The sequence below is a fragment of the Rudaeicoccus suwonensis genome, assembly GCF_007829035.1.
Classification (GTDB): domain Bacteria; phylum Actinomycetota; class Actinomycetes; order Actinomycetales; family Dermatophilaceae; genus Rudaeicoccus; species Rudaeicoccus suwonensis.
Map to the genome: position 1 here is coordinate 914,535 of NZ_VIVQ01000001.1, position 56,942 is coordinate 971,476.

At 66.9% G+C, this 56,942-nt stretch carries 52 protein-coding genes (2 of these 52 cut by a window edge); 25 read left to right on the forward strand and 27 right to left on the reverse strand.

Going from position 1 to position 56,942, the window contains the following annotated elements:
* A protein-coding gene (gene deoC / locus BKA23_RS04185) for a deoxyribose-phosphate aldolase (protein ID WP_145225770.1) crosses the window boundary here: on the reverse strand, positions 1-205 show its beginning. It extends 779 nt beyond the left edge of the window; the window shows 205 of its 984 coding nt (coding positions 1-205); it begins with the start codon at positions 203-205; the stop codon falls past the left edge of the window.
* A 72-nt stretch (positions 206-277) separates the two neighbouring features.
* Here deoC and BKA23_RS04190 point away from each other — a divergent pair, with 72 nt between their 5' ends.
* Positions 278-904, forward strand: a complete 627-nt coding sequence (locus BKA23_RS04190; protein WP_170226367.1) for a PH domain-containing protein — start codon at positions 278-280, stop codon at positions 902-904.
* A gap of 205 nt (positions 905-1,109) precedes the next feature.
* Here the strand turns inward: BKA23_RS04190 and BKA23_RS04195 are convergent, their stop codons facing one another.
* From BKA23_RS04195 to BKA23_RS04205, 3 genes are all read right to left on the reverse strand, one after another.
* Positions 1,110-2,738 carry an HNH endonuclease signature motif containing protein gene (locus tag BKA23_RS04195; RefSeq protein ID WP_170226368.1) on the reverse strand — a complete coding sequence of 543 codons (1,629 nt, stop codon included), beginning with the start codon at positions 2,736-2,738 and terminating at the stop codon, positions 1,110-1,112.
* 542 nt (positions 2,739-3,280) lie between these two features.
* Positions 3,281-4,915 carry a phospho-sugar mutase gene (locus BKA23_RS04200; protein WP_145225776.1) on the reverse strand — a complete coding sequence of 545 codons (1,635 nt, stop codon included), beginning with the start codon at positions 4,913-4,915 and terminating at the stop codon, positions 3,281-3,283.
* Positions 4,912-5,760 carry a purine-nucleoside phosphorylase gene (locus tag BKA23_RS04205; protein WP_246104439.1) on the reverse strand — a complete coding sequence of 283 codons (849 nt, stop codon included), beginning with the start codon at positions 5,758-5,760 and terminating at the stop codon, positions 4,912-4,914. Before BKA23_RS04205 ends, BKA23_RS04200 begins: the two co-directional genes overlap by 4 nt.
* Before the next feature lie 136 nt (positions 5,761-5,896).
* On the opposite strand from BKA23_RS04205, the gene BKA23_RS04210 reads away from it, so the two are divergent.
* Complete coding sequence (locus tag BKA23_RS04210; protein WP_145225778.1) at positions 5,897-6,091, forward strand: hypothetical protein; 195 nt, start codon at positions 5,897-5,899, stop codon at positions 6,089-6,091.
* A 51-nt stretch (positions 6,092-6,142) separates the two neighbouring features.
* Here the strand turns inward: BKA23_RS04210 and BKA23_RS04215 are convergent, their stop codons facing one another.
* Positions 6,143-7,555, reverse strand: a complete 1,413-nt coding sequence (locus tag BKA23_RS04215) for an NAD(P)H-quinone dehydrogenase (protein ID WP_145225779.1) — start codon at positions 7,553-7,555, stop codon at positions 6,143-6,145.
* Between the two features lie 105 nt (positions 7,556-7,660).
* Positions 7,661-7,840 (reverse strand): hypothetical protein, encoded by a 180-nt coding sequence (locus BKA23_RS04220; RefSeq protein WP_145225781.1) that lies wholly within the window; start codon positions 7,838-7,840, stop codon positions 7,661-7,663.
* Between the two features lie 135 nt (positions 7,841-7,975).
* Here BKA23_RS04220 and BKA23_RS04225 point away from each other — a divergent pair, with 135 nt between their 5' ends.
* The gene (locus BKA23_RS04225) at positions 7,976-8,608 is read left to right on the forward strand and encodes a TetR/AcrR family transcriptional regulator (protein ID WP_145225783.1); all 633 of its coding nucleotides are present in this window, start codon (positions 7,976-7,978) and stop codon (positions 8,606-8,608) included.
* 63 nt (positions 8,609-8,671) lie between these two features.
* Here BKA23_RS04225 and BKA23_RS04230 read toward each other — a convergent pair whose 3' ends face one another.
* Entirely contained in the window at positions 8,672-10,447 is a 1,776-nt protein-coding gene (locus BKA23_RS04230) for an acetyl/propionyl/methylcrotonyl-CoA carboxylase subunit alpha (RefSeq protein ID WP_145225784.1), read from the reverse strand.
* A gap of 103 nt (positions 10,448-10,550) precedes the next feature.
* Here BKA23_RS04230 and BKA23_RS04235 point away from each other — a divergent pair, with 103 nt between their 5' ends.
* Positions 10,551-11,411 carry an aldo/keto reductase gene (locus BKA23_RS04235; protein ID WP_211841588.1) on the forward strand — a complete coding sequence of 287 codons (861 nt, stop codon included), beginning with the start codon at positions 10,551-10,553 and terminating at the stop codon, positions 11,409-11,411.
* Positions 11,412-11,451: 40 nt separating this feature from the next.
* Here the strand turns inward: BKA23_RS04235 and BKA23_RS04240 are convergent, their stop codons facing one another.
* From BKA23_RS04240 to BKA23_RS04250, 3 genes are read right to left on the reverse strand one after another with little or no spacing between them, the layout of a single operon-like run.
* Positions 11,452-12,969, reverse strand: a complete 1,518-nt coding sequence (locus tag BKA23_RS04240; RefSeq protein ID WP_246104441.1) for a VWA domain-containing protein — start codon at positions 12,967-12,969, stop codon at positions 11,452-11,454.
* Positions 12,953-13,831 carry an AAA family ATPase gene (locus BKA23_RS04245; RefSeq protein WP_145225786.1) on the reverse strand — a complete coding sequence of 293 codons (879 nt, stop codon included), beginning with the start codon at positions 13,829-13,831 and terminating at the stop codon, positions 12,953-12,955. The genes BKA23_RS04240 and BKA23_RS04245 overlap by 17 nt, the downstream gene beginning before the upstream one ends.
* Positions 13,832-13,843: 12 nt before the next feature.
* Positions 13,844-14,275, reverse strand: coding sequence for a MerR family transcriptional regulator (locus BKA23_RS04250; RefSeq protein ID WP_145225788.1), 432 nt, complete (start codon positions 14,273-14,275; stop codon positions 13,844-13,846).
* 70 nt (positions 14,276-14,345) lie between these two features.
* Between BKA23_RS04250 and BKA23_RS04255 the strand changes: the two genes are divergently transcribed.
* The 3 genes from BKA23_RS04255 to BKA23_RS04265 all read left to right on the forward strand — a co-directional run bounded on the left by BKA23_RS04255 (position 14,346) and on the right by BKA23_RS04265 (position 18,221).
* Complete coding sequence (locus BKA23_RS04255; protein WP_145225790.1) at positions 14,346-15,527, forward strand: acyl-CoA dehydrogenase family protein; 1,182 nt, start codon at positions 14,346-14,348, stop codon at positions 15,525-15,527.
* A complete protein-coding gene (locus BKA23_RS04260; protein ID WP_145225793.1) occupies positions 15,524-17,092 on the forward strand; it encodes an acyl-CoA carboxylase subunit beta in 1,569 nt (522 codons plus the stop codon). Before BKA23_RS04255 ends, BKA23_RS04260 begins: the two co-directional genes overlap by 4 nt.
* Before the next feature lie 73 nt (positions 17,093-17,165).
* Complete coding sequence (locus tag BKA23_RS04265) at positions 17,166-18,221, forward strand: YihY/virulence factor BrkB family protein (RefSeq protein ID WP_246104442.1); 1,056 nt, start codon at positions 17,166-17,168, stop codon at positions 18,219-18,221.
* Positions 18,222-18,285: 64 nt separating this feature from the next.
* Here the strand turns inward: BKA23_RS04265 and BKA23_RS04270 are convergent, their stop codons facing one another.
* Positions 18,286-18,927 carry a winged helix-turn-helix domain-containing protein gene (locus BKA23_RS04270; protein ID WP_145225795.1) on the reverse strand — a complete coding sequence of 214 codons (642 nt, stop codon included), beginning with the start codon at positions 18,925-18,927 and terminating at the stop codon, positions 18,286-18,288.
* A 74-nt stretch (positions 18,928-19,001) separates the two neighbouring features.
* Here BKA23_RS04270 and BKA23_RS04275 point away from each other — a divergent pair, with 74 nt between their 5' ends.
* The gene (locus BKA23_RS04275) at positions 19,002-20,378 is read left to right on the forward strand and encodes an MFS transporter (protein ID WP_145225797.1); all 1,377 of its coding nucleotides are present in this window, start codon (positions 19,002-19,004) and stop codon (positions 20,376-20,378) included.
* Here the strand turns inward: BKA23_RS04275 and BKA23_RS04280 are convergent.
* Positions 20,327-20,998, reverse strand: a complete 672-nt coding sequence (locus BKA23_RS04280; protein WP_170226369.1) for a winged helix-turn-helix domain-containing protein — start codon at positions 20,996-20,998, stop codon at positions 20,327-20,329. The two genes, BKA23_RS04275 and BKA23_RS04280, sit on opposite strands and share 52 nt — an antisense overlap.
* 91 nt (positions 20,999-21,089) lie before the next feature.
* On the opposite strand from BKA23_RS04280, the gene BKA23_RS04285 reads away from it, so the two are divergent.
* A complete protein-coding gene (locus BKA23_RS04285; protein ID WP_145225802.1) occupies positions 21,090-22,361 on the forward strand; it encodes an MFS transporter in 1,272 nt (423 codons plus the stop codon).
* A gap of 286 nt (positions 22,362-22,647) precedes the next feature.
* Here the strand turns inward: BKA23_RS04285 and BKA23_RS04290 are convergent, their stop codons facing one another.
* Positions 22,648-23,925 (reverse strand): MFS transporter, encoded by a 1,278-nt coding sequence (locus tag BKA23_RS04290; RefSeq protein ID WP_145225804.1) that lies wholly within the window; start codon positions 23,923-23,925, stop codon positions 22,648-22,650.
* A 232-nt stretch (positions 23,926-24,157) separates the two neighbouring features.
* Between BKA23_RS04290 and BKA23_RS04295 the strand changes: the two genes are divergently transcribed.
* Positions 24,158-25,399: an MFS transporter gene (locus BKA23_RS04295; RefSeq protein ID WP_170226370.1), complete on the forward strand. Its 1,242-nt coding sequence runs from the start codon at positions 24,158-24,160 to the stop codon at positions 25,397-25,399.
* Here the strand turns inward: BKA23_RS04295 and BKA23_RS04300 are convergent.
* Genes BKA23_RS04300 through BKA23_RS04310 form a run of 3 tightly spaced genes read right to left on the reverse strand, consistent with a single transcriptional unit; the run spans position 25,396 to position 29,661 of the window.
* On the reverse strand, positions 25,396-26,040 hold the full coding sequence (locus tag BKA23_RS04300; protein ID WP_145225808.1) for a Maf family protein: 645 nt from the start codon (positions 26,038-26,040) through the stop codon (positions 25,396-25,398). The two genes, BKA23_RS04295 and BKA23_RS04300, sit on opposite strands and share 4 nt — an antisense overlap.
* A gap of 47 nt (positions 26,041-26,087) precedes the next feature.
* Positions 26,088-27,974: a Na+/H+ antiporter gene (locus tag BKA23_RS04305; protein WP_145225810.1), complete on the reverse strand. Its 1,887-nt coding sequence runs from the start codon at positions 27,972-27,974 to the stop codon at positions 26,088-26,090.
* Positions 27,975-27,981: 7 nt separating this feature from the next.
* Positions 27,982-29,661 carry a DUF885 domain-containing protein gene (locus BKA23_RS04310; RefSeq protein ID WP_145225813.1) on the reverse strand — a complete coding sequence of 560 codons (1,680 nt, stop codon included), beginning with the start codon at positions 29,659-29,661 and terminating at the stop codon, positions 27,982-27,984.
* A gap of 94 nt (positions 29,662-29,755) precedes the next feature.
* Between BKA23_RS04310 and BKA23_RS04315 the strand changes: the two genes are divergently transcribed.
* Positions 29,756-30,418, forward strand: coding sequence for an MOSC domain-containing protein (locus BKA23_RS04315; protein ID WP_145225815.1), 663 nt, complete (start codon positions 29,756-29,758; stop codon positions 30,416-30,418).
* 25 nt (positions 30,419-30,443) lie between these two features.
* Here BKA23_RS04315 and BKA23_RS04320 read toward each other — a convergent pair whose 3' ends face one another.
* Complete coding sequence (locus tag BKA23_RS04320) at positions 30,444-30,647, reverse strand: hypothetical protein (protein WP_145225817.1); 204 nt, start codon at positions 30,645-30,647, stop codon at positions 30,444-30,446.
* Between the two features lie 25 nt (positions 30,648-30,672).
* On the reverse strand, positions 30,673-32,325 hold the full coding sequence (locus tag BKA23_RS04325) for an acyl-CoA carboxylase subunit beta (RefSeq protein ID WP_211841589.1): 1,653 nt from the start codon (positions 32,323-32,325) through the stop codon (positions 30,673-30,675).
* A 197-nt stretch (positions 32,326-32,522) separates the two neighbouring features.
* Between BKA23_RS04325 and BKA23_RS17945 the strand changes: the two genes are divergently transcribed.
* From BKA23_RS17945 to BKA23_RS04340, 3 genes are read left to right on the forward strand one after another with little or no spacing between them, the layout of a single operon-like run.
* A complete protein-coding gene (locus tag BKA23_RS17945; RefSeq protein WP_145225819.1) occupies positions 32,523-34,340 on the forward strand; it encodes a biotin--[acetyl-CoA-carboxylase] ligase in 1,818 nt (605 codons plus the stop codon).
* Positions 34,337-35,020 (forward strand): response regulator transcription factor, encoded by a 684-nt coding sequence (locus tag BKA23_RS04335; RefSeq protein ID WP_145225821.1) that lies wholly within the window; start codon positions 34,337-34,339, stop codon positions 35,018-35,020. The genes BKA23_RS17945 and BKA23_RS04335 overlap by 4 nt, the downstream gene beginning before the upstream one ends.
* Positions 35,021-35,023: 3 nt before the next feature.
* On the forward strand, positions 35,024-36,004 hold the full coding sequence (locus tag BKA23_RS04340) for a sensor histidine kinase (protein WP_145225822.1): 981 nt from the start codon (positions 35,024-35,026) through the stop codon (positions 36,002-36,004).
* Here BKA23_RS04340 and BKA23_RS04345 read toward each other — a convergent pair.
* Positions 35,935-36,504 (reverse strand): GtrA family protein, encoded by a 570-nt coding sequence (locus tag BKA23_RS04345; RefSeq protein WP_246104444.1) that lies wholly within the window; start codon positions 36,502-36,504, stop codon positions 35,935-35,937. The genes BKA23_RS04340 and BKA23_RS04345 overlap by 70 nt on opposite strands.
* Positions 36,505-36,730: 226 nt before the next feature.
* Here BKA23_RS04345 and BKA23_RS04350 point away from each other — a divergent pair, with 226 nt between their 5' ends.
* Positions 36,731-37,903 carry a 5-(carboxyamino)imidazole ribonucleotide synthase gene (locus BKA23_RS04350; protein ID WP_145225824.1) on the forward strand — a complete coding sequence of 391 codons (1,173 nt, stop codon included), beginning with the start codon at positions 36,731-36,733 and terminating at the stop codon, positions 37,901-37,903.
* A complete protein-coding gene (gene purE, locus BKA23_RS04355; protein ID WP_145225826.1) occupies positions 37,900-38,409 on the forward strand; it encodes a 5-(carboxyamino)imidazole ribonucleotide mutase in 510 nt (169 codons plus the stop codon). The genes BKA23_RS04350 and purE overlap by 4 nt, the downstream gene beginning before the upstream one ends.
* Before the next feature lie 150 nt (positions 38,410-38,559).
* Here purE and BKA23_RS04360 read toward each other — a convergent pair whose 3' ends face one another.
* Entirely contained in the window at positions 38,560-39,741 is a 1,182-nt protein-coding gene (locus tag BKA23_RS04360; protein ID WP_145225828.1) for a nucleotide sugar dehydrogenase, read from the reverse strand.
* 55 nt (positions 39,742-39,796) lie between these two features.
* Here BKA23_RS04360 and BKA23_RS04365 point away from each other — a divergent pair, with 55 nt between their 5' ends.
* Entirely contained in the window at positions 39,797-40,807 is a 1,011-nt protein-coding gene (locus tag BKA23_RS04365; protein WP_145225830.1) for an LLM class F420-dependent oxidoreductase, read from the forward strand.
* 123 nt (positions 40,808-40,930) lie between these two features.
* Positions 40,931-42,097 carry an acyl-CoA dehydrogenase family protein gene (locus BKA23_RS04370; RefSeq protein ID WP_145225832.1) on the forward strand — a complete coding sequence of 389 codons (1,167 nt, stop codon included), beginning with the start codon at positions 40,931-40,933 and terminating at the stop codon, positions 42,095-42,097.
* 139 nt (positions 42,098-42,236) lie between these two features.
* On the opposite strand, the gene BKA23_RS04375 is transcribed toward BKA23_RS04370, so the two are convergent.
* The gene (locus tag BKA23_RS04375) at positions 42,237-43,559 is read right to left on the reverse strand and encodes an LCP family protein (protein WP_246104445.1); all 1,323 of its coding nucleotides are present in this window, start codon (positions 43,557-43,559) and stop codon (positions 42,237-42,239) included.
* Positions 43,560-43,608: 49 nt separating this feature from the next.
* Between BKA23_RS04375 and BKA23_RS04380 the strand changes: the two genes are divergently transcribed.
* The 3 genes from BKA23_RS04380 (at position 43,609) to BKA23_RS04390 (ending at position 46,386) form a co-directional block, all read left to right on the forward strand.
* Complete coding sequence (locus tag BKA23_RS04380; protein WP_281287530.1) at positions 43,609-44,601, forward strand: glycosyltransferase family 2 protein; 993 nt, start codon at positions 43,609-43,611, stop codon at positions 44,599-44,601.
* 78 nt (positions 44,602-44,679) lie between these two features.
* A complete protein-coding gene (locus BKA23_RS04385; RefSeq protein WP_145225834.1) occupies positions 44,680-45,510 on the forward strand; it encodes an ABC transporter permease in 831 nt (276 codons plus the stop codon).
* A gap of 3 nt (positions 45,511-45,513) precedes the next feature.
* Positions 45,514-46,386: an ABC transporter ATP-binding protein gene (locus tag BKA23_RS04390; RefSeq protein WP_246104446.1), complete on the forward strand. Its 873-nt coding sequence runs from the start codon at positions 45,514-45,516 to the stop codon at positions 46,384-46,386.
* A 52-nt stretch (positions 46,387-46,438) separates the two neighbouring features.
* Here the strand turns inward: BKA23_RS04390 and BKA23_RS04395 are convergent, their stop codons facing one another.
* Genes BKA23_RS04395 through BKA23_RS04405 form a run of 3 tightly spaced genes read right to left on the reverse strand, consistent with a single transcriptional unit; the run spans position 46,439 to position 48,487 of the window.
* Positions 46,439-47,065, reverse strand: coding sequence for a 3-oxoacid CoA-transferase subunit B (locus tag BKA23_RS04395; RefSeq protein WP_145228193.1), 627 nt, complete (start codon positions 47,063-47,065; stop codon positions 46,439-46,441).
* 2 nt (positions 47,066-47,067) lie between these two features.
* Positions 47,068-47,838 (reverse strand): CoA transferase subunit A, encoded by a 771-nt coding sequence (locus BKA23_RS04400; protein ID WP_145225837.1) that lies wholly within the window; start codon positions 47,836-47,838, stop codon positions 47,068-47,070.
* A gap of 34 nt (positions 47,839-47,872) precedes the next feature.
* Positions 47,873-48,487 (reverse strand): TIGR03089 family protein, encoded by a 615-nt coding sequence (locus BKA23_RS04405; protein WP_145225839.1) that lies wholly within the window; start codon positions 48,485-48,487, stop codon positions 47,873-47,875.
* A gap of 33 nt (positions 48,488-48,520) precedes the next feature.
* Between BKA23_RS04405 and BKA23_RS04410 the strand changes: the two genes are divergently transcribed.
* Positions 48,521-49,864, forward strand: a complete 1,344-nt coding sequence (locus BKA23_RS04410) for a cytidylyltransferase domain-containing protein (RefSeq protein ID WP_145225841.1) — start codon at positions 48,521-48,523, stop codon at positions 49,862-49,864.
* 137 nt (positions 49,865-50,001) lie between these two features.
* On the opposite strand, the gene BKA23_RS04415 is transcribed toward BKA23_RS04410, so the two are convergent.
* Complete coding sequence (locus BKA23_RS04415) at positions 50,002-51,045, reverse strand: PseG/SpsG family protein (RefSeq protein WP_145225843.1); 1,044 nt, start codon at positions 51,043-51,045, stop codon at positions 50,002-50,004.
* Between the two features lie 77 nt (positions 51,046-51,122).
* On the opposite strand from BKA23_RS04415, the gene pseB reads away from it, so the two are divergent.
* Genes pseB through BKA23_RS04430 form a run of 3 tightly spaced genes read left to right on the forward strand, consistent with a single transcriptional unit; the run spans position 51,123 to position 54,106 of the window.
* Positions 51,123-52,112 carry a UDP-N-acetylglucosamine 4,6-dehydratase (inverting) gene (gene pseB, locus BKA23_RS04420; protein ID WP_145225845.1) on the forward strand — a complete coding sequence of 330 codons (990 nt, stop codon included), beginning with the start codon at positions 51,123-51,125 and terminating at the stop codon, positions 52,110-52,112.
* On the forward strand, positions 52,109-53,257 hold the full coding sequence (locus tag BKA23_RS04425) for a DegT/DnrJ/EryC1/StrS family aminotransferase (protein ID WP_246104447.1): 1,149 nt from the start codon (positions 52,109-52,111) through the stop codon (positions 53,255-53,257). Before pseB ends, BKA23_RS04425 begins: the two co-directional genes overlap by 4 nt.
* A gap of 21 nt (positions 53,258-53,278) precedes the next feature.
* Positions 53,279-54,106, forward strand: coding sequence for a hypothetical protein (locus BKA23_RS04430; RefSeq protein ID WP_145225847.1), 828 nt, complete (start codon positions 53,279-53,281; stop codon positions 54,104-54,106).
* 240 nt (positions 54,107-54,346) lie between these two features.
* On the opposite strand, the gene BKA23_RS04435 is transcribed toward BKA23_RS04430, so the two are convergent.
* On the reverse strand, positions 54,347-56,308 hold the full coding sequence (locus BKA23_RS04435; RefSeq protein WP_145225849.1) for a hypothetical protein: 1,962 nt from the start codon (positions 56,306-56,308) through the stop codon (positions 54,347-54,349).
* Positions 56,305-56,942: the 3' portion of a hypothetical protein gene (locus tag BKA23_RS04440; protein ID WP_145225851.1), read on the reverse strand. The gene runs 208 nt beyond the window's last position; the window shows 638 of its 846 coding nt (coding positions 209-846); the start codon falls outside the window, past its right edge; it ends in the stop codon at positions 56,305-56,307. The genes BKA23_RS04435 and BKA23_RS04440 overlap by 4 nt, the downstream gene beginning before the upstream one ends.

Consider the following 56,942-nt stretch of genomic DNA (forward strand, 5'->3'; position numbering starts at 1 on the left):
GGTCGATCATCGCGATGGCCATGTCGATAGCCCACGATTTGCTGTCGGATTTGATCGAGCGGCTGCCGAGTCCGGCCGCTCGCGCCTCGATCCCGACCTGGTCGACACCGGGTAATCCGTGCAGCCAGGTGCGCAGCGCGTTGTTGGTCAGCGAGGTCACTCCGAGCAGTTCCCGGGCCCGCGACGTTGCAGATGATGGGCTCACCAGGGCAGCCTATCTGCCATGCGATCCCCTCTGAATCGGAAAGTCGACCCAGCAAGCAGCAGAGGTCGTCGTGTGTTCCGTCAGCCGGTCATGCTGGTCAGTGGGGTGGCGCTGGGGCTGGTGAGTGTGCTCCTGCTGGTCGGTCTGCTCATTGCCGATGGTTTCTCCACGCCCGCGGAACTCCTGTGGCCGATCGGTTCGCTCCTGCTGGTGTGGGTCGTATTCGTGCGTCCCTGCGTCGAACTCGACCAGTCCGGAGTGACGCTGCGCAACCTGATTCGCGATGTTGCGTTCACCTGGCCGGCCGTCGATGTCATCGAGCAACGCTGGAACCTCAAGATCTACACACCCGAGGACGTCGGCTTCAGCTCATGGGCGATCGCCTCGCAACGACCGCAGGGGCGAGCGATCCGCTCACCGCAGCGCGGCTTCGGGCTGATGGTCGGCGGCCGATTCAACGTCGCCGCGGTGTCTTCGCCGGATGGCGCGACGCCCTCGGACGTCATGGTCGCGCGACGCGGATCTGCCGCGGACGTCGCCGCCGTGATCGACCGCAGCAAGAACGAATATCTGGCTGCCGTCGAACGGCAGATCACCCCCAGGCAGGACTCGGCGGCGCACCGCAGCTACGCGACCCCGGCGATTGTGGCCGCAGTGCTCGGTATCGCCTTCATCCTGGCGTCTTTCTACTGGGGCTGACTTCGCTCGTAGAGCGGACCTCAACGGTGGCCCTGTCCCGCTGATGCGTGGTCCCGGTGATGTGGGGTCCCGGTGATGTGGGGTCCCGGTGATACGTGGTCCCGGTGATGTGGGGTCCCGGTGATACGTGGTCCCGGTGATACGTGGTCCCGGTGATACGTGGTCCCGGTGACGCGTGGTCCCTCTTGCATCACCGCGATGCTTGTCAGGCGACATTTTCTGAATCGTGCAGCAGTCCCTCGGTGTCTGCAGCCCCGGCTTTTGTCGGTCCCGCATACCGCGATGGGGTGTTGCTCACCTCCACCTCTGGTGGCGACGTGCTGGATGAGTGGTTGTGCTGCTCTCCGATGCGGCCTGGGGAGAGGTCCCATGTCACGTGTCCGGCTGTTGTGGTGGCGGTGTAGCCGTCGCGGTGAATGATGGTGTGGTGTCGGGCGCAGACGAGGGCTGAGTTGGTCAGGCTGGTGCCGCCGCCGGCCCACCAGGGGATGATGTGGTGGACTTCGCACCATGCGGGTGGTCGGTCGCATCCGGGGAAGGTGCAGTGCCGGTCTCGGACGATCACGGCTGTGCGTAAACCTGCGGTGACGAGTCGTTTTTGTCGTCCGACGTCGAGTGGTTCGCTTGTTGCACCGAGTACGACGGGGATGAGGTCTGCGTCGCATGCCAGTCGGCGTGCGGATGCTGGATCGATGACGTCCCCACTGCTGGTGGTGGCGTGGCCGCGACCCTCTGTGAGGGTGTCCAGTGGGAGTAGAACGACGACCTTCGCGGTGCCGGACATCGGCGACATTGAGGCATCCAGATCACGTGTGGCATGCGTGATCAGCTCGAGCAGTGCATCGAGTCGACGCTTTCCGGGTGAGCGCGTATCTCGCGGGGCGTTCGCGCTGACGGTGCTGTCGTCGCGGGTGTCAGGCTCGTGTCCGGGGTCGTCTGGCCCAGGCTGTGGATGAGTTGATCCCGTGGTCGCCTTCTCCGTTGGTGCAGAGTCGCGCGCAGGTGCTGCCCGGTCGTGGTGGTTCGCGTCGGCGTCATACGTGCCGCTCGTGGCGGGCTCGTCTTTCACCGCTCCACGTCCCGTCTCCGGTCGGGTCTCAGGGCGCGGAGCGCTCGTGGCATTGAGTGCTTCTTTGACGATCGCGGCGTGAGCGGGGGACAGGTCGGCGATCAAACGCACCATTCCAGTGGGTAATTCGCGCCAGGTGAGGGATTCCACCTGCTGCTGATGGTCCTCGTCGTCCGCCAGCTGATCGTCACCGAAGGCGGCGATCAGGCGCCTGGTCAGAGTGCGCAAAGAGCGAGGACTGAAGTCTTCGAGTGCGAGAAACCATGAGTGGATCTCGCTGCGCTCAACGGTCGGGAACAGTGGCGCGACTTTTTCTGCTTCGCGCAGAGCTGTTGCGGCCGTGTCTACGGTCACTTGCCCGTCTCGGACTGCCCCGATGATGGCGTGGTTGCGCGCATCCAGTGCGGCGGTGGCGATATCGGCGATGGCACGTGCTTGGTGGTGGGTCGTGCCCGGGGTCAGATCACGCACCCATTGCGTGGTCGATGCTGCGGTGGACTGTGCGACAACGCCGCGATCGACCGCGTCGGCTGCGGCGAGTGCGGCGATCGCCTCGGCGCGGTGGCTGATGGTCAAAGCCGCTGATGCCAGATGGGTGAGATCGCGCTCAGCGAGTTGAAAGATGGCAGCCGGCCACGCCTGGAGCACCTGCACGAACTCGTCTGTGGCATTCAGCAGTTCGGCGGCGTGGCCGGGTGCTGCGGGTGTGACTTGATCGCAGGCGACGGCCAGCGGAGTGTCAGGTGTTGTCGGAACGTGTTCCATGACCGCCTCCTCGCGCTGTGGTTGGTTGATTCGACCTATGACTATTAGAACATATGTCGGAACCCGTGACAAGTGTCCAACCGCGTGAAATCGGTTGAGGAACAACGCAATTCGCGATTTCTTCATCCACAGGACCTGGGTCGACGGACACTTGTCCACAGAGCGGCACGATCCGATGGCAGTCCGTCGACGGCCGCGTGTAGTTGAGGGCGCAGGTGAGGTGGGCAGCATTCTGATGCAACCGATGGACACCGATGCATGCGTGCGGCGGCAAGCCCGTTCCGCGGGTCCGTGGCGCGACCGCGTTGACCGTGACGAGGTTCGGGTCGGTGGCATCCCGTTCGCAAGTCGTGGCCCGACGTGGTTTGACTTCCGCCGGGGTCCACCGCTGTCGCTGTCGCTGTCGCTGGGGGTCACGTCTGTGCAGGACAGATCAGCGCTCCTCTGGCTGATCAGTCCTCAGCTGACGTGTTGGTGCCACTCAACTCTCGATCAAGCTGGATGGACCCCTCGGCGCAGAGCAGTCCAACCCTCGTGCGTAGCTAGATACGTGTCAGTCGCTCGAAGTCCGCGCGCACCGCGGACAGGCGCGCAGCGCCCGAAGCGGCATCGGCAGCGATGACCTCGAGGTAGACCTTCAGCTTGGGCTCGGTGCCACTGGGCCGCACGATGACACGGGTGTCGTCGGCCAGGAAGTACCGCAGGCCCTCGGTCGGAGGAAGCCCGCCGTCGCTCTTGGCCAGATCATCGATCCGCGAAACCCGTTGTCCGGCAACGCTTTCAGGCTGAGCATCGCGCAGTCGCGACATGATCTGCCCGATCAGCGCGAGGTCTGCGACCCGTACGGAGAAGCTGTCCGTCAGGTGCAGTCCGTGTTCGGCGGCGAGGTCGCCGAGCACGTCGTCGAAGGTGCGTCCGCCGGTTTTGAGTTCGGCTGCGAACTCGGCGACGAGCAACGCCGCGCTGATGCCGTCCTTGTCACGCACCTGGCCCGGGTCGGTGCAGTAGCCCAGCGCCTCCTCATAGCCGTACGTCAGGTCGGGCACTCGGCTGATCCACTTGAACCCGGTGAGCGTCTCGGCGTGCGCGACCCCTGCGGCAGCCGCCATACGCGACAGCAGCCGTGACGACACGATCGAGTTGGCGAAGACCCCACCGGCCGGGATTCCGCGGCGCAGCAGGTAGGCACCCAGCAGCGCGCCGACCTCGTCGCCGCGCAACATGGTCCAGTCGCCCTCGCGCCGGATCGCGACCGCACACCGGTCGGCGTCGGGGTCGTTGGCGATCACCAGATCGGCGCCGGCGGTCTGCGCCAGCGCGAGCGCGTGGTCGATGGCGCCAGGCTCCTCCGGGTTGGGGAACGCGACAGTCGGGAACGCCGGATCCGGGTCGGCCTGGTCGGCCACGGACTGTATGTCGCGAAAGCCCGCCTGCGCAAACGCCTTTCGGACGATCTCGGTGCCGACGCCGTGCAGTGCGGTGTGCACTATCGACACCTCGCGCGGGCCGTCGGCGCGCACCACGCGGCACACCGAATCGATGTAATCCTGCACCACGTCGTCGTCCAGCGTCTGCCAGCCGTCATCGGCACGCTCGACCGACGCCGCTGTCGGGAACCGCCCGATCGCCGCGCTGATCTGCGCATCCGCCGGTGCGACGATCTGACTGCCGTCGCCGAGATAGACCTTGTAACCGTTGTCCTGCGGCGGGTTGTGGCTTGCCGTGACCATGACGCCCGCATCGGCGCCAAGGTGCCGAATCATGAACGCCAGTACCGGTGTCGGCAGCGGACGCGGCAGGATCATCGCGCGCCCTCCGGCGGCCACGATGACCGCCGCGGTGTCGCGGGCAAAGACATCGGAGTTGTGCCGGGCGTCATACCCGATGACGACGGTGACGTCGCGTCGTCCGGTCTGCTGCTGCAGGTATGCCGTGAGCCCGGCGGCGGTACGGATCACCACGACACGGTTCATGCGATTCGGCCCGGCACCGAGAGCGCCACGCAGGCCGGCGGTGCCGAATTCGAGCAGCCCGGCGAAGCGGTCCGCAAGCTCTTCAGCCGCCGCGTCATCTGCGGATTCGGCTGTCGCGACGATGTTTTCGAGTTCGGCGCGGGTTTGTGCGTCGGGATCGTCAGCGATCCAGGCGCGTGCCTGTGCCAAGTCGCTGGCACTCACTGCGCAGCCTCCGCCGCGATCGTCGCGACAACGCGGGCGAGAAAGGTTCCGCAGCGCTCGGCGGCGGCTTGGCCGGCTTCGATGACCTCCTGGTGGGACAGCGGCTGGTCGCTGATGCCGGCTGCAAGGTTGGTGACCAGGCTGACGCCCAGCACCTCGAGCCCGCTCTGCCGCGCGGCGATGGCTTCGAGCGTCGTGGACATCCCGACCAGATCGGCGCCGATGACCTTGGCCATCTGGACCTCGGCGGGTGTCTCGTAGTGCGGGCCGCGGAACTGGGCGTAGACGCCCTCGTCGAGGTCGGCGTCGACGGTGCGAGCGAGGCCCCGCAACCGGGGGGAGTAGAGGTCGGTCAGGTCGACGAAGTTTGCGCCCTCGATAGGTGACGTGGCGGTGAGGTTGATGTGATCGCGGATCAGCACCGGCGTCCCGGGGCCCCACGACGGGTTGAGGCCACCGCAACCGTTGGTGAGCACGATGACCTTGCATCCGGCGGCTGCGGCGGTGCGAACACCATGGACGACAGCGCGCACGCCCTTGCCTTCGTAGAAATGTGTGCGGGTGCCGAAAACCAGCGCACGCGAGTCGGATTCGCCGATCATCACTGACCTCATGGCGCTCGAATGACCAGGAACCGCGGCCGCCGCGAAGCCTGGCACGTCGGCGTTGTCGATCGTGGCGACAGTGCGGCCGATCCGATCTGCGGTCTGGCCCCATCCGGATCCCAGCACGAGGGCCACCTCGTGCTGGGCGACACCGGTGCGGTCGGCGATGACGTCGGCGGCGGCGCGCGCCACCTCGAACGGATCGGTGGCGGGGTCTGAGAGCAGGGCGTTGTCAGTCACGACCGTCAGCGTAGGGCGCTCATGGTGGCCGTGGCATCCGGGCTGATCGTTCCGCGCCTCGGCATGCTTGACTTGGGTGGAATCGAAGCTGCGGGCCGGAACCGCCCACGATGCCGTCACCATGAGGAGCTGGTCAGTGAAGTTCGAAAGCGTCGTCATACTGACGGTCGTGGTGGTGCTCGGTTTCGGCTACTGGAAGATCATCCGGCCGAAGCTGCGCGACCACCGGTACCGCTCCTGGGAGAAAGCCGGCCTGCTGCCGCACCAGGTCGACCCTTACGCGCCGCGACGCGACGACGCTGCCGAGCCCGATGGTGACGATCGCGGCTGAGCCCGCTCAGAGATCGAGCTTGCGGCTGGGCCCGCTCAGAAATGGGCCAGCTCAGAAATCGAGGGAGTGCAACCGGCGGGCGGCTTCGGCTATCGACCCTGTCATCGACGGGTACACCGAGAACGTGCTTGCGACCTGGTCGACCGTGAGGCGGTTCTGCACCGCCAGGCCGATCGGATAGATGAGTTCGGACGCCTGTGGCGCCACCACGACCCCGCCGATGATGGTGTTGCTGCCGGGGCGGGCGAACAGTTTGACGAAGCCGTCGGTGATGTTGCGCATCTTGGCACGAGGGTTGGTCGACAACGGCAGCGTGACCACGCGGGCTTCGATGCGACCCTCCTCGACGTCGGCCTGCGAATACCCCACTGTCGCGATCTCGGGGTCGGTGAAGATGTTCGCGCACACGCCGCGCAGGTTCAGCGGCGCGACCGCGTCACCGAGCGAGTGCGCCATGGCGATCCGGCCCTGCATCGCCGCGACCGACGCGAGCGGCAGCACGCCTGTGCAGTCGCCGGCGGCATACACGCCCTGGGCGGTCGTGCGCGAGACCCGGTCGACGGGAATGTGACCGGATTCGGTGATCTCGACGTCGACATTCTCCAAACCCAGGCTGGCGGTGTTCGGGACGGCGCCGACCGCCAGCAGGACGTGCGAGCCGCGCACCTGGCGGCCGTCCTGCAGCGTCACGACGACCTCGTCGCCATCGCGCACCGCGGACTCCGCGCGTGATCGGTTGAGCACCTTCATGCCACGACGTCGGAAGACGTCCTCGATCACCGTTGCCGCGTCGGCGTCCTCACCGGGGAGCACCCGGTCGCGGGAGGAGACCAGGGTCACCTCGCAACCGAGGCCGAGATAGGCGTGCGCGAGTTCGGCGCCGGTCACGCCGGACCCGACGACGATCAGATGTTCGGGAAGCTCGGGCAGGTGGTAGATCTGTTGCCAGGTCAGGATCCGCTGACCGTCGGGCATCGCGCTCGACATGACCCGGGGCGTGCACCCGACCGCGAGCAGGATGACGTCTGCGGCATACTCCTCGGTCGTGCCGTCGGCCAGATCGGCGGCGACCCGGCCCGGCCCGACGACGCGGCCCTTGCCGGAGACCAACCGGACGCCGACGCTTTGCAACTGCGTGCGTATGTCGTGACTCTGCGCTTTGGCGAGATTCAGGATGCGCTCGTTGACCTTGGTCAGATGAGCCTCGGCGTGCTGGTCGTCGAGGGTTCCCTCGAAACCGACGCCGAGCCGCCCGGCGGATGCGAAGCGCGAGAGGAAATCGGAGGTCGCGATGAGCGCTTTGCTCGGGACGCAGTCGGTCAGAACGGCGGCGCCGCCGAGGCCGTCCTTCTCGATGATGGTGATCTTGGCGCCCAGCTGAGCAGCTACGAGTGCTGACTCGTATCCGCCGGGTCCTCCGCCGATGACAACGACATGCTTCTGGCGACCGCTCACGGCCCGCATCCTTTCATGGACCCGCCGCGCAGGTCCTCGTGGTGACCGCCGGCACACATGCGAAGGCGACGCGCACCGGTGGGTGCACGTCGCCTTCGCGGGAGTTTTCGGGGCTCAGTGGCCGAGCGCCATGTGGCTGTAGTAGCGCACCAGCGGCTGACGCTGCGAGACGCGCACCCGGCGGTTGGCGACGAAGAACTTCGTGACGTTGGTCGCAGCGAAGGCGACGAACAGAGCCAGGGCGATCGCGTTGATGACCACGAAGCCGGTGAAGAAGACTGAGATGCCGTTCATGATGCGACTCCTTAAGTCGGGTTCTACAGATGTAGTGCGGATGCTCATTAAACTACAGCTGTAGTGGTGCGGGCGCAACTCGGCAGACCGTGTTCCGCGTCACGTCGCAACCGCTGGACGTGAGAGGCTGACGCCGTGTCCACGAGGAAGAAGCGAGCGCATCGCGCCCGGCGGGGCCCGGAGGGCAGTCAGGCGCGGCAGGAACACCTGCTGCAGTCCTCGATCGCGGTTGTCGGCTCAGGGGGATTGCGGGGGCTGACGCACCGCGCGGTCGACCGCGAGGCTGATCTGCCCGAGGGCACCTGCTCGGTGTATTTCCGCACCCGGCTGGCGCTGCTGACAGCGCTGACCAACTTCGTTGCGGCTCAACTGACCGGTGATGTCCTGCAGATGGGGGACGCGCTGCCCGAACCGCAACCGGACGGCGACCCAGGCGACGCGATCGTCGCGGCCATCGACATGTTGCAGCGCTGGGCGCAGGACCCCGCGCTGATGATCACGATGTGTGAACTGGCGCTCGAGGCCGCGCGGACGCCGTCACTGCGCGACCCGATCGTGACCTGGCGGCAGCATCTGACCGACGCGGTCGAGGCGATCGTGAGGCGTGGCTGCCGCACCGAGCCACGGCGCCGCGCGGAGGCGATCGTCGCCAGCATCGACGGCGTGATGCTGAGCTCGTTGCAGGTCACGACACCTACGGAGCGCGCGACCTATGTGCGCTCGACAGTGGCGCTGATCCTGCAAGGCATCGTCAACGCCGACACCTAGCCGCACACCTTCGCCTGAGGTGCTGTCGGATGTACACCCACCACTGACACGGAGGGCGTGGGGTCAGTCCTTGATCTCGGCGAGCACGGCACCGCCTTGGACTGTCTCGCCGATGGCAGCGGTGAGACCGGTCAGCGTGCCCGACTTGTGCGCGGTGATCGGCTGCTCCATCTTCATCGCCTCCAACACCAGGATGGTGTCGCCGGCAGCGACGGTCGCGCCGTCCTCGACGACGATCTTGACGATGGTGCCCTGCATCGGGGCAGTGAGCGAGTCGCCCGACGCGGCTGCGGCACCGCCGCCGGAGCGGGCCCGCTTGGGTGCCCTCTTGCGTGCGGCGCCGACCGGGTTGCCACCGCCACCGAGTTGCACATCGCCGGGCAGTGAGACCTCGAGGCGCTTGCCGCCGACCTCGACCACGATGGTCTGGCGGGGTGCGGGTTCGTCGCCGGCCGCGTGGCCACCGGCATACGGTTCGATCTGGTTGTCGAACTCGGTCTCGATCCAGCGGGTGTGCACGGTGAACGGGGTGTCGTCATCGGTCGCGAAGGCCGGGTCGGCGACGACGGCGCGGTGAAAGGGCACCACGGTCGGCATACCGTCGATGACGAGCTCGGCCAAGGCACGACGCGAACGCTCGAGCGCTTCTGTGCGGGTGCGGCCGGTGACGATGAGCTTGGCGAGCATCGAGTCGAACGCGCCGCCGATGACGTCGCCCTCGACGATGCCGGAATCCAGGCGCACGCCGGGGCCGGACGGAGCGCGGAAGACACTCACCGTGCCGGGTGCGGGCAGGAAGTTGCGACCGGCGTCCTCACCGTTGAGGCGGAACTCGATGGAGTGGGCGTGCGGTTGCGGGTCGTCGTAGCCGAGCGCCTCGCCCTGCGCGATGCGGAACTGCTCGCGCACCAGATCGATGCCGGTGACCTCCTCGGAGACCGGGTGTTCGACCTGCAGACGGGTGTTGACCTCGAGAAAGGAGATGTTGCCGTCCTGACCGACGAGGAACTCGCAGGTGCCGGCGCCGGTGTAACCCGCCTCCGAAAGGATCGCCTTGGAAGCCCGCACCAACTCGTCGTGTTGAGCGTCAGAGAGGTATGGCGCAGGCGCCTCCTCGACGAGCTTCTGGTTGCGGCGCTGCAGTGAGCAGTCGCGGGTGGACACGATCACGACGTTGCCGTGGGTGTCGGCCAGGCACTGGGTCTCGACGTGACGCGGGTGGTCCAGGAAGCGCTCGACGAAGCATTCGCCGCGACCGAAAGCGGTGACCGCCTCGCGGACCGCCGAGTCGAACAGTTCGGGGATCTCCTCGATGGTGCGGGCGACCTTCAAACCGCGACCACCACCGCCATACGCCGCTTTGATGGCGACCGGGAGGCCGTGCTCCTTGGCGAAGGCGACGACCTCGTCGGATCCGCCGACGGGATCCTTGGTGCCGGGCACCAGAGGAGCGCCGGCCTTGGTGGCGATGTGCCGCGCCTTGACCTTGTCACCGAGGGAGTCGATCGCCTGCGGCGACGGGCCGATCCAGATCAGGCCGGCGTCGATGACCGCTTGGGCGAATTCGGCGTTCTCGGAGAGGAACCCGTAGCCGGGATGCACCGAGTCCGCGCCTGCCTGCGCCGCAGCTGCGAGGATCTTGCCTTGGTCGAGGTAGGAGTCGCCGGGCGTGCTGCCGCCGAGTGCATATGCCTCATCGGCGACCTTCACGTGCAGCGCGTCGCGGTCCGGGTCGGCATACACGGCGACCGAGGCGATGCCGGCGTCAGCGCAGGCGCGGGCGATGCGAACGGCGATCTCGCCACGGTTGGCGATGAGGACCTTGTGCAGTTGCGGCATGGAAGCGACTGTAGCCAGGTATGACGCCCGTCACGTGTTCGGGTGGTGAGACGAGTTGCGGCGGCGCGGCATACAGCGCGGTGGTCTTGCGTTGGCCACGGATATGACAGACAACACCATCGCTTCTGTCCCTACTCTTTCGTTGCGCGCCGGATCGGTGGCAGTGAAGATTCCACAACTGGGCTTCGGCGTCTGGCAGGTGCCGGATGACAAGGTCGGCCCCGCCGTCGAGAAGGCGCTCGAGGTGGGCTACCGCCACATCGACACGGCCAAGGCCTATGACAACGAATCCGGTGTCGGTCGGGTGCTGTCGGCCACACCGGTGCCGCGCTCGCAGATCTTCCTGACCACGAAGTTGTGGAATGCCGACCAGGGCTACCAGCAGACGCTCGATGCCTTCGAGGCGTCGCACCAGCGGCTCGGCTCGGACGCCCCGGTCGATCTGTACCTCATCCACTGGCCGACGCCGAAGAACGACCGGTATGTCGACACCTATCGCGCGCTGATCGAGCTGCGCGAGTCGGGCAAGATCCGCGCTGCAGGTGTCTGCAACTTCGAGGTCGAGCACCTCGAGCGGGTCAACGCCGAGTTGGGGGAGTACCCCGCGATCAACCAGATCGAGTTGCATCCGTTCCTGCAGCAGGCTCAGTTGCGGGAGTTCCACCAGGCGCACGACATCGTGACCGAGGCGTGGAGCCCGCTTGCGTCCGGTGGTGAGGTGCTGCAGAACGCCGACATCGCTGCGATCGCGGACAAGCACGGCAAGACGGCTGCGCAGGTCATCCTGCGGTGGCACCTGCAGTTGGGCAATGTGGTGATTCCGAAGTCGGTGACGCCGGCGCGTATCGAGGAGAACTTCGACATCTTCGGATTCGAACTCGATGGCGAGGACCTGCGCACGATTGCCGGGCTCGACAAGGGTGAGCGCACGGGGCCTGACCCGATGGAGTTCAACCAGGCCTGAGGTTTCAGTTGACCGCGGTTTCTGCTTGCGGATGCCGCGGTCAGTGAACGGGGAGCAGCTGTGCGACGAAGTCGCGCAGCTGCTCCAGGTTGCGGCACTCGTGCATGTCGACGATCCGGCCGTAGACGCGCGCCAGTGAGTCACCGCGGTCCCACATGCCTGCCGGCTCCGGATTGAGCCAGACCGTATGCCGAGCCCGTCGTGAAATCTGTTGCAGCGCTTCGGTGTTCGGGTCACCGAAGTTGTTGCGGGCATCGCCGAGGATGAGCACGGTCGAACGATGGCCAAGGGCGGCAAGATGGCCGCGGGCGAAGGTGCCCAACCCCCAGTCGTAACTGCTGCTGGTCCCGCGCCCGATGAGTGCCGGTGTGCCGAGCGCCCAGCTCGTCAGTGATGCGCCGGGCGGAAGCTCGCGCACCACGTCGGTGATCTCGGCGGTGGTGCTGACGAAGCCGAAGATGCGCACGCGCCGGAAGTGCTGGTGCAGAGCCTGCATCAGCAGCATGGTGAACGACGAGAAGCCGCCGACGGATCCGGACAGATCTGCCAGCAGCACCAGGTCCGGTCGGTGCGGTGCACGGCGCTGGTAGACGGGCTCGATCGGCACGCCGCCCGTCGACATCGAGGCACGCAATGTGCGCCGCACGTCGATGGCGCTGCGACCCGCGCGCTCGCGAGAGGTCAGCCGCGCGGCGAGCTTGCGTGCCAACGGATCGAGCTCGCGTTGCATGAGCGCGAGTTGGCCGGCGCCCGCAGTCAGGAAGTCTCGGCGCTGTAGCGAGGGCGGAATCGCCAGACGTGCCAGGCGATCCCGGTCGCGCACCTCCGCATTGCGGCGGCGCGTTTCGCTCTCCACCGCGCGGCGGAAAGCCGCCACCCGGTCGCGGATCTCGTCGCGGTCGATGCGGTCGGTGAGTTGCTCGGAGCGAGAGTCGGGCACGTCCCACGGATTCATCGCCCAGGAGGTGTCGTCGGATGTGGGCGCCGCAGGGCGTTCGTTCGGTATGCCGCTGCCGTCTCGCTGGGACTGCCCACCCGCCCCGGACGAGCCGCTGCCCGAGCCGCCGGAACCGCTGTCCGCACCGGCTGCTCCCGTCATACGAGCCCGATTCTGGGCGGCGGCGATGAGCAGTTGCGGCGCGAGTGCATCGAGTGCCTGGGCGGCGGACCAGCCGTCACCATCGGTGACGCGGCCCAGCAATTCGACTGTGGCGGCTGCGATTTCGGCAGCTGCGCGCTGGTCGGCGGTTGCGAGGGCCTCGGTCAGGCGTTCGCGGAGTTCGTCGAGGCTGGCCACAGCGTCGGTACGTCTGCCGACTGCCGCCGGGAAGTAGATGTCGAAGAGCTGGTCGAAGACCGTGCGGTCGTCCGCGCGGCGAAGCACCGCTGCGGCGATTCCCGCACGTAACCGGCGGCGGTCGTCGAAGCCGAGCGTGCGGCAGACCCGCGCGGCGTCGGTGATCTCGCTGGTGCCGACGGCCAGGCCGTGCGCGCGCATCGCTTTGCCCAGCGCGACGAATCGCGCTGGTAGCGCTGATGACTCAGCCGGCGAGTTCACGGTCGAGATCGAGCTTGGTTGTTGCGAGCTCGATGTCGCTGCGGTGTTTGAGAATGACGCCGAGGCTGCGTCGTACGAGTTCGGGGTCGAGCCGATCGGCGTCGAGACTGACCAACGTGCTTGCCCAGTCGACGGTTTCGGCGACCGAGGGCGCCTTGCGCAGATCGAGACCGCGCAGCGCGCCGATCACCCGGACGAGCGAGGCGGCCAGCTCGTCGTCGAGGTCGGGCACATGTGATTTCACGATGCGCTGCTCGAGTTCGGCGTCGGGATAGTCGATGTGCAAGAACAGGCACCGTCGGCGCAGGGCCTCCGACAGCTCGCGGCTGGCGTTCGAGGTCACCACCACCATCGGGCGGTGGGCGGCGCGGATCGTGCCCAACTCCGGAATCGTGATCTGGAACTCCGACAGCAGTTCGAGCAGAAGGCCTTCCAGCTCTTCGTCGGCTTTGTCGAGCTCATCGATGAGCAACACCGTCGGCCGTTGTGCGCGGACAGCCGCGAGCAGCGGGCGCTCCAACAGGAATTCTTCACCGAAGATGTCGGTGCGGACATCGTCCCAGCCGCCGGACTGCTCGGCGGTGATGCGCAGCAGTTGCTTGGCGTGATTCCACTCGTAGAGAGCGCGCGCCTCGTCGACACCCTCGTAGCACTGCAGTCGCAACATGGCGGAGTCCGTTGCTGCCGCGAGCGCTCCGGCCAGAGCCGTCTTGCCCACTCCGGCCGGGCCTTCGACCAGCAGCGGCCGACCGAGCACGGCGGCCAGATAGGCCGTCGTCGCGATGTCTTCGGAGGCCAGGTAGCCGGTGGCGCCCAGTCGGTCCCGGGCGTCGTCGACCGACACGAAGGCGGGTGTGCTCATGGGTGCATCCTCTCAGTCGAGCTCGGGTGGGCCGGGGGTCGTCAGTCGGCGGCCGGCCAGCGAGTTGAGGTCGGCGCGACAACGGTGCTCGAGGGTGGCGAGCTCTGCCAGCGTCTGATCGATGTCGCGCCGGCGGTCTTCCAGCTCGACGCGGCGAGCGGAGATCTGATCCAGCAGGTAGCGCAGCTGCCCGGACTCGCCGGGTTGATCGTCATACATGTCGATGATGGTGCGAATCTCCTCCAGTGGGAACCCGATTCGCTTGCCTCGCAGGATCAGGGCCAGGCGGGTGCGATCCCGTTTGTGGAAGACGCGGGTGGTGCCGCGGCGCTCGGGGGAGATGAGGCCGAGTTCTTCGTAATGGCGGATCGTGCGGTGTGTGACGCCGAACTCGTCGGCGAGGTCGGCGATGGTCCACGTCGCGGTGTCGGTCCGGTTTGGCATGTCGCTCAGAATGCTTTACGTTTACGTTAACGTCAAGTGACGCAGATCTCACCGGAGAGGCCCGCCAACGATGTTTGAGCTCACCAAGGAACACGAGGAATTCCGCCGACTGGTGCGGGATTTCGCCGAGCGCGAGGTCGCGCCGCATGTCGCGGAGTGGGACCGGGCGCACCACTTTCCGACCGAGTTGGTGCCCAAGATGGGCGAGCTCGGACTCTTTGGTCTCGTGGTGCCCGAGGAGTATGGCGGTGCTGGTCTCGAAGAAGGCGCGTTCACCTATCTGTGCCTGGCCATCGAGGAACTCGGTCGCATCGACCAGTCGATCGGCATCACGTTGTCGGCAGGCGTCGGCCTCGGGATCAACCCGATCCTGACCTACGGCTCGCCGGAGCAGAAGCAGCGATTTTTGCCGGACCTGGTCAGCGGTGCCGCGCTCGCGGGCTTCGGCCTCACCGAGCCGGATGCCGGGTCCGATGCCGGCGCCACCCGCACCAAGGCGACTCTCGCTGACGGCCAGTGGACGATCAACGGGGCCAAGGCGTTCATCACCAACTCGGGCACCGACATCACCTCCGTGGTCACTGTGACCGCGCGTACCGGCACCGATGCCGAAGGCCGCCCGGAGATCAGTGCGATCATGGTGCCCAGCGGCACGACGGGCTTCACGGCCGAGCCGGCCTACAACAAGCTCGGGTGGCACATCTCGGACACACACGGCCTGACGTTCGCCAACTGCGTTGTGCCCGAGGGCAATCTGCTTGGCGAGCGTGGTCAGGGCTTCCGGCAGTTCCTCAAAACACTCGACGACGGCCGCATCGCGATCTCCGCGCTCGCGGTCGGTCTGTCGCAGGCGTGCCTCGAGGCCGTCACCGACTACGCGCAGACGCGCACCGCCTTCGGTCGCCCGATCGCGGTGAACCAGGGCGTGTCCTTCCAGGTGGCTGATCTGGCGGTGATGGTGGAGGCCTCCCGGTTGCTGACCTACAAGGCCGCGTGGCTGAAGGATGAGTTGTCGGCCGGCCGCGGCTCGGTGGCCGCGGTCAAGCACGCTGCCTCGATCGCCAAGTTGTACTCCACCGAATCCGCAGTGACGGCAACGCGAATCGCCACTCAGATCTTTGGTGGCAACGGCTTCATGGAGGAGTATCCCGTCGCGCGGTTCTATCGCGACGCCAAGATCCTTGAGATCGGTGAGGGCACGTCCGAGGTGCAGCGGATGCTCATCGCTCGCGGTCTGGGACTGCCGGCATGAGCGCCGCCGAATCGAACCGTCCTGCGAGCGATCCGCGCGTCGCCGACGTGCGGCAGCGCCTTGCGGCGGCATACGAAGCATCGGCCTCAGCACCCGAGCGAGCACAGGCCAAGCTGGATTCGCAGAACAAACTCTATGTGCGAGAGAGGATTTCGCTGCTCTTCGACGAGGGCTCGTTCATCGAGGACGGTCGCTACGCCAACGCCTCCGCGGCCAATCTTCCTGCTGACGGAGTTGTCACCGGCCGCGGTACGGTCGACGGCCGGCCCGCGATCGTCGTCGCCAACGACCCCACCGTGAAAGCCGGGTCGTGGGGTGCGCGGACCGTCGAAAAGATCGTTCGCGCAACCGAATCCGCGCTCCGTGAGGAGTTGCCGATCTTCTGGTTCGTCGACTCGGCAGGTGCGCGCATCACCGACCAGGTCGAGTTGTTCCCCGGGCGCCGCGGTGCCGGTCGGATCTTCCACAACCAGGTCGCGTTGTCCGGGCGGGTGCCGCAGATCTGCTGTCTGTTCGGCCCGTCGGCCGCCGGCGGGGCTTACATCCCCAGCTTCACCGACATCATCATCATGGTCGAAGGCAATGCCTCGATGTACCTCGGCAGCCCGCGTATGGCGGAAATGGTTGTGGGGGAGAAGGTTTCGCTGGAGGAGATGGGGGGCGCGCGCATGCACTGCACGGTCTCCGGGGTCGGTGACCTGCTTGCAAGCGACGATGCCGAAGCCATCGAGCTGGCGAAGTTGTACTTCTCCTATGTGCCGTCGTCCTGGCGGGATGAGCCTCCGGCATACGAAACCGAGCAGCCGGCGCAGACCCTCGACCGCGACACGGTGCCGGAGGTGGAGAGCCAGCCGTTCGACATACGTGAGGTGATCGACGGCCTGGTCGACGACGACTCGTTCTTCGAGATCAAGCCGCTGTTCGCGCCCGAGCTCGTCATCGGCTATGCCCGGATGGACGGCAAAACCGTTGGCCTTGTTGCCAACAACTCCGCGGTCAAGGGCGGTGTGCTGTTCACCGACAGCGCCGACAAGGCTGCGCGGTTCATCTGGATGTGCGATGCATACTCGATCCCGCTCATCTATCTGGCAGATGTGCCGGGCTTCATGATCGGCTCCGAGGTCGAGCGCGGCGGCATCATCCGGCACGGCGCCAAGATGGTGTCGGCTGTGAGCGAGGCGACGGTGCCGCAGTTCTGTGTCATCGTGCGCAAGGCGTACGGCGCCGGCTTGTATGCCATGGGTGGCCCCGGCTTCGGGCCGGATGCGACCTTGGCGTTGCCGACCGCTCGCATCGCGGTGATGGGTCCGGAAGCGGCGGTGAACGCCGTCTACGCCAACAAGATCGAGGCCATCGAGGACCCTGCCGAGCGTGAGGCGTTCGTGCATGCGCGTCGCGAGGAGTACCTGCAGGACGTCGATCTCGAACGACTGGCATCCGATCTGGTGATCGACGGGGTCGTCGAGGCTGACGAGTTGCGCGATGAACTGTTGCACCGACTGGCCTACGCCTCTCGTCGCGACCGCGCGTTCAGTCAGCGCCGGCGCGCCATACCGCCCGTGTGACGTGTCCTGCGGCGGCCGTCGCCGAGCGGTGCACGTTCGGCGTTCTGTTGTGGCGCGGCAGTAGCCTGCGCTAGTGCCGAAGAACAATCTGATCGACCGGATCCAGCGGCGATTCCCGCCGCTGGGCTTCCCGATCGCCGTGATCTACAAGTTCTTCGACGACATGGGCAGCTATCTGTCCGCGCTGATCGCTTACTACACGTTCGTGTCGCTGTTTCCGATGCTGCTGCTCGCGACGACCGTACTGAGTCTGGTGCTCGACGGGCACCCGCATCTGCAGCAGCGGTTGATCGACTCCGCGCTTGGTGAATTCCCTGTCGTGGGGCACCAGTTGAGCGTTCCGCACGGGCTGTCGGGTGGGGGAGTCGGTGTTGTGCTCAGCGTGCTCGCCATGCTGTATGGCGCACTCGGCGCGGCGCAGGCATTCCAGTACGCCGCAAACACGGTGTGGCAGGTTCCGCGCAACGAACGGCCGAATCCGCTGAAGGCACGAGGGCGTTCGTTCCTCCTGCTCGGGACCGTCGGCCTCGGGCTGCTCGCGACCACCGCGCTCAACTCGCTGCTCGGCACGTACTTCCACTTCGGTGCACTGAGCGGTTGGCTGATCGAACTGGGCGCAGTGTTGATCAACGTGGTCGTCTTCGGGTTGGCCTTCCGGCTCGGCACGACCAGCCCGGAGCCGTGGCACAGTGTGCTGCCGGGCGCGGTGATTGCCGCGGTGCTGTGGCAGGTGCTGCAGCGCGCGAGCGTGACCTATGTCAGGCACGTGATCGCCCACGCCTCCGACATGAACGGTGTCTTCGCAACCGTTCTCGGACTGCTTGCATTCCTGTATCTCGCGGCCCTGGTGATCGTGCTGTCGATGGAGATCGATGCGGTGCGGGTCAAGAAGTTGTACCCGCGTGCCCTGCTCACTCCGTTCACCGACGACGTCAACCTCACAGGCGGCGACAAGCGAGCGTATGCCGGGCAGGCCGAGGCCACTCGAACGAAAGGCTTCGAGGAGATCGAGGTGACTTTCCGGCCGCCACCGCCGGAGCCTGAGAAGAAGTCGGTGCCCGATCCTGAAGACCTTGCCGACCCGGTGGACGTCGCCGGTCCAAAGGGCGTGCCAGACCCTGAGGGCTAGCGCGAGTGGCGCTGTGGCGACCAATCCGGCCTACAGCGTGTGTGATTTGTCCGTCAGCGAATTCTCAGTCGTCAGAGGCAGATTGGTCTACTTCGGGTTGCAACCGTGAGCGGTCGATCCAGCCGAAGCCGACGTGGCGGTACGTCAGAAGTCCAACCCCTTCGTCCGACGGCTCATGCCGGAGAGCCATCCAGCGATGCATGAGATCTGCCTGCTCTGAACGGAAGTCGCGAAGCTCTTCTTCCGTAAGCAGGAGCGCCACGTCGTGGTTGGAGGTCTCGGAGGGGTCACTCGCATGATCGGCACCCGACAGCACCGTTCGAGCCCATTCGTCCACGCGCGTGTGGATCTGCGCCGTCATGATGCCGAGCAGCGTTCGTGCAGCGTCAAGATCGGTAGACGAGGAGCCAGTGCCGTCCGTCGAATCGGGTATCTGAAACTGAAATCCGTGCCGGCTTGTCGAGCGCCACCAACGTTCACGGCTGTCGCCGTGGCCGGAATCGTCGACCTCGACATATCCGTACCGCGCTAGCTGTCGAAGGTGGAAACTTGCCGAATTCGTCTCAATTCCAAGTGTTTTCGCCAAATCGGTCGCGCGAAGAGCAGCCTGCTCGGTCAGCAGCTGGACGATGTCGACCCGAATGGGGTGCGCAAGTGCCCGCCATGCCTTTGGGTCGGTGACCGTCTTTGGTTCGAGCTGATCCATTAGGGCAGCCTACTAGGCGAACAATTTGCACAAAAATATTGCGCAAATTACTTGTGTACGACAGTCTGGTTCACATGGAAGCCTCCGACCGACGTGCCACAAGAAGTGTTCGCTCGCGACTGTGGTCTCTGCCTGCCTGGCACTTCGCCTTCCCGGCTGCGCTGGTGTCTCGGTTGGGTGACTACGTCTTCGACACCACGGTGGTGCTGTGGATCGCCACCCGCATTGCCAACGGGAAGACGTGGGCGCCGCTGGCAGTCGGGGGAGTGCTGGTCGCCGCCGCGCTTCCGGTGCTTCTGGCTGGGCCGATAGCGGGAGTCGTCAACGATCGTTTCGATCGCCGTCGGATCCTGTTGTGCAGCAACCTGATTCAGGCCGGGTCGATCGCGAGCTTGTTGCTGGTGCCGGTGTATTCGGCGTCGCTCGGCACTGCAGGTGAACTGGTCTGGATCTACGTCAGTATCGCCGTGGCGAATGCAGCCGGTCAGTTCTTCGGCATCGCTCGCATGGCGATGATCCAGCGCACCATTCCGGATGAGTTGCGCACCACGGCGTTCGCCGATCAGGGGGCGGCGAACCAGATCCTCGCGATCCTGGGGCCGCCGCTCGCTGCACCATTGCTCTTTGCTGCAGGCGTCGGCTGGGCGCTTGGGCTCAATGCGGCGTCATTCGTGGTGTCGGCGTTCCTTCTCGCTCGGGTCCGTTGGGAGGGTGCTCCGCCTCCAACCCCGGTGCGCGAGGCGATGTGGGGCTCACTTCGTTCGGGTGCCGCTGTCGTTGCAGGAAATCCAGTCCTACGCGCAATCACTATCGCAATCACGGTCGCGACCTTGGGCACGGGAGGGCTGAATGTTTTGGAAGTCTTCTTCGTGACAGAGGTGTTGCACGAGCGCGCGCAGCTTCTCGGGATCCTGATGATGTGCGCCGCCGCCGGCATGGTGATCGGTGCGTTGTCAGCTCCGGTCGTCGAGCGACGTTTCGGCGCTGCCCGCGTGGTGGTGGTCGGAATGATCGCCACGGGCGCGGCGATCGTTGTGTACTCACGGTTGACCGGATTCCTGGCCGCGTGCGTCGTCTATTTCGTCATTGCTCTGCCGTTGGGTGCGGTCAACACCGTCGTCACGCCATTGTGGATGCGTTCTGTCTCAGCGGAGCTGCTCGGCAGGTCGATCGCGTTTTTTCAAATGCTTCCGGCGTTCGCCAGCCTTGTCGCCATGGGTGGCACTGGGTGGCTCGCCAGCACGGTGTTGGCCGGAATCGACTTTCGGTTCGCTGGCTCGCATTTCGGCCCAGTGGACACTGTCTTTTTCGTCGCGGGTGCGCTCATCGTGATCGCCGGGATGTTGGTGTGGCGACCGTTGCAGCGTGCAACCTCAAAGAAGTCACGGTCTGCGAATTCTCAGTTCTCAGAACCGGATTCGTGGCCGGTCGTTGCTTCGTCGGATGGCTGATCGATGATGAGGTCGAGTGGCGCGCCGAGCATCACGGCATACACAGTCCGGCGCTCGACGCCGTCATCTGCGTTGGCGAGTTCGCGAGAGCGGGCCATCCATCGCATCATCAGGTCGAACATGTCGTCCTTCAACTCGTCCATCTCGTCAGCGCTGAGACGTACGGCGAAGTCGTTGGAGATGAGGTGACGTTCCGGGCTCGTTTCCTCGGACGCGAACGCCGTCCCGTGAACGACACGAGCAAGTGCGTGCACGTTACCCGTGACCACCCGCCGGAAGACGCCGAGGGCGGCCTCGCCTCCCTCGATGGTGGCGAGTTCGGCCGGGTTGATCCGGAAGCCCTGGTCGCTGGGCAGCCGCCACCAGCGTTCGCGGCCGTCGGCAGCACGGTCGTCGTCCTGTTCGATGACGCCGTACTTTGCCAGTTGGCGCAAGTGAAAACTCACCGAATTCGCAGGCTCATCAACGGCATTCGCCAGGTCGACGGCACGCATCGAGCCACGCGTGGACAGCTCGCCGATGAGGCGCATCCGCAACGGGTGGGCCAGTGCCTTCAGCGCGCGCGGATCGGACAGCGATCGGGGCTCGTCGCGGGCCGAGTGAGTCTGGTTGGAGGTCACAGCGCCATCCTCGCAATCACCGAGCCGATCCGCAAAGAAAAGTGCACAAGAAACATTGCGCAAATAATCGTGCTGAAACATACTGGTCGCCATGACAACGACAGCGCCCGATTCGGCAGCTCCCCTGCGGCGCAACCGCGACTTCCAACTGCTGATGGTCGGCAACACCCTCAACGGCATCGGATCCCGAATGAGTGGTCTGGCCTTCCCGCTGCTCACGCTGTGGCTGACGCACAGCCCGGTGCTGGTCGGCGTCGTAGGCGCGTCGGTCGTGGGCGGCATGGTGCTCATGGGTATCCCCGCCGGCGCGCTGGTGGACCGTTGGAATCGCAAGACGACGATGATCTGGTCGGCGCTGGTGGCCGCTGCGTCATACGGCACGGTCGTGCTTGCGTATGACGCCGGCCACCTGTTCGTCATACATCTGGTCGTCGCCGGCGTGATCGTCGGCGCAGCGGAGGCGATCTTCGGGCCGGCGGACACCGCGGCGACGAAATCCGTTGTGCCGCCAGCAGATCTGGCCACCGCGATGTCCGCCGTGCAGGGGCGCCAGGGTGTCACCGGTCTGGTGGGTCCGCCGCTGGGCGGTGTGCTCTTCGCGATCTCGAGGGCGCTGCCGATTCTGGCCGACGTCGCGTCATACGTGCTGGCCGCGATTGCCGCCGCCCTGATCCGCACTCCGCTGCCCGCAACCCATGAGGGTGAGCACGCCGAACCGATGATGTCGGCGATGCGTGCCGGCTTCCGACACGTATGGCGCAACGAGGTGCTGCGTCCCACGGTGGTCATCGCCTCGGGGCTGAACTTCGCTGCCAACGGATTCATGATCGTGCTGATCATCGTGCTGCAGCGCCGCCATGTCGCGCCGGGACTGATCGGTGGTACCGAGACCGCGATGGCCGTGGCGATGATCGTCGGCTCGATCCTCAGCGGCTGGCTGCTGCGCCGGATGCGTGCCGGGCTGGTCAGTCTGCTCGGTATGACGGTGCTGGGCCTCGGCCTCACCGCCGTCGCGGGCGTGCACTCGTTGGTGCTGATCATGCTGGTGCTCGGCCTGACCTGGCTGATGCTGCCGGCGGTCAACGCAGGCTTCCTGACCTACGTCATGCTCATCACGCCGGACTCGATGCAGGGCAGGGTGCAGAGTGCACTGATGACGATGGTCATGTCGACGACTCCGCTCGCGCCGGTCGCTGGTGGCGCACTGGTGCAGTTGATCGGCGGCGAGGCCACGATGGCGGTCTTCGGCGGACTGGTGCTGGCATGCGCGCTGTTGGCTCTCACGGTGCGGCCGTTGCGCGAGATGCCGTTGCTCTCGGAGGTCACGCCCGCGGGGGCAGCCGTCGAACCCGCGCTGCCGTGAGTGTGCGCCCCGCGCCCGGTCGAGGGTGGCCGGCGCGCAGGCCCCGGCGACCCGGTTCGTGGGCCCGGACCCGAGTTGACCTGGCGGTTGGTGTCGTTGTGGCCGCCGGATAACGACAGCTACGGCCATCTCGGCGAGGGTGGGCGGGGCTCGCGATGTTGACCTGGCAGTTGGTGTCGTAGCGGCCGCCGGATAACGACAGCTACGGCCATCTCGACGAGGGTGGGCGGGGCTCTCGCTTGACGGCTGGCGAGGCCGGCAAGTGCTCAGCCGGACGCGAGCTGCGTCATACCAACTCGACCGCGCTCGCTTGCGCGCTGCCGAACTCGATCCCCTTGCGTTCCTTGCCGATGGCGGTGAACAGGATCACCGCGACGAAGACCGGCACGATCGTGACGGCCAGCGCGAACGGGTAGCCGTGCGAGGCTGCGAGAGCCTGCTGGATGGGCAGGTTGAACGCGGCCAGGCAGTTGCCGAGCTGGTAGGTCACGCCCGGATAGAAGCCGCGGATCTCATCCGGCGAGAGTTCGGTCAGATGGGCCGGTATGACGCCCCACGCGCCCTGCACCATCACCTGCATGAGGAAGGAGCCCAGAATGATCATTCCGACGGTGGTCGAGTAGGCGAACAACGGCACGATCGGCAGTGCGAGCACCGCGCAGATGATGATGATGACCTTGCGGCCGAAGCGCTCCGACAACATGCCGGCGACCGCCCCGCCCAGGATCGCGCCGATGTTGTAGATCACCGCGATCCAGGTGGCCGTGGATGCGGCGAGACCCAGGCCGTGGTCGTGGTGCTCCTTGAGGAAGTTGGGGTAAATGTCCTGTGTGCCATGACTCATCCAGTTGAATGCCGTCATCAGCAGCACCAGGAAGACAAAACGCTTCCAGATGGTCGGATTCCGCAGGATCTGCGACGCGCGAACCGATGTCTGCTTGAACCGTTGCTGCGAGGCCTCCCAGACCTCGGACTCCTTGACCCGTGAGCGGATGATCAGCGAGATCAGACCGGGCACGATCGACAGTGCGAACATCCACCGCCAGTCCAGCCCCAGCCAGGTGTTGACGACAAGGAAGGCCAGCGCCGCCAGCAGATAACCCATCGAATACCCGCCCTGCAGGATGCCGGAGAACAATCCGCGTCGCGACGACGGCATCTTCTCCATTGCCAGCGCCGCGCCCAGGCCCCACTCGCCGCCCATGCCGAGGCCGTAGAGCATGCGTAGCACCATCAGCACCCAGAAGTTCGGGGCGAAGGCACACAGGAATCCGACGACCGAGTAGAAAACCACGTCGGTCATCAGCGGGACGCGGCGCCCGACCCGGTCGGCCCACAGCCCGAAGATGAAGGCACCCACCGGGCGCATGATCAGCGTCATCGTCGTGATGAGCGCCATCTCGGTCAGCGACTTGTGGAAGTCCTTGGCGATCTGCGCGTAGATCAGCACGACCAGGAAGTAGTCGAAGGCGTCCATCGCCCACCCCAGGTACGCGGCTGCGAACGCATTGCGCTGGTCCGACGTCAGCCTGGTCGGCGGTCCGGTCACTGACGGGCTGGTCATTGCAGGCTCCTTGATCGATGGCAGTCCGCAGACGACGACCTCGCGTGATCGACGGCGATGCGGCGTCCCTCACGTTAGTGAGAGCGAGCCATCAGATGGTGGTAGCGAGCCAACGGATGACACTCGGATCGACGGCAGGAATCCTGACCAAATCCTTACCTCGATTGCGCCTCATCCGGGTCGACCTGCTGGCAGGGTTCTCTGTATGACGCTCCACGAACGGAGTCGCACCATGGGGGAGGCACCGTCGCAACAACCGGCGCTGCGGCACAACCGCGACTATCTGCTGCTGATGACCGGTGGCGTCGTCAACAGCCTCGGATCGCGCATGAGCGTCCTCGCGTTTCCGCTGATCACTCTCGCCGAAACGCACAGCCCGTTCGCGGTCGGTCTTGTCTCCGGCACCTCGATGGTCGCAATGGTGCTCATCGGCCTGCCGGCTGGAGCGCTGGTCGACCGCTGGGATCGCAAGCGGGTGATGGTGGTTGCGGCGTCGTGCGCGTGCGTCGCCTACGCCAGCGTCGCGATCGTCGCCCTCGCCGGGCGGATCACGGTGCCCCACCTGATGGTGGCCGCGGCCTGCAGCGGCGTCGTGTCGATGTTTTACAACCCGGCCGAGGCGGTGGCCATCAAGAAGGTCGTCCGCGGCGAGGATCTGTCACGCGCCGCCGCCAACAACGAAGCTCGCTCGGCCGCCTCCGGACTCATCGGACCGCCACTGGCCGGCGTGTTGTTCAGCATCGCCCGCGGCCTGCCGATGCTCGTCGACGCCGTGACGTATGCCGTTGCCGCCTCCTGCGCCGCACTGGTCCGGACACCGCTACCGGCCGCTCCGAAGCACGACCGCGAAGCGCTCTTGCCGTCGATCCGCACCGGCCTGCGGTTCCTGTTCGGGCACCCCATGCTGCGACCGCTGACGATCCTGGCCGCCGTGTGCAACTTCGCCGGTCTGGGACTGGTGGTCTCGGTGACGATCACCATGCAGCAGCGAGGCACCCGGGCTGTCTGGATCGGCGCCGTGACCGCGGCGATGTCGCTCTCGATGCTCGCCGGGTCGATGCTCGCCGGCCGTATCTCTGCACGGTTCACCGTCGGCGCGCTGATGGTCGCCGTGCCGTTGGTCGGAGCGGTGGGATTCCTCGGCATGGTCTTCTTCCATGCGCCCGTCGCCCTGATGGCGCTCATGGTCGTCGCGACCTTCCTGCTGGCACCGCTCAGCGCCAGCATCACGACGGTCATCACGACGCAGACGCCGGAGGCGAAACTCGGCCGGGTGATGAGCGCCGACGGTGTGCTGTCGATGGTGTTGGCAGCCCTCGCACCGGCGGTCATGGGACTGCTCATCGGCAGCATCGGCGGTCGCAGCGCGATGCTGATCTTCGTGGTGCTGTTGACGCTCTCGGGTGCGCTCGCCCTGGCGTTCCCCGTCCTGCGCCGTATGCCGAAGGCCCCGGAGCTGACCTCTGTCGGCTAGTGACTCGACCCGTCCGCCTGTCGTAGGTCGTGCCACGGCACGTCGATCTCGCCGAGCATCTCGCGCAGGATCGGCAGGCTCAGTCCCACCACATTGTGGTGGTCACCCTCGATCCGCGTGACATATGCGCCGCCAAGGCCGTCGATAGTGAAAGCCCCTGCTACATAAAGGGGTTCGCCGCTTGCGACATACGCCTCGATCTCGTCGTCGGTGAGGTCGGCAAAGTGCACGACGGTCGAGCCGACCACTCCGAAGGTCCCGCCGGTGCCCTCGTCGCGCGCGTCGATCAGCCAATGGCCGGTGTGCAACGTGCCGCTGCGGCCGCGCATCGCACGCCACCGGTCGATGGCGATCTCGGCGGTCTCCGGTTTGCCGTGGACGTCTCCGTCGAACTCCAGCACCGAGTCGCAGCCCAGCACCAGCGCGTCCCCGTCGTATGACGATGCGACGTCCTCACCTTTGGCGCGCGCCAGCAGCAGCGCGACGTCAGCGGGCTCGAGCTCGCCGAAGGACTCCTGTGCCGCCGCCACCGTCGCCGGTTCGTCGACGGACGACACGATGACCTCTGGTTCGACTCCTGCGCTGCGCAGCGTCTGAAGTCGGGCGGGCGAAGCGGAGGCAAGGACGAGGTGAACGGTCACGGTGCGTCAGCATAGGCGGGCGCCATGACCGGCCCGACGGCTCCCGGTCAGCCGAGCAGGCTGTCCGGGTAACACCACCGCCACGCCTCGCCCGGCTCGAACGAGCGCATCACCGGATGCCCGGTCTGCTCGTAGTGCCGAGTCGCGTGCATGCCGACCGACGAGTCGCAGCAGCCGACATTGCCGCAGGTCAGGCACAGCCGCAGGTGCACCGACTGGGTGCCCTCACGCACGCAGTCGGGGCAGCCCTCCGGTGTGATCGGGTCGGCCGTCATCGGAGCGTCGTTGAGATGGTTGCACCCGAACTGGCGGATCTCGGGCGTCAGCAGCAGTCGATCCTGGATCTCGTTCTCGCCGTTGGACATTCGCGTGATCATCGACTCCTCCACGTCCAAGTCGTCCATGACCGCGGTCAGGACCTCGTGATCCATGATGCCCCTGTCACGCATCGCCAGCACCTTGCGGCGTTCGGCATCCAGCATCGCCGAACGCAGCCGACGGTAGGACTCAGCCGGAGACTCGACATCCGGGTCGTTGCTGCCGAGCCGCTCCCACGCCAGGTTCGCCCGCCGTGCGGCCTGGTCGCGAAGTGCGGTGACGATCTCCTCCGGCACCGGCGCGTCCTGGGAGGCGAGTTCCTCCTCCAGTTTGCGGGTGCCGGCGGTGACGGCGGCCTGCATCAACTGGGCCGTCTGCAGGGCGTCCTCGCGCGGATCCGGGCCGTGCAGGTTGAGCATTCGCGCCAATGAACCGAGTGAAAAACCTTGCAACACAAGGGTGCCCACCGTCACCACCAACGCGATGAAGATCAGCGCCTCTCGCTCAGGAGTGCGATCGGGCAACAGGAAGGCAGCCGCCAGGGTGACCACACCTCGCATCCCGGCCCACGACGCGATCACGGACTCGCGTGGCAGCAGCGCGCTGCTGGTCCACCCGGACAGCCGCGACACCAGTGCCAGGGACAGGATCCAGATCGGGCGCAGCACCATGACGGTGAGCAGCACGATCAGGCTGATCGCGAAGGTGCGGCCCAGCCCCAGCGAGCCCTGCTCGACGCCGTGCACGATCGTGTGCACCTGCAGGCCGATCAGCAGGAAGACCAGGTTTTCCAGCAGGAAGGTCACCGATGCCCAGTTCAGCCGCTCGGACACCCGAGATTGCGCGGTCTGTATGACGGGGGCCTTGTGCCCGAGCAGCACTCCGCACACGACCACGGCGATGACGCCGGACGCGCCGGCCTCTTCCGCCGGCAGATATGCCAGCCACGGCGTGGCGAACGAGATCGCCACACTGGTGACCGTGTCGGTGACGTGACGGCGTACCCGGGCCAGGACAAGGAAGACCACGAAGCCGATCGCAGCGCCGCCGAACGACGCCCACAGAAAGTCGCGGCCGGCCGTCACGATCGTCGCAGCGCCGGCGGCGCCACCGATCAGACCCTTGGCCGTGTTGACCGTGACCAGCGCCGTCGCATCATTGAAGAGCGACTCGCCCTCCAGAATCGACACCACCCGGCGCGGCAGGCCGATGCGCCGCGCCACGGCCGTCGCGGCCACGGCGTCGGGCGGCGCCACGATCCCGCCGAGTGCGACAGCCGCCGCGAATGGCACATCGAGCAGCCACCACGCGACGAGACCGACACCGAAGGCCGTGAACAACACCAGCAGCACTGACAATCCGATGATCTGACGCCGGTCCCGGCGCAGATCGATCAGGGAGGTGCTCGATGCCGCGGAGAACAGCAACGGTGGCAAGAACCCCAGCAGCACCACTTCGGAGTCGACCTGGAAGTGCGACGGCATGAATGGCGCGAACGACACCAGCGCACCGATGGCGGTGAGCAGCAGCGGAGCGGACAAGCCCACCCGCCGGGCGATCGTCGCGACGACGATCACCGCGACGACGAGCGCGAGAGCGGGTAGCGCTATGTGCACCGCAGCGTCACAACGTGCCGAGCACAGCCGCGCGCAGCGTGTCGAGGCCGACTGAACCGATGTCGAGAGCCCGCCGGTGGAAGGCCTTCAGGTCGAAACCGTCGCCCTCGTTGGCCTGTACCTGTTCACGCAGCTGCATCCAGATGCGTTCGCCGACCTTGTAGGACGGCGCCTGGCCCGGCCAGCCGAGATAGCGGTCGAGCTCGAACCGCAGGAAGCCCTCGGCCATGTCGCAGTGGTTGTTCAGGAACTCCCACGCCTTGTCGTAGGTCCACTCGCCGCCACCCACCTCCGCGGGCGCCTCGAAGCCGCAGTGCACCCCGATGTCGATCACGACACGCGCCGCGCGCAACGACTGCCCGTCGAGCATGCCCATCCGGTTGCCGGCATCTTGCAGATAGCCCAGCTCGTCCATCAGCCGCTCGGCATACAGCGCCCAGCCCTCGCCGTGACCGGAGCACCACACATCCATCCGTCGCCAGTTGTTCAGCAGCGCGGATCGGTAGATCGTCTGGCCGCACTGCAGGTGATGACCGGGCACGCCTTCGTGGTAGACGGTCGTCAGCTCGCGCCAGGTGCCGAACTGCTCGACTCCCTTGGGCACCGACCACCACATGCGGCCCGGCCGGGAGAAGTCGTCGGTGGGCGGTGTGTAGTAGATGCCACCGGATTGTGTTGGTGCGATGCAGCATTCGATCGTATGCACCGGCTCCGGTATGTCGAAGTGAGTGTCCGCGAGTTCGCGGATCGCCTCGTCGGCCTTCTCCTGCATCCACGCCTGCAGGGCGTCGGTGCCGTGCAGCTGGTACGCCGGATCGGCGTCGAGCACCGCCATGGCCTCCTTCACCGTCGCGCCAGGCTTGATGCGCTGCGCCGTCGCCTGCATGTCCGCGGTGATGCGGGCAAGCTCCTCCTGACCCCATTGGTAGGTCTCGGCCAGGTCGACCTCGGCACCGAGGAACGACCGGGAGTGCAGCGCGTACTTCTCGCGCCCGCACCCGTCGGCCTCCGGGGCCAGCGGCAGGATCTCGGACTCCAGCCGGTCACCCGCTGCCGCGTAGGCCGCCGCCGCTTCGTCGATCGCGGCACCGATCTGCGGGTGCTGCTCCTTGAGCGTGGCGAAGTAGCCGTCGCCGGCGGTGTGGTCCTTCGTCTGCTGGATGCAGGCGAGCACCTGACGACGCGGGCTGACCAGACCCCGCTGCGCCGCGGCGTGCAGCGATTCGAACCACTGCGTCAGAGCGTTCGGTATGGCGCTCATCCGTCGCCCGATCGTCTCGACCTGCTCGGCGGTCTCGGTCGGCATCAGGTCGAAGATGTCGCGCATCTCCTGCAGCGGCGAGGCGATGACGTTCAGCGACATCAACGTCAGGCCCGCGTCATACGACTCGACGGCAAGACCGAGCCGCTCACGCATGGCATCGATCGTGACCTTGTCGACATCGTCGCGGGGGTTGGCATCGGCCAACTCCGCCAGGGTGCGCCGCGCAAGGTCGGCGCCGGCGCGCAAACCCGCCGGCGAGAAGTCGTCGAGCTGGTCCTGGCGCTCGGTGGAGCCCAGATACGTGCCCATCATCGGGCTGAGCGCCAAGGCTGCGTCGTGGTAGCGGTTGGCGATCTCGTCGACAGGGGTGAGGGTGCGTTGCTGTTCGGTCACGCCGACGAACGTACCCGCCAGCCATGACATCCGCACGGGCAATACGCAGCGGAGCTGCGGTGGCCAGGGCGTTCCTGCGCGCTGCGGACCCGGCCAGGCGGCAGAAGGTCGGCATGATGGGACCATGACAGCAACCGTTCTCTCGGTGAATATGGGCACGGCGCAACCGAATCAGGCGAAGAAGACGCCGACCGGCATACACAAACTTCCGGCAGACCGGATCGAGGTGCGCGCACCCGGTCCCAAGCACGGTGGACTCGGCAGCGGCGTGGTCGGCGACTTCATCGGCGACCGCAGACATCACGGCGGCGACTACCAAGCGGTGTATGCCGTCGCCCGTGAAGAGCTGGACTGGTGGGGCCGGCACCTGGACCGTCCGCTCGCGAACGGCATGTTCGGCGAGAATCTCACGACCGACGGCATCGATGTCGATCACGCCCTGATCGGCGAGCGCTGGCAGGTCGGTGAGCAGGTCGTGCTCGAGGTGTGTGGTCCACGCATTCCGTGCGGGACGTTCCGGCAGCACATGGGCGAGCGCGGCTGGCTGAAAACGTTTGTGGAGCACGAACTTTCAGGCGCATACCTCTCTGTCGAGGTGCCCGGGCAGATCCGTGCAGGCGACTCGATCACGGTGTTGTCGCGACCCGCGCATGGTGTCGACGTGCCGACGGTCTTTCGCGCGTTCTACAACGACGTGGACGCGATTCGTGCCGTCGTCGACGCGGGTTGTCTCAACGCGGACGAGCACGCGGAGTTCGAGGCGAAGCTCAAGTCCGGCGACCGCTGACAGATCGTGGCGTCCGTCAACTGGCTCAGCGGGGCAGGCCGGACGATCGCCATCCGTGCCGCGCGCCGCCTGCCCACGTCGACCGGGGCTCGGTCACAGGCGATCCTCCACCGCTCAGCGCTCCGAGTACGACGACCACCGCGGCGACGTCCTCGGCAGTCGCGCCCGGCGACAGCACCTCTACCGCAACGGTTTCCGGGCCCCTCGCTGCGTCATCCGTGTCGCTCATGGTCGCTGGACTCCTCGTGGTTGGTTCACAGCGGGATGTTTCCGTGCTTCTTCGGCGGCAGCTTCTCGCGTTTGGTGCGCAGCGCTCGCAGTCCCCTGATCACCTGTGCGCGCGTCTCGGACGGCGCGATCACCGCATCGACATACCCTCGCTCGGCCGCGATGTACGGATTGGCCAACGTGTCTTCGTACTCGGTGATCAGCTCCTGGCGCCGTGCCTCGATCGCGGTCTGGTCGCCGCCGGTCGCAGCCTCGACCTCTGCCAGCTGCTTGCGGTACAGGATGTTGGCCGCCCCCTGCGCGCCCATCACCGCGATCTGCGCCGTGGGCCATGCGAGGTTCAGATCGGCACCAAGGTGCTTGGACCCCATCACGTCATACGCCCCGCCGTACGCCTTGCGGGTGATGACCGTGATCAACGGGACGGTCGCCTCCGCATACGCGTAGAGCAGTTTCGCGCCGTGCCGGATGATGCCGCCCCACTCCTGGTCGGTGCCGGGCAGGAAGCCGGGCACGTCCACGAAGGTCAGCACCGGCAGGTTGAACGCATCGCAGGTGCGCACGAATCGCGCGGCCTTCTCCGACGCCGCGATGTCGAGCGTGCCTGCGAACTGCAACGGTTGGTTGGCGACGATGCCCACCGGCTGTCCGTCGACCCGTGCGAACCCGCACACGATGTTCGGGGCATACAGCTCCTGGGTCTCCAGGAATTCGTCGTCGTCGGCGACGGTGTGGATCACGGTCTTGATGTCGTAGGGAACGTTGGCGGAGTCGGGTACGAGAGCGTCCAGCGCCAGATCGGCGTCATCCGGCGCGAGGTCCTCATCGGCGACCGGCTCGAAACGCTCGGGTTCGTCGAGATTGTTCGGCGGCAGGTAGCTCAGCAATTCCTTGACGTAGGCGATGGCATCGGCCTCGTCGCTGCCCATGTAGTGCGCCACGCCGCTGCGGGTGTTGTGGGTGCGGGCGCCGCCGAGCTCCTCGAAACCGACGTCCTCGCCGGTGACGGTCTTGATGACGTCCGGGCCGGTGATGAACATGTGCGAGGTCTGATCGACCATCACGGTGAAATCGGTGATAGCGGGGGAGTAGACCGCGCCACCGGCGCACGGACCGACGATGAGGGAGATCTGCGGTATGACGCCGCTCGCGTGCACATTGCGGCGGAAGATCTCGGCATACAGACCCAATGCCACGACACCCTCCTGGATACGCGCACCACCGGAGTCGTTGATGCCGATCACGGGGGCGCCGATCTTCATCGCCAGATCCATCACCTTGACGATCTTCTCCCCGAGCACCTCGCCCAGCGAACCGCCGAAGACGGTGAAGTCCTGCGAGAACACGCACACCGTGCGTCCGTCGACGGTGCCGTAGCCGGTGACCACGCCATCGCCGTACGGTCGGTTGACGTCCTGCCCGAAACTGGTGGAACGGTGCCGTGCGAGGGCATCGAGTTCGACGAACGAACCCTCGTCGAGCAGTTGCTCCACGCGCTCGCGCGCCGTCTGCTTGCCCTTGGCGTGCTGCTTCTCGACGGCTCGTGCGGAGCCGGCGTGGACGGCCTCGTCGATGCGGGTGCGAAGGTCGGCCAGTCGCCCGGCGGTGCTGTGCAGATCCGGGCCTGCCACCACATCATCGGCGCCGTCAGCTGCATCGGGGACAGGCAGATCGCTCATGCTCGTCACCCTAGTGCGATGCCGGTGGCCGTCGGCGGCGGTGTGGTGGCAGCGATCGACTGCCGGGCCTGGCGCGTTCGGCCAATGGTTGGTGCAGCGGCCAGAGAACCAGAGAACAGGCGCTGGTGGAACGCGAGAGCTCCTCGCGTGCGCGTCGACTGTGAAGGACTGTCGCTTGCCGCACTAGCCTTGGTGACGTGAGCCACTACCTCGACCGCGGCGAGATGACCCACCGCCTCGCCGACAGCAAGTGGCGTGAGGTCGACGTGAGCCCGCAGGTGGGCTCCACCAATGCCGAGCTGCTCGCAGATCCGCGGCCCTGGCGCGCTCTGATCACCGACCATCAGACGGAGGGTCGCGGACGCATGGACCGCGACTGGGTGGCGCCGTCCGGCGTGTCCGTCGCGATGTCGGCGACGCTTCCGCTGCCGGGCGACCCCACCCGGTGGGGCTGGGTTCCGTTGCTGGTCGGAGCGGCCGTGCGGCGAGCACTGCGCCGCTTGACGCCCACCGAGATCAGCTTGAAATGGCCCAACGACGTGCTGGCCCGCAGCGGACCGGGGCAGGACTGGGGAAAGCTGGCCGGAATCCTGTGCACCGCGACCGGCGGTGAGCAGCCGACCGTGGTCGTGGGAATCGGCATCAACGTGCATCAGAGCCTCGAGCAGCTGCCGGTGCCCACCGCAACCTCGCTGAAGCTGTGCGGTGCTGATCTGCGCTGCGAGGACATCGTCGTGGAGATTCTGCGTGAACTCGAGCGGGTCAGCGGTGAGTGGGCGTCCCCGGCGGGCGACGACGCCTACCGTGCGGCGTGCCTCACCATCGGCCAGCAGGTGCGGGTCGAACTCGCCGGCGACGAGGTCGCGACCGGTCGGGCGATCGACGTCGACGTGATGGGCCGGTTGCTGGTCGACACAGCCGAGGGACTGGTGCCGCACGCCGCAGGCGACGTGGTTCACGTCCGCCCGGCTGCGGCACGTCTGCGTGAGGAGCCTGAGCCGGCGCCCGTTCCGCAGGATCGTGCGGCCTTTGTGGATGCCCTCGAGGCACGTCTGCTCGGCGGTCCCCGATCGTTGCGGCGGGCCGAGGTGGCCGCGGCCACCGGGGTCACCCCTGAGCAGACGCGTCGGTTCTGGCGAGCCATGGGATTCGTGAACGCCCGTGAGGAGGACGTCGCCTTCACCGAGGCCGACGTCCAGGCGCTGCGCACCGTCGAGTCGGTCATCGCGAACGGTCAGCTGGACGAAACCACGTCTCTCGGGCTGGCCCGTGCCGTCGGGCGGTCCACCGACCGGCTCGCTATGTGGAGTCTGCAGCTGATCACCGACATGATGAGCGGCGATCAGGGCCTCGGAGTCGACAGCGGTATCGCCCAGGTGTCGGCCGAACGCGCGGTGGAACTTGCCGACGATCTCGCTCCCCTTATCACCTACGTATGGCGCAGGAATCTCGCCGTCGCGATCTCGCGGATGATCGCCGACTCCGAGCCGGAGTCGCACATCGGCGTCGTGCGGACCGTGGGCTTCGCCGACCTGGTCAGTTTCACGCAGCTGGTCCGCCAGCTGAGTGAGCGTGAACTCGCAACCCTGGTGCTGCGATTCGAGTCGCTCGCCTCGGACGTCGTGAGCACCCACGGCGGAGCAGTCGTCAAGACCGTCGGTGACGAGGTGCTGTTCTCGCACACGTCCGTGGAGGGTGCGGCGCGCATCGCCTTCGACCTGCTCGACCAGGCGGCGGCGGACGACCTGATTCCCCGGATGCGAGTTGGTCTGGCCACCGGCCGAGTGCTCGCGCGACTGGGCGACATCTACGGCACGACCGTCAACCGTGCGAGCCGGCTGACCACCGCCGCCGACCCAGGCACCGTGCTCGCCGACTCCGATGTCGCTGCGGCCCTCGAGGGTTCGCCACAGGTGCACGCCGTCGCACGCGAGGAGATCTCACTTCCCGGCATCGGGACGATCACTCCATGGGTGCTGTCCAACCGCGGGGGACAACTACTATCAGCCCCATGACGCGCGTGCTGCTTGCCGAAGACGATCCGGCCATCTCTGAGCCACTGGCTCGTGCACTGCGCCGCGAGGGCTATGACGTCGACATCCGCGACGACGGTCTCGCCGCTCTGGAGGGTGCGAAGAGTGGCCCCGACCTGGTCATCCTCGACCTCGGGCTGCCGTCGATCGACGGCCTCGAGGTGTGCCGCCGCCTGCGTGCCGGCGGCAGCTCGGTGCCCGTCCTGATCCTGACCGCGCGCGCCGACGAGGTCGACACCGTGGTCGGACTCGATGCCGGCGCCGACGACTATGTGACCAAGCCGTTCCGGCTGGCCGAGTTGCTGGCGCGGGCGCGGGCACTGCTGCGGCGCACTCCCGTCGACGACACGGACCCAGAGGCCGCTCCGCTGGTACGCATCGACAGCGACGCGCGCCGCGCATTCATCGGCGACGACGAACTCCAGCTGACGGTCAAGGAATTCGAGCTGCTACGCGTGCTCGTGCGCGAGCAGGGCAAGGTGGTTTCACGCGAGCAGCTGATGCACGAGATCTGGGACACCGCATGGCTGGGGTCCACCAAGACGCTCGACATGCATGTGTCGGTGCTGCGCCGCAAGCTGGGTGACGACGCTGCGCAACCCAGATTCATCACCACCGTGCGCGGCGTCGGATTCCGCTTCGAGCCCGCGGACGGGATCTGAGCGTTGCGCTCGAGGCTGCTCGCGGCCGGATGGCGCACCGCCATACCGCCATTGGCCCTCGTCGTGGTGGTTGCTCTGCTGGTGACACCCGGATGGCAGCGTCGGGTGGTGGAGCTGCTCGCCACCGTCCTCGCCGGGCTGTTCGTCGTCCGGCAGGTGCGCCGGGAGGCGGAGCGCATCGCGACCCCGGTGGAGGAGCTCACCCGCCGAGCAGAGCGGGTCGAGGACGGCCCGGTGTTGTTCGAGCCGATCGGCAGCGGAATCAGCGAGATCGACCGGATCTCCCACGTTTTCGAAGGTCGCGCCACCGAACTCACCCGGGTGCTGGCTGCCGAACGTGAATTCGCTTCCGACGCCAGCCACCAGTTGCGCACCCCGCTGACGGCGTTGCTCATGCGGCTGGACGAGATCTCGATGGGTGACGATCTCGAGCAGATGCGCGAGGAGGCGGTCGTCGGCATCACCCAGGTCGAACGCCTCACCACCGTCGTCGACGAGTTGCTGCAGCGCGCCCGCGCCACCCCGGCCGGCCCGTTGCCGAGCATCTCCCTGGACTCGGTCATCGCGGAGCTGCAGCGCGAGTGGCAGCCGACCTTCGAAGAAGCGCGGCGCAGCGTGAAGGTCAGCGGTGAGCGTGGTCTGCAGGTGCTCGCGGCGCGCAGTGGGGTGTCCCAGATCCTGGCGACGCTGTTCGAGAACGCACTGGCGCACGGCAGCGGCACCATCGAGGTGAAGGCCCGACGGCACGGGCCTTCGGTGGTGGTGGAGGTCAGCGACCTCGGCAAGGGCGTGGACTCCTCGATCGCCCCACACATCTTCGAACGCCGCGTGACGACCGGTGGTACCGGTCTGGGGCTGGCGCTCGCACGGGATTTGGCCCAGGCGAACGGCGGGCGGCTGGAACTGCGCAGTGCTCAGCCGGCGGTGTTCGCGCTGTTCCTGTCGGAGGGCGACGCAGTGGATTCGGGGTTGCCGAGACGGTGATCACGGGCCGTGGTGTGACCATGCTCGAGCGGATCGAGGAGCGCCTCGGCGGCGGCTTCGTCCTGCACCGGCTCGTTGGCGAAGACGAACTTCTTGTACGACCAGAAGCGGAACAGTGTGCCCAGGCCGATACCGAAGAACGCGTTGAAATTGAGCCAGAACTTGCCGTGCATGTGCAGGCCGTAGTGGGCAAAGGCGACCCACGCGGTGCTGATGACCAGCGCGATGCCACCGACGATGAAGAACAGCGCCGCCTCATGGTGCACCGGTCGGTTGCGGCGGTGGCGGAAGGTCCAGTAGCGGTTGCCGACCCAGGCGAAGGCCATCGCGACCGTGCCGCTGATGAATTTCGCGGTCGTGATCTTGCCGGCCATCGGGCCGTCCACCAGCCAGTTGAAGCCGCCGAGGTCGATCACCATCGACAGTGCGCCGACGACGCCGAACTTGGCCAACTCACGCCAGAGCCTGGTTATCAGATCGGTGATTCTTCCCCACAGCACCGTGGCAGGTTAATGCACGACGATGCGAGCCGCCCGCGACCTGGTGCGGCAGCGGGCACCGACGGTGCGGTGCTCGCGGGTCCTGCTCCTTGAGATGACCGTGTCGTATGTCGTATGTCGTATGACCACATGACCGCGTGACCACATGTCGCATGACCGCATGACCGGACTGATCGGACTCGGATCGCATTTCGGAGCGTCGCACGCGCCCCATTAGGGTGTGCCGGTGACATCACCGCAGCGCGCGCCGGGCGGGTTCCCCGTTGTCGGCATCATCGGTGGCGGACAGCTGGCCCGGATGTGCCAGCCACCGGCCGTCAACCTGTCGATCACCTTGTCGGTCCTCGCCGAGTCGGCCGATGCGGCTGCGGCCCAGGTGATTCCCTCGGCCCCGGTGGGGTCGCACCTCGATCTCGACGCCGTCCTCTCGTTCGCGCGTGAGTGCGACGTCGTGACCTTCGATCATGAGCACGTCCCGCAGGAGATCCTGCACGCGCTGGTCGACGCGGGCGTGCAGGTGCACCCCAAGCCCGAGGCACTCATCTACGCCCAGGACAAGCTGGCGATGCGCCGCAGACTGACCGAGCTGGGGGTGCCGTGCCCGGCGTGGGCGCGGATCACCGACCGCGCCGGCCTGGCGGCATTCGGTGACGAGCACGGTTGGCCGGTGGTGCTCAAGACCCCACGCGGCGGGTATGACGGCAAAGGCGTGCGCATCGTGGCCTCCGCCGACGATGCGCAGGACTGGCTGGCGCGCGGCGAGGAACTGCTCGTGGAGGAGGCTGTCAGTTTTGCCCGCGAACTGGCAGTGCTCGTCGCGCGGAGTCCGTCCGGGCAGGCGGCGGTGTGGCCGATCGTGCACACCGTGCAGACCGACGGCATCTGCACCGAGGTGCTCGCACCGGCCCCGGAACTGGACGCCGGGCTGCAGGCCGGGGTGACACATGCGGCGCTGCGCATCGCCGGAGAGCTCGATGTCACAGGCGTTTTCGCTGTCGAGCTGTTCGAGATCACCGACGACGTTGGCGGCTCGTCATACGTTGTCAACGAGCTTGCGATGCGACCGCACAACAGCGGGCACTGGACGATGGACGGGTCGGTGACCTCGCAGTTCGAGCAGCACCTGCGCGCGGTGCTCGACCTGCCGCTGGGCGACGTGAGACCGCGCGATCGCTGGACGGTGATGGGCAATGTGCTCGGTGGCGACTACCCACAGCTGTATTCGGCGTATCGGCACCTGCTGGCCCGAGACCCCGGGCTGAAAGTGCACCTGTACGGCAAGCAAGTGCGTCCCGGGCGCAAGATCGGGCACGTCAACGTCTGCGGCACCGACCTGGCTGACCTGCGGATGCGGGCGCGGCATGCCGCTGACTTCTTCGAAGGGACGGTCACCGAATGACACCGCTCGTGGGCATCGTCATGGGCAGCGACTCGGATTGGCCGGTGATGCGCGCGGCTGCGGAGGCTCTCGCGGAATTCGACGTGCCTTTCGAGGCAGACGTCGTCTCGGCTCACCGGATGCCGCGGGAGATGGTGGCGTATGGCGAGGCTGCGGCCGGTCGTGGACTGCGGGCGATCATCGCCGGTGCCGGGGGAGCTGCACACCTGCCGGGCATGCTCGCGGCCGTGACCACGCTGCCGGTGATCGGCGTGCCGGTGCCGCTGAAATACCTCGACGGGATGGATTCGCTCCTGTCGATCGTCCAGATGCCGGCGGGTGTTCCGGTCGCGACCGTCTCGGTCGGCGGAGCGCGCAACGCAGGACTGCTGGCCGTCCGGATGCTGGCCGCGACGGATGCCGCGCTGCGGCAGCGGATGACGCAGTTCCAGGAAGGTCTGCGAGATCAGGCGTTCGCCAAGGGCGAGCGGTTGCGTGCCGAAGTCGCTGGTGGCCTGACCGACTGACGGCGGCGCTTGCGGGCGGACGACGCCGGCGAGTTCTCCGGCGATCTGTCCGTGGATGTCGTTGTCGCTGCGTCACAACGACGTCGTGTGACAGGTCAACGGGCTTCCGTCGCCAGCCGGACTCGCGTGCCGCCACTGTGAGCCGAAGGCTTAGCTGTCGGAGCCGAACAGGTCTCGGGTGTAGACCTTCTCGGCGACATCCGCGAGGTCGGGCGTGCGCCGGTTGGCGACGATGAGGTCGCACGACGCCTTCAGATCGGCCAGGTCGTGGGTGACGCGCGATCCGAAGAACTCCGGCTCGTGGAGTTCGGGCTCGTAGACCACGACCTCGACGCCCTTGGCCTTGATGCGCTTCATGATGCCCTGCACGCTGCTGGCGCGGAAGTTGTCCGAACCCGACTTCATGATCAGCCGGTGGATCCCGACGACTCGCGGATTGCGGGCGAGTATGTCGCTCGCCACGAAGTCCTTGCGCGTGGTGTTCGCGTCGACGATCGCGCCGATGAGCGTCTGCGGGACCTCGCTGTAATTTGCGAGCAACTGCTTGGTGTCCTTGGGCAGGCAGTAGCCGCCATACCCGAACGAGGGGTTGTTGTAGTGCCGGCCGATCCGAGGGTCGAGGCCGACGCCTTCGATGATCTGCCGCGTGTCGAGACCGTGCCGGGAAGCGAAGGTGTCGAGTTCGTTGAAGTACGCCACCCGCATCGCCAGGTAGGTGTTGGCGAACAGCTTGATGGCTTCGGCCTCGGTGGAATCGGTGAGCAACACCGGGACGTCGTCATCGGTGGCGGCCGCGGCCAGCAGATCGGCGAATCGGCGCGCCCGGGCGCTCACCTCGCCGACCACGATGCGCGACGGGTGCAGGTTGTCCCACAACGCGCGCCCCTCACGCAGGAACTCCGGTGAGAAGACCACGTTGCTGGTGCCGAGGCGTTTGGACACGTCGGCGACGAAGCCGACCGGCACCGTCGACTTGATGACCATCGTCGCGGTGGGATTCATCGCGGCCACGTCTGCGATGACTGCCTCGACCGAACTGGTGTCGAAGTAGTTGGTCGCCGGGTCGTAGTCGGTCGGCGTGGCGATGACGACGAAGTCGGCACCGTCATACGCCTCGTGCTTGTCGAGGGTGAACCGCAGCGACAGGTCACGCGTTGCGAGGTACTCCTCGATCTCCGGATCGGCGATGGGGCTACGTTGGGATGTGAGCAGCGCCACACGATCGGCGTCGATGTCGAGCCCCACCACATCGTTGGCACCCGCGAGCAGCACGGCCATCGACAGGCCCACGTAGCCCGTGCCGACAACGGCGATCCTGGCGCGCTCAGTCATGGCCGACACGATACCCGCGGGCGATGCAGCCCGGACGCACGACGAAGGACGACACATGAGGTTCGGACTGTTCATTCCCCAGGGTTGGCGTTACGACCTGGTCGGCATCGATCCGCAGCAGCAGTGGCGGGTCATGAGCGACCTCGTGCGGTATGCCGACGACACCCCGCAGTGGGAGTCGATCTGGGTCTATGACCACTTCCACACCACACCGCAGCCCTCCCATGAGGCCACCCACGAGGCCTGGTCGCTGATGGCGGGCTTCGCCGCGATCACCTCCCGGGTGCGGTTGGGTCAGATGTGCACCTGCATGAGTTATCGCGAGCCGACCTACCTGGCCAAGGTCGCCGCGACGATCGACCACATCAGCGGCGGGCGCGTAGAGATGGGTATCGGCGGCGGCTGGTACGAGCACGAATGGCGCGCCTACGGTTACGGATTCCCACCCGCCGGTGAGCGCCTGGGCCGGCTGCGCGAGGGTGTCGAGATCTTCCGGCAGATGTGGACCACCGGGTCGGCGACGCTGGACGGTGACTACTACCAGGTCGACGGCGCGCTGTGTTTTCCACAGCCGCTGCAGACAACCAGCGCCGCCAACCGGATTCCGCTCTGGGTGGCCGGTGGCGGCCCGAAGGTCACCTTGAAGATCGCCGCGCAGTATGCCGACTACACCAACTATTTCGGTGACGCCGAGCAGTTCGAGGCCAAGACGCAGATCCTCAAAGAGCACTGCCGCGATGTGGGGAGTGACTTCTCGCAGATCACTCTGACCGGCAATGTCAACGTCGTCATCGCCGACGACGCCGCCGAGCTCGACGACCGGCTCGCCGCGATCGCCGACCGCATGGTGCGCGGTGGCATGTCGGCCGACGACGCCACCACCCATGTCGACCGGGCGCTGCGCGGACAGCCGACGGTCGGCACCGTCGAGCAGGTGATCGACGGGCTGCAGCAGATGAGCCGCGTCGGCCTCGGCTACGCGATCACGTACTTCCCTGACGCCGCCTACGACCGGTCGAGCATCGAGCGTTTTGCCCGAGAGGTCATGCCGCAGCTCGACCGGTGAAGCGACGCGGCCACGGGCCTGATCGCCGTCTGACAGGACTCCTGATCATGGCCCGCCCCCGCCACCGCGTCGCACACCAGTTCCCGCACCCGCCACCGTTACCGACGAGTAGGATCCATCACTGTGAGCTCTGACACCGACTTCGACCTGTTCCGTATCTCCGAGGACCACGAGGCTCTGCGTGATGCAGTGCGCGCCGTCGCGGAGGACAAGATCGCGCCGCACGCCGCCGAGGTGGACGACAAGAGCGAGTTTCCGCGAGCGGCACTCGAAGCACTGGTCGCCTCCGACTTTCACGCTCCGCACATCGCCGAGGAGTATGACGGCGTCGGCGCCGACGCCCTCGCGACCTGCATCGTCATCGAGGAGGTCGCACGGGTCTGCGCGTCGTCCTCGCTGATCCCGGCGGTCAACAAGCTGGGCTCGATGCCGGTGATCCTTGCCGCGAACGAGGAGGTCAAGCGGACCTATCTGCCGCCGGTGGCGCGAGGTGAGGCGATGTTCTCGTACGGCCTGTCCGAGCGCGAGGCCGGCTCGGACACCGCCTCGATGCGCTGCAAGGCGACCGAGGACGGCGACGAGTTCGTGCTCAACGGTCAGAAGTCCTGGATCACCAACGCCGGCGAGTCGCAGTTCTACACGGTGCTGGCCGTCACCGATCCCGACGGTGACCGCGGTCGCAACATCACCGCCTTCGTCGTCGAGAAGTCCGACGAGGGCTTCGACTTCGGCGCACCCGAACGGAAGCTCGGCATCAAGGGCTCACCCACCCGTGAGCTGCACTTCGACAACTGCCGTATCCCCGCGAACCGCATGATCGGCGACCGCGGCGAAGGGCTCAAGATCGCGCTGCGCACCCTCGACCACACCCGCGTCACCATCGGCGCCCAGGCGGTCGGCATCGCCCAGGGTGCTCTCGACTACGCCCTCGGTTACGTCAAGGAGCGCAAGCAGTTCGGCAAGGCCATCGCCGAATTCCAGGGTCTGCAGTTCATGCTGGCTGACATGGCGATGAAGCTCGAAGCAGCGCGGCAGATGGTGTATGTCGCTGCCGCCAAGTCCGAGCGTGGCGACGCCGACCTGTCGTTCTTCGGTGCGGCCGCCAAATGCTTCGCCTCGGATGTCGCGATGGAGGTCACGACCGACGCCGTGCAGCTGCTCGGTGGAGCCGGTTATGTCAAGGACCACCCGGTCGAGCGGATGATGCGCGACGCCAAGATCACCCAGATCTACGAGGGCACCAACCAGATCCAGCGCATGGTGATGGCCCGCCAATTGCTGCGCGGCTGACGGCGGCATGTCTTCACACGGCCGGCTGAGGGTGATGCTTCAGCCGGCCGTCATGGTGGTTCACCATGCTCGGCGGGCCCAACTCGCTCGGCAGCGGCGATCTCGCCCGATGCGGGCTTCAGCGCGACGGCGCGTCAGATCACGATCCGGCGCTCTGGCTCACCGAGATCGGGGTGTCATTGCGGAGTGCGGTGAACAGTTGCGTGGCGCGGGTGCTGTCCCACAACACCGTCGACTGACCGTCGACGTAGTAGTTGGCGTTGGCGACCGGCACCTGCACCGACTCCCCGCCGGCGGTGATGCCCTTGAGGGTCCACATGATCTTCAGCGCGGTCAGCGGCGACATGCCTTTGTTGACCGCAATGCCTTGGGCGCCGGATTCCCCGATGCTCTTCAGCCGCCACGGCACCAGCAGGTTCCCGGGCGTCGCGATCTTTTTCATCAGCGCGCCGAGGAACTGCCGCTGATGCTCGGCTCTGGCTAGGTCGCCCGTTGCGAAGGCGTGCCGGGATCGCACGTAACCTAGGGCGTTGGCACCGCTCAGGTTCTGGCAGCCGGCCGGCAGATTGATGTGCGCGTAGTCGTCCTTCACGGCTTCCGGCAGGCACATGCGCACGCCGCCGACGGCGTCCACGACGCCGGCGAAGCCGCCGAAACCGATCTCCATGTAGTCGTCGATACGTAGGTCGGTGGCCTGCTCGACGGTCTGCACGAGCAGCTTCGGGCCGCCATACGTGAATGCGGCGTTGATCTTGCCGTGTCCGTAACCCGGGATCGCCACCCAACTGTCGCGCGGGATGCTCACCAACGTGGGGGAGCCGCTGGAGGACATGTGCAGAATCATGATCGAGTCGGTGTGCGCGGCTCCCTCGGAGACATTGCTGCCACCGGTGCGCAGGGCCTTGGCCTGCGCGCTGGTGAGCCCGGCCCGGGAGTCCGACCCCACGAGCAGGACGTTCGTGCCCTTACCCGGGCTCGGCCGGCCACTCGTCGGGAAGGCGTCGACCTTGGTGACCTTGCCCCACGCCGACATGCCGGCCCACACCAGCAGACCGGCCCACAACGCGACGACGAGCACGAGCACCCCGAACACGCGCAACGCTGTGCGCTTGCGGCGGCGGGGTCGGCGCGCAGGTGCTGGCGGATCAGCGGGCCGACCGGTGCCACCGCCGCCGTAGCCCCGGCCGCTGTCGTAACCGCCATCGCGCCCACCGGGCCCGGCAGCCGGACCCGCGCCACGCGTCGGCATCACGCGCGTCGAGTCGAAACCCTCGGCATACCCGCCGGCGTTCCAGCGATCGCCCGGCTGCACCGGCGCGCGGCCCGGTACCCGTGCCTGCCCCTGGCCGGGGGAGCGGACCGGGATCTGCTGGGGTTCTTCGGCGGGGCGTCGTCGAACGCGCGGGGGTCGTGCTGCCCCGCGGCGGGTGTCGACGATGATCGCGTCGTCGTCATCGGGCATCGCTCGAGGGTAACCCGGCCACCCGTCCGGCTCCTGTAACCTGGAAAGCGTGCCTGCTCCCGAAACGCCATCTCAGCACGGTGTTTCGGTGGTGATGCCGATCCTGAACGAGGAACGTCATCTGGCCGAATCCGTGCGCGGAATCCTCGCCCAGGAGTGGTCCGGGCCGATCGAGATCATCCTCGCGGTGGGCCCCAGCACCGACCGCACCGACGACGTTGCAGCGGCTCTGCAGCGGAACGACGCGCGGATCCGGCGTGTGGACAACCCGACCGGCCGCACCCCGGAGGCGCTGAACCGAGCGATCGCCGAGGCGTCATACGACATCGTCTGCCGCGTCGACGGTCACGGGATCCTGTCAACCGACTACCTCGCGACCGCCGTGCGCACTCTCGATGAGACCGGCGCCGCAAACGTCGGCGGCATCATGGATGCCGAAGGCACTACGCCGTTCGAGTGCGCGGTGGCCGTCGCGATGAAGTCCAAGATCGGTGTCGGCGGGGTCAAGTTCAAACAAGGCGGCAGCGCCGGTGAGGCCGACACGGTCTACCTCGGCGTCTTTCGGCGGGAATGGTTGGAGCGTGTCGGCGGGTATGACGAGCGCTTCACCCGCGCCCAGGACTGGGAGATGAACTTTCGCATCCGGGCTGCCGGCGGCGTCGTGTGGTTCACCCCCGAGATGCGGGTCGCCTACCGTCCGCGGGGCTCCTTCTCGGCGCTGTCGCGGCAGTACCGCGAGTACGGCCGGTGGCGCCGCGTCGTGGCCCGCCGGCACAAGGGTTCGATCAACGCGCGTTATCTCGCGCCACCGACCGCCGTCGCGCTAGTGGCGGCGGGCGCCGTCGGAGGTCTGCTGTGGCGGCCGCTGTGGGTGATCCCGCTCACGTATGCCGGTGGCGTTGTCCTCGGTGGCGCTTTCATCTCCGCCGGAGAGAAACCGTCAGTCCGCCTACGGGTTCCTGCCGTTCTCGCCACGATGCACATGTCGTGGGGTTTTGGCTTCCTGGCAAGTCGGATCCGACTCACCGAAGACGTCCAGTAAACATCCAGAAGAATCCCGGTACGCTGGCCGACTGAAACCGGACAGCCTCCGATTGATCACCGAAGCTCAGAGGAATTGATGAATCTCTTGTCGCGTGTCGCGCGCATCTGGGAATACCGCGGAGTCATGTGGATCCTGGTGAAACGTGACCTCCGGGTTCGCTATGCACGCAGCGTGCTGGGCTACCTGTGGACGTTGATCGACCCACTTGCGATGACGCTGGTCTACTGGTTCGTCTTCGACAAGATCTACGGCATGAAGAGCGAAACGCGCAGTGAAGGCATTCCGTTCGTGCTGTTCATGGTCGCCGGAATCCTGGCGTGGAACTGGTTCAACATGTCGGTCAACGAGACCGCACGCGCCCTGTATGCCGAGCGTTTGCTGGTCCGGTCGACCAACCTGCCGCGTGAGATGTGGGTCATCCGGGTCGTGCTGTCCAAGGGCATCGAGCACCTGATGTCACTGCCGATCCTCATCGTGTTCACGACGTGGTTCTGGGCGCATGGTCAGGTCCATCTGAACATCAAGCTGTTGTTGTGGATACCGGCGCTGATTCTCGAGCTCATCCTGTGCATCGGCGTCGGGCTTGTGATGGCGCCGGTCACCGCGCTCATCGACGACTTCGTCCGCGTGGTGCGCATCGTGCTGCGTATGGGGTTCTACTTCACCCCGATCGTGTACTCGCTGCAGTTCCTGGAAGAGAAGCGATCCTCCCTGCACTGGTTGGCGCGGGTGTTGGAATTCAACCCACTCACGGCGATCAATGACCTCTACCGCCAAGGCATGCTGACCCGCGCCACCCCGGACTACCACATCTGGTTGATCGGTCTGGTGGTCAGTCTCGCGTGGCTGGTCTTCGGCATGTGGATCTTCGCCAAGCTCGAGAAGCCGATCCTGAAGGAGATCTGAGTCGTGTCGATTCCCGCCTCCAGCGATGTGCACTGGAAGACAAACTACGGCGAGCCGGTCATCACAGTCGACAACCTCGGCATCGAGTTCCTGACCGGACGCAAGCGCAGTCTGTCCCTTCGCGAGATCATCTTCCAGCGGAGGATGACCCACGAGAAGGAAACCTTCTGGGCCCTGAAGAACATCTCGTTCCAGGTGGGCCGTGGTGAGGCTGTCGGCCTGGTCGGCAGCAACGGTGGCGGCAAGTCCACGCTGTTGAAAATGATCGCCGGCACGCTGCTGCCTGATGAGGGCAAGGCGACCGTCCGCGAGGGTGTCGCCCCGCTGATCGAACTCACCGGTGGTTTCATCGCCGAGTTGTCCGGCCGCGAGAACATCTACATGGCTGCCGGATTGCACGGTATGTCGAAGGAGAAGATCGAGGAGCGCTTCGACGACATCGTCGACTTCGCCGGCCCCAAGGTCCGCGACTCGCTCGACGTGCCCTACCGGCACTACTCCTCCGGTATGCAGGTGCGGCTCGGTTTCGCCGTCATCACCTGTCTGGACGAGCCGATCATCCTGGTCGACGAGGTGCTCGCCGTCGGCGATGCGGCCTTCCGCGAGAAGTGCTACCAGCGGATGGAAGCCCTTCTCGAACAGGGCCGCACACTGTTCCTCGTCTCGCACTCCGAGGGTGACCTGCTGCGTTTCTGCACCCGGGGGATCTACCTCAAGGGCGGCAAGATGGTGCTGGACAGCGACATGGAGTCGGTGATGAAGGCCTACATGGAAGACCTGCTGGGTGTTCCGTGGATCCCACCGAAGGAACGCAACGCGGAGGACGCGTTGTACAACCGGCGCGACCGCACCGCCAAGGGCTTCAAGGTCGAGTGACGTATGCCGCGGCGCGCGCCGCTAGCAGGCGCGCCGCGGCATACGCGAGGTCTCAGAGCAGGTCGGGGCCGGTCGCAGCGCGGACTTCGGCTTCGGTGACGCCCTCGGCGACCTCGACGAGCACCAGTCCGGCGTCGGTCACGTCGATGACCGCCAGGTCGGTGATGATGCGTTGCACCACCCGGCGCCCGGTCAGCGGAAGCGAACACTCCTGCACGATCTTGTGCGAGCCGTCCTTGGCGACATGCTCCATCAGCACGATCACCTTGCGCGCGCCGTGGACGAGATCCATCGCGCCGCCCATGCCCTTGACCATTTTGCCCGGGATCATCCAGTTGGCGATGTCACCGCGCTGCGACACCTGCATCGCGCCCAGGATCGCCGCATCGACCTTGCCGCCGCGGATCATCCCGAAGCTGGTGGCCGAGTCGAAGATCGAGGCGCCCTTGCGGACCGTCACGGTCTCCTTACCGGCGTTGATCAGGTCGGGGTCGACGTCCTCGTCGAACGGGTACGCGCCGACGCCGAGCAGGCCGTTCTCGGACTGCAGCACGAGTTCGACGTCGTCGGCCACGTAGTTGGGCACGAGCGTCGGCAGGCCGATGCCGAGGTTCACGTAGTCGCCGTCGGCGAGTTCGGCCGCAGCGCGCGCGGCCATCTGGGTGCGGGACAGTGCCATCGTCATACCTCTCGGACGGTGCGCTTCTCGATGCGCTTGTCGGCGGCCTGATCCGGTGTCAGCGCGACCACCCGGTGCACGTAGATCCCGGGCAGGTGGACGTCGTCCGGATCGATGTCGCCGGGGTCCACGAGCTCTTCGACCTCGGCGACGGTGATGCGCCCGGCCATGGCGCACAGCGGGTTGAAGTTGCGGGCGGTGGAGTGGAACACCAGGTTGCCGTGCCGGTCGCCCTTCGCGGCGCGTACCAAGGCAAAGTCGGTCACAATCGAGTGCTCGAGCACGAACTGCCTTGTGTTGCCGTTGAATTCGAAATCGCGCACCTCCTTGGGCGGGGATGCGATCGCGACCGAACCGTCGCTGTCGTAGCGCCACGGCATGCCCCCATCGGCGACCTGGGTGCCGACGCCGGTTGCGGTGAAGAACGCCGGTATGCCGTCGCCGCCGGCGCGCAGCTTCTCCGCGAGAGTGCCTTGAGGGGTGAGCTCGACCTCGAGTTCGCCGTGGAGGTATTGCCGGGCGAACTCTTTGTTCTCACCGACGTATGACGCGATGATCCGGCGGATGCGCTTGTCCTGCAACAGGATTCCGAGGCCCCAGTCGTCGACTCCACAGTTGTTGGAGACGATCTCGAGCTGATCCACGCCGGCGTCGTGCAGCGCGGCGATGAGCACATTCGGGATACCACACAGCCCGAAACCACCCACCGCAAGAGAAGCACCGGGGTGGATGTCGGCGACCGCCTCGGCGGCAGAGCAGACGACTTTGTCCATGTGATGGACGTTACATGCCCGCGAGTCGGCGCCGTCACACGGCCGCGGTGACGCCTTCGTCCTGCAGGCGGCCCGCGCGTCGGGAGGTGTCCTCGTGCGCGAACAGGATCACCGAACCGTCCGCTGCCAGCACGTCGGCGGCCGTCCGCAGCACCTCGGGCTGCGTGCCTTCGAGGACCGTCCGCGGGCTCGCGGCGTCGACGGGGCGGATCAGGTCGCGATAGCTGACCGGGGCAGGCCGGTCGATCGCCGGACGACTGAGATCGACCGGCAGGTAGACCGTGAACTGGTCCGCGGCGGAAGCGATCTCGCTCTTGGCGAGCGAAGCCTCCGGCTCGACCAGATCGCCGGCGGTCATCGAGATGACCACGTCGGCATCGTCGTCGCCGGACACCGTCGCGCCGACCGCCCAGATCGCCAGCGCCCAGTACAACGTGCGCCAGTGCGTCGGTGGCAGGTCCAGGCGCACCGTGCTGCCGGGCTCGGCCCCACATTCGTCCTGCAACCAGTTCGCGGCCTTGGCGACCCAGTTGCCGAGCACCCTGCCGGACAACTCGATGCGTTCACCGCGCGCGTCGTCGTAGAAGGTGACGCGTGGCCGGGACGGGTCGGAAGCGAGCAATGCCGGCAGAAGGGTGTCAGGGGTCACTACTGCAGGGTAAGCGGGATACGGTCTGCGTCCATGGGTGTCCGCGTGCTGATCCAGTCCCGGTTGTCGTCGTCCCGCCTGCCGGGCAAGGCGCTGCTCACGCTCGCCGGGCGACCGCTGGTGGTGCTGGCGGCACAACGAGCCTCCAACACCGGCATGGACGTGGTCGTCGCGACCAGTTCAGAGCCCGAGGACGACGTGCTGGCGGCGGCGTTGCAGGTTGCTGAAGTGCCCGTCTTCCGCGGGCCACTGCACGACACCCTGCATCGGTTCACGCTCGCCGTCGCCGACCTCGCCGACGACGATCTGGTCGTTCGGCTCACCGGCGACAATGTGGGCCCCGACGGCGACTACCTGCAGACGCTGATCGCCGCGATGCAGCAGGCGGGGGAGAACTACATCCGGGTCACCACCGAGACGATCTACGGGATGGGGGTCGAGGTTTTCACCGCCGGTGTGCTGCGGGCAGCCGACCGGGAGGCCACCTCGTCATACGACCGCGAGCATGTCACGCCCTGGATCCGCCGGCACACCGCGGATCTGACCTGGATCCCACCGGTCGAAGGTGCCGCCGGGCGGGTGCGGTGCACCGTCGACACACTGCTGGACTTCACCATCGCCGCGCATGCCCTCGCGGGGGTCGGCGATCCGGTGTCGGCCGGCTGGCGCGAACTGCTCGACGCCTGGGTGTCCGTCGGTGGTGCGAAGCCCGAGCCGCTGCCCGGCAGCGTCCCGAATCCGATCGGCCTGGGGCCGTGGGTGCTCGGCGGGTCACAGCTGGGCGCGACCACCAATGCCGACGGTGAGCCGGATGCTGCCGAAGCCTCCCGGTTGATGGAGCGGGCCGTGGCCTCCGGGGTGACCCACATCGAGACCTCGTTGTCGTATGCCGGCAGCGCGCCGCGCGTCGGTCAGTCCCTCGCCCACGGCCTCAGTGAGCGGGTCGGAGTGATCGCGCTGTTGCCGACCGGGTTGCCCGACGGCGCAGACGCAGCGGCCTGGGAGACTCTGGCCCGGCTGCGGTATGCCGCAGTCGACGTGCTCGTGACGGCGAACTGGGCCGACTGGCTGCAGGCGGCCGAGGCGCTGAGCCTGACCAATGCCTCGAGCATCGCCCGATGTCTGGGAACCGTGGTGGCCGACGAGCACGAGTTCACCGCGGCGATCGAGGACCCGCGACTGGGTTACGTCGAACTGCCTCTCGAACTCGCGGATCTGGCTGCTGCCGCTCCTCGCGAGCTGGTGGTCGTGGTGCGATGCCCCGACGCCGTGACCGGCGCACGGCTGGGCGGAGTGCCGGGCGTCACGGCCGCGCTGGTCGATGCCGGTTCGGTGGATCAGGTGCGCGAGCAGGCCGAGGTCTTCGGTCGGCGCTGATCCGGGTCGCGAACTGGATGGCTGCTGTGAACGCTTCGCCACCGTCGGGCGGAGGTCAGACCACCCGGCGTGGACCAAGGTGGCGTCGGACCCGAGCGTGCGAGCCGTCCGTCTGCGATGGTGTGACACACCGCTGCTCAGCGGCGGGTGAGCACCGCGTCGAGAGCGTCTGCGACGCGTTCGCGTCCGTGGCCGTCGACGAGTTCCTGTCCCCGGCGGGCGAGCATGTGCCGCAGGGACTCGTCGTCGAGCAGGTGCGCGAGGGTGTCCGCGGCAGCGGCGTCATACCGCGACAGCGTCCCGAGGCCCGCGACGACCTCGTGATTCAAGGTTGCGCGGTATCCCTGCTCCTGGTTGTCGACGACGCAGACGACGGCAGTCGGCACGCCCATCGTGAGCAGTTCCCAGACCGACGAGCCGGACGCGCTGATGGCGAGATCTGCCGTAGCCACGACGGCGGCGAAATCCGGCGACGGGTCGATGACGTCCAGGCTCTGACCGGCGCCGAGAACAAGCGTTTCGAGGGCCGTTCGTGTGGCCGGGCGGGCAGCGACGACGGTGACCTCGCAGGGTCGCCCGGTGCTCAACAGCGAGGGGACGACGACCCCAGCTGCGTCATACGGGTCGGTCCCGCCGAAGACGCACACCACGCGCGGTGGTTGCCGTGCGGGACCGGGGTTCATGGTGTCCCGGCGGTGTGCCAGGACGCTGGAGCGGAACAGCGCGTAGTCGACCCCGGCGAGAGCGGTCGAGTCCGGCGGGCCGCCGACATGCGGGAGCGCGCCGAGGTTCTGGTCGACATACAGGTCGGCGGATTGAGCCGCGCCGAACGGCCCGTCCACCATCGCCAGCACGCAGACTCCGGCGGAGCGCAGCGCCGCGCCTGATGCGGGGTCGAGTGCGTAGCCGTCGAGCACGACCGCATCGAAGACTCCGGCCGCTGCAGCAAGGTCCGTCGCGGCAGAGGGGGCGTCGAGCCGGTCGACTCCTGCCGACGCCAGGCCCTGTTCGAGCCAAGCGACTCCGCCGAGGTCTCCCCACAGGGTGACCTGGTGGCCGCGAGAGCGGAGTTCTTCGCCGAGGGCCAGGCATCGCACCGCATGGCCGACGCCGATGGTGCGGCCCGCGTCGCACCGCAGAGCGATGGATGCCGCCGGCGGCGCGGGGGAGCGGTCACTCACCGTGCCGATGCTAGCCTTTACGCTGGCCAACGCCCTGCGGCGAGGCCTGTCGTCGTCGCCTGATTGGGAGTTTTTGCGTGAGTATTCTGGCCGGTTCGTCGATCCTCATCACCGGTGGCACCGGTTCGTTCGGCAAAGCGTTCATCACTCGACTGCTCAGCGATGTGGACCCCAAGCGAGTCGTGATCTACTCCCGCGATGAACTCAAGCAGTGGGAGGTCCGCCAGCAGTTCGGCGACGACCCGCGACTGCGGTGGTTCATCGGCGACGTGCGTGACCTCGACCGTCTCAAGCGTGCCATGCACAAGATCGACTACGTGGTGCACGCCGCCGCGCTGAAGCAGGTCGACACCGGCGAATACAACCCGAGCGAATTCGTCAAGACGAACGTCATGGGCAGCCAGAACGTCGTCGAGGCCGCCATCGACTCCGGTGTCAAGAAGGTCGTCGCGCTGTCGACCGACAAGGCCTCCAGCCCGATCAACCTGTATGGCGCAACCAAGCTCACCGCCGACAAGCTGTTCATCCTCGGCAACCATTACGCGGCGGCCTACGAGACGCGGTTCTCCGTGGTGCGCTACGGCAACGTGACTGGTTCGCGCGGTTCGATCATCCCCAAGTTCAAGGCGCTGCACGCCGCCGGCGAGTCCCTGCCGATCACCGACCTGCGGTGCACGCGATTCCTGATCACGCTCCCGGATGCGGTCCAGATGGTGCTCGACACCTTCGAGATGATGCAAGGCGGCGAACTCGTCGTGCCGCACATCCCCTCGCACATGGTCACCGACCTCGCTCAGGCGATCGCTCCCGGCGCGAAGATGCACGACATCGGTCTGCGGCCCGGTGAGAAGCTGCACGAGGAGATGATCAGCCCCGAGGAGGGCCGCCGCGCGGTGATCGTCATGGATGGCAAGTACTTCGTGCTGCAGCCGGAACTCGCCACCTGGGGTTACAAGCCGATCGAGGGCGCCCAGCCGGTTCCCGAAGGCTTCCACTGCTCATCCGACAAGAACGACCTGTGGTACTCCGCCGAGGACATCGCCAAGGTGTTGGAGTCGGGCGTTTGAGCGGCGAACCGGTGCTGCCCTACGGGCGGCAGTCGATCGACGAGTCCGACATCGCGGCGGTAGCCGCCGTGCTGCGCGGCGACTGGCTCACGACGGGTCCCGCCGTCGATGCCTTCGAGCGTGAGATCGCGGCTGTCGCGGGATGCGAGGAGCCGGCAGTCACGGTGACGTCGGGCACGGCCGCCCTGCACACGGCATACGCCGCGACAGGTGTCGGTCCTGGCGACGAGGTCATCACCACCCCGCTGACCTTCTTCGCGACGGCAACCTGCGCGATGTGGCAGGGCGCGACGATCGTCTTCGCCGACGTCTGCGAAGACACCGGCAATCTCGACCCGGTCGCGGTCGAGGCTGCCGTCACCGACCGCACAAAGGTCGTCGCAGGCGTGGACTACGCCGGTCACCCGATCGACGCCCCGGCATTGTCGAAGGTCGCGCACGCCGCGGGTGCTGTGCTGCTGGAGGATGCAGCCCACTCGATCGCCGGATCACTCGACGGCGTGCCGGTCGGGTCGCTGGCCGACGTAACGACCTTCAGCTTCTTCCCGACCAAGAACCTCACCACCGCCGAGGGTGGCGCCGTGGTGTCGCACAGCGCTGAAATCCTAGGCGCCGCAAGGGATTTCAAGAGCATCGGCTACACGCGTGACAGGGCGAAGTGGTGCTCGCAGGAGGACGAGGGTGTCTGGTACTACGAGGTGCACTCACTCGGCCTGAACTACCGTCTGCCGGATGTTCTCGCGGCGCTCGGCAGCAACCAGCTGACCCGCATCGCGAAGTTCAAGAAGCGGCGGCAGGAGGTCACCGACCGCTACAACCAGGGGCTGGCCGACATACCGGAGCTTGTCCTCCCGGCGCACCGGCCCGGTGCCGACCCCATGTGGCATCTGTACCCGCTGCGGATCGTCGACGGCCGCCGGCGTGAGTTGTTCGACCATCTGCGAGCCAACGCGGTGGGTGTGCAGGTGAACTACATCCCCGTGCACCATCAGCCGATCTTCGCCGAATTGGGTTGGCGTAAGGGGCAGTTCCCGATCGCGGAGGCCTACTCCGCTCAGGAGATCAGCCTGCCGATGTTCCCAAGTCTGACCGACGACGACATCGACCGGGTCATCGACCTGGTGCGTTCCTTCGTCCGGGCCTGACGTTCGACGCGGCCGGCGCTGATGCACCACGCCAACGTCTTCTACGGACACGCGCAGATCCTCGCGCGCTACTGCGGGCTGCAGGAGGCTCCACCGATCTGGGGTTACCTGCAGCACGGCTGGAACACCCACGACGGGTTCGCCGTCGGTCACGAGTTCGTGCCGGGGTATCCCAAGCTTGTCTGGTCGGAGGCCGTACGTCGGCGCGGCTGGTCACTGGGACTGCGCGACTACGTCGTGATCGGGTCGCCGTGGGCGTATCTGCTGACCCTGCAACCGGATTCGGCACCAGCGGGCGAGGGCACGATCGTGTATCCCTTCCACGGATGGGAGGGCCAGCAGATCGTCGGCGACCACGCGGCATACGCCGACGAGGTGCGATCGGTCGAGGGCGACGTGCCGTTGACGATGTGCCTCTACTGGAACGACTACCTCGACGAGCGCGTCCGCAGCGTGTACGAGCAGCGCGGGTTCCGCGTCATCACGCACGGGCGACGCGGCCATCAGTACGTCGGCGGTGACACGGACTTCCTCGACAACCAGCTCGCCGAGCTTCGCCGGCATCGGCGTGTCGTCAGCAACCGGCTCGGGTCAGCCTTGCTGTATGCCGCATCGCTTGGTCGTGAGATCGGAGTGTATGGCGACCCGATGGTCCTGCAGAACGATCATGCGGTGCTCGGCGGCATGGCAAAGCAGCTGCGGCTGTTCCCCGACCTGCACCACCGGCAGGTCGACCCGGATGTCGCAGCACGGGTCAGCACCGAGGAGCTGGGTCTGGACGTGCTGCTGCTGCCAGGAGCGTTGCGGCATACGTTGGGCTGGGCGGACGCTGACGACGGCGCTGAATGAACACTCCGAGTCCGCTGGACGGCTGAGACGCGGTGGCCTCGCCACGGTCTGTCGCGGCGGCTGTGCCGAACAGATCCGGGGGTGCCGATGCGCAGGGTCGGTGAGTACACCCGACCGGGACGAGGTGGTTTCGCGGTCGGATGCCGGGCGGCGCACAGACCGAATCGAGCCGAGTCGCGCTGCACGACCCGGGCGAGCCGGGACGGCGGGGCGGTGTCGCCACCGCCCCGGCTCACCCCGTCAGCTCTCCTTGGCTTTTGCTGCCGCGGCGCGGGCCCGCTGGGCACGTTTGACGACACGCTCGACGCCTGCGCCGAGTTCGCCGACGCTGCGCACCTGAGCGGTGCGCTTGGCGACCCGGAGCAGGTTGCCGGCGGCAGTACGTTGAGCCGCCACCGCTCCGGCCGGCCCGGCACCCTTGCGCAGGTTCCGAATGACCTCCTCGCGGGTGCGCAACTGCTTGTCGCGGAATCCGATGGTGCGCTCAAGGCCCGCGATGTGACCGAGCGCCTCCTGAAGTTCGCGACGGGCCGCTTGCGCGTCGGCCAACGCGGTGCGCAGGTCGGCTGTGGAACAGGCGCCGGGACGCTGCTCACCCGCAGCGAGTGTCAGCGCCAGGTCGCGGGCGCGGTCGAGCACAGCGTCGGTGGCCTCCACGCCGGCCATCTCCGTCCACGTCGCTACGAGCTCGCGGCCGAGCAGGTGTGTGGGCCACGGGTGCCTGCGGTGCTCGGTGACCATCCGGTCCTGCAGCAGGAAGAACGCGGCCGCGAGCGTCTCGGCCGTCCCGACCGGCCCGGACCAGCGGCGCGCGTCGAAGCCGGGCGCAGTCTCACGGCCGGCGACGACGAGGTTGTCGAGAGTCACGACGCGGTGCTCGGGCACCGGGATGGCATCGACGTGTGCACCGACGGCTGCGGCGAGATCGCGGAAGCCCGGAACGTCCCCGAGTTCGGCCAGTCGCAGCAACTCCTGCGCGACCGTGGGACCGAACGGCACACGACGGGTGAGCAGGGACTCGTCGATCACGACATCGATGTGGTCGCTCTTGCCGGTCGCGGCGGCTGCGCCGACTGACTGGGGCGGGAGTCCGGCGAGAGCGCCACGCGGCGCGGTCGTGGATGCCGGTTCGCCCGCCTGTGCGCCCGGCGTTGCCCGCTCGGTGACATACCGTGCAGTTTCCGACGGCTGAGCGGTGTCGCGCTCGAGTTCGGGGGTGAACTCCGCATCCGGCCAGCTCGCGCCCGACACATCGACCGCACGCGACAGGTGCCACCCGGCATACTCCGCGGTCGGCCCGGTGGCCACGGCGAGGGTGCCGGAAGGAGTCGCGTTGATGAGTCCCACGTCGTGGGAGAAGCCGTGCAGCACCACCGAGACGGCGGCCGCGTCACTGATCCGGCCGACCTTGGCGAGCAGATCGATGAGCTCGTCCTGCGAGGCGAGCAACGGGCGCAGGTCGGCGTCGGCGGCGAGCTTGGCGAACGCGGCGACGCTGCCGGTAAGACCGGCGGTCGTCTGTGAGACGTCGGCGAGCAGACGGGGAGCTGCGGCCGGGCCGAAGCCGACCAGCTGCCCCGCCGAGGAGCGGATGCCGCGCACCGAGCGAACGGCATCGACGAACCCGTCGTGGGTGAGCGGCCGGGTCGGGTCGTGGTAGAACGGCCGCCAGTCGTCGTCCCCGTGCCGCTGCGACACCGGGCGGGCATCCAGAATGTTGGCCGGAGCCGACTCGAGGGGATGCGCAATGGCCAACGCGCCGTCATCGGTGAGCAGTGAGGTCAGCGCTCGCAGCGTGTCGTCCCAGCTGAGTTCGGCCGAGTCGTAGGACAGCAGACGGTCCAGACCGTCGAGCGCGATGACGACGTCGAAGGGTGCCGGCGACGTCGCGCGGAACCCGTCGAGTGCGCCCGCACCGACCTGTATGTCGGGGAGTTCTTCGGTCAACTGCGCGGCGTCCGTCGCCGATCGCACCAGCACGGTGACCTGGGCGTCGGTGATCTGCGAAGCGACCGCCCGCACCAGAGACACCGAGTGCGGCCCCGCGATCAGCACGCGTGGCGTCGGCCGATCCGTGGACAGGCGCACCTCGCGGACGAGTGCTTCGAGCACCGGACCACCAGCGGCATACGACTGCCCGGAGTAGTCGGTCCAGGGCTGCATCTCACCGGCAACGACCTCGGTGGTGGTGGACTGGCTCATTCGTTACTCCCGTCGAACATGACGCGCTTGATTTCCCGGGGCGGCATGACGAACCGCCGGCCGAGCTCGTGGTCGGTGATCTGAGCAGCGGTCTGCTGATCGATGACCTTGCGGGTCATCTCCGGCCAGAGCCGCTGCACTCGAGCGTTGCCGCCGAAACGCGGGTCCTCGCCTTCCATCAGCATCGGATCGCCATACACTGCGACCTCCGCGCCGGCGGCGACGCCGTAGAAGATCGCCGTGGACAACCGGTTCGCGGCCACCCGCTTGTGGCGCCGCATCGCTGCCAACTGCTTGTAGAGGAACAGGGGGTCGGTGCCCACATAGGAGAAGCCGCGGCCCCCGAAGCTGATCACGTCGAAACCGGCATCGTGATAGGCCGCGCGGATCTCGGGGCGGTTGTACTCGGTGTAGTAGAGCGAGAAGGTGACCGGGCCCTCCTCGGTCTCACGGATCTCGTCGATCAACCGCTGGTGGTCGCCGGTGATCTTGCCGCCCTCCCAGCCGTGGAACAGGAAGAACAAGGTGCCTTCACGCTCGACGGGCTCCTCGGTCTCCTCGTCGAAGAAACCGAGGGTCGGCTCCTGCTGCATGAGGTAGAGCCAGGGTGCGCCGACGACGTGGTAGTTGCGTC

Bases quoted from the DNA above. Each gene is read 5' to 3' on its own strand.
- BKA23_RS04195 (WP_170226368.1), bottom strand. From the start codon at position 2,738: ATGGAACACGTTCCGACAACACCTGACACTCCGCTGGCCGTCGCCTGC.
- BKA23_RS04295 (WP_170226370.1), top strand. From the start codon at position 24,158: ATGGGGGAGGCACCGTCGCAACAACCGGCGCTGCGGCACAACCGCGAC.
- BKA23_RS04290 (WP_145225804.1), bottom strand. From the start codon at position 23,925: ATGACCAGCCCGTCAGTGACCGGACCGCCGACCAGGCTGACGTCGGAC.
- BKA23_RS04215 (WP_145225779.1), bottom strand. From the start codon at position 7,555: ATGCGGGCCGTGAGCGGTCGCCAGAAGCATGTCGTTGTCATCGGCGGA.
- BKA23_RS04250 (WP_145225788.1), bottom strand. From the start codon at position 14,275: ATGCCAAACCGGACCGACACCGCGACGTGGACCATCGCCGACCTCGCC.
- BKA23_RS04365 (WP_145225830.1), top strand. From the start codon at position 39,797: ATGAGGTTCGGACTGTTCATTCCCCAGGGTTGGCGTTACGACCTGGTC.
- BKA23_RS04410 (WP_145225841.1), top strand. From the start codon at position 48,521: ATGGGTGTCCGCGTGCTGATCCAGTCCCGGTTGTCGTCGTCCCGCCTG.
- BKA23_RS04275 (WP_145225797.1), top strand. From the start codon at position 19,002: ATGGAAGCCTCCGACCGACGTGCCACAAGAAGTGTTCGCTCGCGACTG.
- BKA23_RS04360 (WP_145225828.1), bottom strand. From the start codon at position 39,741: ATGACTGAGCGCGCCAGGATCGCCGTTGTCGGCACGGGCTACGTGGGC.
- BKA23_RS04255 (WP_145225790.1), top strand. From the start codon at position 14,346: ATGTTTGAGCTCACCAAGGAACACGAGGAATTCCGCCGACTGGTGCGG.
- BKA23_RS04400 (WP_145225837.1), bottom strand. From the start codon at position 47,838: ATGGACAAAGTCGTCTGCTCTGCCGCCGAGGCGGTCGCCGACATCCAC.
- BKA23_RS04335 (WP_145225821.1), top strand. From the start codon at position 34,337: ATGACGCGCGTGCTGCTTGCCGAAGACGATCCGGCCATCTCTGAGCCA.
- BKA23_RS04270 (WP_145225795.1), bottom strand. From the start codon at position 18,927: ATGGATCAGCTCGAACCAAAGACGGTCACCGACCCAAAGGCATGGCGG.
- BKA23_RS04320 (WP_145225817.1), bottom strand. From the start codon at position 30,647: ATGAGCGACACGGATGACGCAGCGAGGGGCCCGGAAACCGTTGCGGTA.
- BKA23_RS04220 (WP_145225781.1), bottom strand. From the start codon at position 7,840: ATGAACGGCATCTCAGTCTTCTTCACCGGCTTCGTGGTCATCAACGCG.
- BKA23_RS04430 (WP_145225847.1), top strand. From the start codon at position 53,279: ATGCACCACGCCAACGTCTTCTACGGACACGCGCAGATCCTCGCGCGC.
- BKA23_RS04230 (WP_145225784.1), bottom strand. From the start codon at position 10,447: ATGCCGCAACTGCACAAGGTCCTCATCGCCAACCGTGGCGAGATCGCC.
- BKA23_RS04245 (WP_145225786.1), bottom strand. From the start codon at position 13,831: ATGAGCACACCCGCCTTCGTGTCGGTCGACGACGCCCGGGACCGACTG.
- BKA23_RS04285 (WP_145225802.1), top strand. From the start codon at position 21,090: ATGACAACGACAGCGCCCGATTCGGCAGCTCCCCTGCGGCGCAACCGC.
- BKA23_RS04310 (WP_145225813.1), bottom strand. From the start codon at position 29,661: ATGTCATGGCTGGCGGGTACGTTCGTCGGCGTGACCGAACAGCAACGC.
- BKA23_RS04435 (WP_145225849.1), bottom strand. From the start codon at position 56,308: ATGAGCCAGTCCACCACCACCGAGGTCGTTGCCGGTGAGATGCAGCCC.
- BKA23_RS04315 (WP_145225815.1), top strand. From the start codon at position 29,756: ATGACAGCAACCGTTCTCTCGGTGAATATGGGCACGGCGCAACCGAAT.
- BKA23_RS04325 (WP_211841589.1), bottom strand. From the start codon at position 32,325: ATGAGCGATCTGCCTGTCCCCGATGCAGCTGACGGCGCCGATGATGTG.
- BKA23_RS04260 (WP_145225793.1), top strand. From the start codon at position 15,524: ATGAGCGCCGCCGAATCGAACCGTCCTGCGAGCGATCCGCGCGTCGCC.
- purE (WP_145225826.1), top strand. From the start codon at position 37,900: ATGACACCGCTCGTGGGCATCGTCATGGGCAGCGACTCGGATTGGCCG.
- BKA23_RS04395 (WP_145228193.1), bottom strand. From the start codon at position 47,065: ATGGCACTGTCCCGCACCCAGATGGCCGCGCGCGCTGCGGCCGAACTC.
- BKA23_RS04385 (WP_145225834.1), top strand. From the start codon at position 44,680: ATGAATCTCTTGTCGCGTGTCGCGCGCATCTGGGAATACCGCGGAGTC.
- BKA23_RS04375 (WP_246104445.1), bottom strand. From the start codon at position 43,559: ATGCCCGATGACGACGACGCGATCATCGTCGACACCCGCCGCGGGGCA.
- BKA23_RS04235 (WP_211841588.1), top strand. From the start codon at position 10,551: ATGACAGACAACACCATCGCTTCTGTCCCTACTCTTTCGTTGCGCGCC.